At 38.2% G+C, this 57,671-nt stretch carries 58 protein-coding genes, 2 tRNA genes, 2 rRNA genes and 2 pseudogenes (2 of these 64 cut by a window edge); 35 read left to right on the forward strand and 29 right to left on the reverse strand.

Annotated elements, in window-relative coordinates; translation table 11 throughout:
* From EZY12_00515 to EZY12_00530, 4 genes are all read right to left on the reverse strand, one after another.
* Positions 1 to 1,070, reverse strand: a 23S ribosomal RNA gene (locus tag EZY12_00515); it reaches 1,763 nt to the left of the window's first position.
* A 157-nt stretch (positions 1,071 to 1,227) separates the two neighbouring features.
* A tRNA-Ala gene (locus tag EZY12_00520) sits at positions 1,228 to 1,300 on the reverse strand.
* An 81-nt stretch (positions 1,301 to 1,381) separates the two neighbouring features.
* Positions 1,382 to 1,455, reverse strand: a tRNA-Ile gene (locus tag EZY12_00525).
* A 124-nt stretch (positions 1,456 to 1,579) separates the two neighbouring features.
* Positions 1,580 to 3,066, reverse strand: a 16S ribosomal RNA gene (locus EZY12_00530).
* The 16S and 23S rRNA genes sit together here with 2 tRNA genes alongside, the layout of an rRNA operon.
* 387 nt (positions 3,067 to 3,453) lie before the next feature.
* On the opposite strand from EZY12_00530, the gene EZY12_00535 reads away from it, so the two are divergent.
* The gene (locus EZY12_00535) at positions 3,454 to 4,320 is read left to right on the forward strand and encodes a carboxylating nicotinate-nucleotide diphosphorylase (protein QSX68244.1); all 867 of its coding nucleotides are present in this window, start codon (positions 3,454 to 3,456) and stop codon (positions 4,318 to 4,320) included.
* Here the strand turns inward: EZY12_00535 and EZY12_00540 are convergent.
* Positions 4,317 to 5,522, reverse strand: a complete 1,206-nt coding sequence (locus tag EZY12_00540) for an LL-diaminopimelate aminotransferase (protein ID QSX68245.1) — start codon at positions 5,520 to 5,522, stop codon at positions 4,317 to 4,319. The two genes, EZY12_00535 and EZY12_00540, sit on opposite strands and share 4 nt — an antisense overlap.
* A gap of 75 nt (positions 5,523 to 5,597) precedes the next feature.
* Positions 5,598 to 5,933, reverse strand: a complete 336-nt coding sequence (locus tag EZY12_00545) for a thioredoxin (protein ID QSX68246.1) — start codon at positions 5,931 to 5,933, stop codon at positions 5,598 to 5,600.
* A gap of 699 nt (positions 5,934 to 6,632) precedes the next feature.
* Between EZY12_00545 and EZY12_00550 the strand changes: the two genes are divergently transcribed.
* From EZY12_00550 to EZY12_00565, 4 genes are all read left to right on the forward strand, one after another.
* Complete coding sequence (locus tag EZY12_00550; GenBank protein QSX68247.1) at positions 6,633 to 7,256, forward strand: hypothetical protein; 624 nt, start codon at positions 6,633 to 6,635, stop codon at positions 7,254 to 7,256.
* A gap of 39 nt (positions 7,257 to 7,295) precedes the next feature.
* Entirely contained in the window at positions 7,296 to 7,769 is a 474-nt protein-coding gene (locus EZY12_00555; protein QSX68248.1) for a hypothetical protein, read from the forward strand.
* An 18-nt stretch (positions 7,770 to 7,787) separates the two neighbouring features.
* Positions 7,788 to 8,015 (forward strand): hypothetical protein, encoded by a 228-nt coding sequence (locus tag EZY12_00560; protein QSX68249.1) that lies wholly within the window; start codon positions 7,788 to 7,790, stop codon positions 8,013 to 8,015.
* 270 nt (positions 8,016 to 8,285) lie between these two features.
* Complete coding sequence (locus tag EZY12_00565) at positions 8,286 to 10,229, forward strand: hypothetical protein (protein ID QSX68250.1); 1,944 nt, start codon at positions 8,286 to 8,288, stop codon at positions 10,227 to 10,229.
* A gap of 456 nt (positions 10,230 to 10,685) precedes the next feature.
* Here EZY12_00565 and EZY12_00570 read toward each other — a convergent pair whose 3' ends face one another.
* The 3 genes from EZY12_00570 to EZY12_00580 form a co-directional block, all read right to left on the reverse strand.
* The gene (locus tag EZY12_00570; GenBank protein QSX68251.1) at positions 10,686 to 11,477 is read right to left on the reverse strand and encodes a PspA/IM30 family protein; all 792 of its coding nucleotides are present in this window, start codon (positions 11,475 to 11,477) and stop codon (positions 10,686 to 10,688) included.
* Between the two features lie 393 nt (positions 11,478 to 11,870).
* On the reverse strand, positions 11,871 to 12,581 hold the full coding sequence (locus tag EZY12_00575; GenBank protein ID QSX68252.1) for a PspA/IM30 family protein: 711 nt from the start codon (positions 12,579 to 12,581) through the stop codon (positions 11,871 to 11,873).
* A gap of 76 nt (positions 12,582 to 12,657) precedes the next feature.
* Complete coding sequence (locus tag EZY12_00580; protein QSX68253.1) at positions 12,658 to 13,836, reverse strand: hypothetical protein; 1,179 nt, start codon at positions 13,834 to 13,836, stop codon at positions 12,658 to 12,660.
* A 72-nt stretch (positions 13,837 to 13,908) separates the two neighbouring features.
* On the opposite strand from EZY12_00580, the gene EZY12_00585 reads away from it, so the two are divergent.
* Positions 13,909 to 14,454 carry a DUF721 domain-containing protein gene (locus EZY12_00585; GenBank protein ID QSX68254.1) on the forward strand — a complete coding sequence of 182 codons (546 nt, stop codon included), beginning with the start codon at positions 13,909 to 13,911 and terminating at the stop codon, positions 14,452 to 14,454.
* Positions 14,455 to 14,806: 352 nt separating this feature from the next.
* Entirely contained in the window at positions 14,807 to 15,118 is a 312-nt protein-coding gene (locus tag EZY12_00590; protein QSX68255.1) for a hypothetical protein, read from the forward strand.
* A 493-nt stretch (positions 15,119 to 15,611) separates the two neighbouring features.
* On the opposite strand, the gene menB is transcribed toward EZY12_00590, so the two are convergent.
* The gene (gene menB, locus EZY12_00595; GenBank protein QSX68256.1) at positions 15,612 to 16,445 is read right to left on the reverse strand and encodes a 1,4-dihydroxy-2-naphthoyl-CoA synthase; all 834 of its coding nucleotides are present in this window, start codon (positions 16,443 to 16,445) and stop codon (positions 15,612 to 15,614) included.
* Positions 16,446 to 16,798: 353 nt separating this feature from the next.
* Between menB and EZY12_00600 the strand changes: the two genes are divergently transcribed.
* The 14 genes from EZY12_00600 to EZY12_00665 all read left to right on the forward strand — a co-directional run bounded on the left by EZY12_00600 (position 16,799) and on the right by EZY12_00665 (position 28,395).
* Positions 16,799 to 19,180, forward strand: coding sequence for a phosphoketolase family protein (locus EZY12_00600; protein ID QSX68257.1), 2,382 nt, complete (start codon positions 16,799 to 16,801; stop codon positions 19,178 to 19,180).
* A 216-nt stretch (positions 19,181 to 19,396) separates the two neighbouring features.
* Entirely contained in the window at positions 19,397 to 19,621 is a 225-nt protein-coding gene (locus EZY12_00605; GenBank protein QSX68258.1) for a tetratricopeptide repeat protein, read from the forward strand.
* Positions 19,622 to 19,839: 218 nt separating this feature from the next.
* Positions 19,840 to 20,223: a tetratricopeptide repeat protein gene (locus EZY12_00610; protein QSX70458.1), complete on the forward strand. Its 384-nt coding sequence runs from the start codon at positions 19,840 to 19,842 to the stop codon at positions 20,221 to 20,223.
* Between the two features lie 106 nt (positions 20,224 to 20,329).
* Positions 20,330 to 20,590, forward strand: coding sequence for a BrnT family toxin (locus EZY12_00615; GenBank protein ID QSX70459.1), 261 nt, complete (start codon positions 20,330 to 20,332; stop codon positions 20,588 to 20,590).
* A complete protein-coding gene (locus EZY12_00620; GenBank protein ID QSX68259.1) occupies positions 20,580 to 20,813 on the forward strand; it encodes a CopG family transcriptional regulator in 234 nt (77 codons plus the stop codon). Before EZY12_00615 ends, EZY12_00620 begins: the two co-directional genes overlap by 11 nt.
* A gap of 87 nt (positions 20,814 to 20,900) precedes the next feature.
* A complete protein-coding gene (locus EZY12_00625; GenBank protein QSX70862.1) occupies positions 20,901 to 21,065 on the forward strand; it encodes a hypothetical protein in 165 nt (54 codons plus the stop codon).
* A gap of 68 nt (positions 21,066 to 21,133) precedes the next feature.
* Positions 21,134 to 21,652: a DUF29 family protein gene (locus EZY12_00630; protein ID QSX68260.1), complete on the forward strand. Its 519-nt coding sequence runs from the start codon at positions 21,134 to 21,136 to the stop codon at positions 21,650 to 21,652.
* 5 nt (positions 21,653 to 21,657) lie between these two features.
* Positions 21,658 to 22,176, forward strand: a complete 519-nt coding sequence (locus EZY12_00635) for a DUF29 family protein (protein ID QSX68261.1) — start codon at positions 21,658 to 21,660, stop codon at positions 22,174 to 22,176.
* Positions 22,177 to 22,181: 5 nt separating this feature from the next.
* A complete protein-coding gene (locus tag EZY12_00640; protein ID QSX68262.1) occupies positions 22,182 to 22,700 on the forward strand; it encodes a DUF29 family protein in 519 nt (172 codons plus the stop codon).
* A gap of 5 nt (positions 22,701 to 22,705) precedes the next feature.
* Positions 22,706 to 23,224, forward strand: a complete 519-nt coding sequence (locus EZY12_00645) for a DUF29 family protein (protein QSX68263.1) — start codon at positions 22,706 to 22,708, stop codon at positions 23,222 to 23,224.
* Positions 23,225 to 23,416: 192 nt separating this feature from the next.
* Positions 23,417 to 24,442: a type I glyceraldehyde-3-phosphate dehydrogenase gene (gene gap, locus EZY12_00650; protein QSX68264.1), complete on the forward strand. Its 1,026-nt coding sequence runs from the start codon at positions 23,417 to 23,419 to the stop codon at positions 24,440 to 24,442.
* Between the two features lie 121 nt (positions 24,443 to 24,563).
* Complete coding sequence (gene pyk / locus EZY12_00655) at positions 24,564 to 25,994, forward strand: pyruvate kinase (GenBank protein QSX70460.1); 1,431 nt, start codon at positions 24,564 to 24,566, stop codon at positions 25,992 to 25,994.
* A gap of 144 nt (positions 25,995 to 26,138) precedes the next feature.
* Positions 26,139 to 27,140 (forward strand): transaldolase, encoded by a 1,002-nt coding sequence (locus EZY12_00660; GenBank protein QSX68265.1) that lies wholly within the window; start codon positions 26,139 to 26,141, stop codon positions 27,138 to 27,140.
* A gap of 610 nt (positions 27,141 to 27,750) precedes the next feature.
* Positions 27,751 to 28,395, forward strand: a complete 645-nt coding sequence (locus EZY12_00665; GenBank protein ID QSX70461.1) for a universal stress protein — start codon at positions 27,751 to 27,753, stop codon at positions 28,393 to 28,395.
* Between the two features lie 115 nt (positions 28,396 to 28,510).
* Here the strand turns inward: EZY12_00665 and EZY12_00670 are convergent, their stop codons facing one another.
* The 3 genes from EZY12_00670 to EZY12_00680 form a co-directional block, all read right to left on the reverse strand.
* Positions 28,511 to 28,897, reverse strand: a complete 387-nt coding sequence (locus EZY12_00670) for a hypothetical protein (GenBank protein QSX68266.1) — start codon at positions 28,895 to 28,897, stop codon at positions 28,511 to 28,513.
* Positions 28,898 to 28,913: 16 nt separating this feature from the next.
* Entirely contained in the window at positions 28,914 to 29,303 is a 390-nt protein-coding gene (locus EZY12_00675; protein ID QSX68267.1) for a hypothetical protein, read from the reverse strand.
* A gap of 302 nt (positions 29,304 to 29,605) precedes the next feature.
* Positions 29,606 to 31,132 carry a ferredoxin:protochlorophyllide reductase (ATP-dependent) subunit B gene (locus EZY12_00680; GenBank protein ID QSX68268.1) on the reverse strand — a complete coding sequence of 509 codons (1,527 nt, stop codon included), beginning with the start codon at positions 31,130 to 31,132 and terminating at the stop codon, positions 29,606 to 29,608.
* Between the two features lie 309 nt (positions 31,133 to 31,441).
* On the opposite strand from EZY12_00680, the gene EZY12_00685 reads away from it, so the two are divergent.
* On the forward strand, positions 31,442 to 32,797 hold the full coding sequence (locus EZY12_00685; protein QSX68269.1) for a UDP-N-acetylmuramoyl-tripeptide--D-alanyl-D-alanine ligase: 1,356 nt from the start codon (positions 31,442 to 31,444) through the stop codon (positions 32,795 to 32,797).
* 788 nt (positions 32,798 to 33,585) lie between these two features.
* Here the strand turns inward: EZY12_00685 and EZY12_00690 are convergent.
* The gene (locus EZY12_00690; GenBank protein QSX70462.1) at positions 33,586 to 35,241 is read right to left on the reverse strand and encodes an IS1634 family transposase; all 1,656 of its coding nucleotides are present in this window, start codon (positions 35,239 to 35,241) and stop codon (positions 33,586 to 33,588) included.
* Positions 35,242 to 35,709: 468 nt separating this feature from the next.
* On the opposite strand from EZY12_00690, the gene EZY12_00695 reads away from it, so the two are divergent.
* The 3 genes from EZY12_00695 (at position 35,710) to EZY12_00705 (ending at position 36,634) form a co-directional block, all read left to right on the forward strand.
* A complete protein-coding gene (locus EZY12_00695) occupies positions 35,710 to 35,904 on the forward strand; it encodes a hypothetical protein (protein ID QSX68270.1) in 195 nt (64 codons plus the stop codon).
* Positions 35,905 to 36,040: 136 nt separating this feature from the next.
* Entirely contained in the window at positions 36,041 to 36,232 is a 192-nt protein-coding gene (locus tag EZY12_00700; GenBank protein QSX68271.1) for a hypothetical protein, read from the forward strand.
* Between the two features lie 129 nt (positions 36,233 to 36,361).
* A complete protein-coding gene (locus EZY12_00705) occupies positions 36,362 to 36,634 on the forward strand; it encodes a hypothetical protein (protein QSX70863.1) in 273 nt (90 codons plus the stop codon).
* A gap of 140 nt (positions 36,635 to 36,774) precedes the next feature.
* Here the strand turns inward: EZY12_00705 and EZY12_00710 are convergent, their stop codons facing one another.
* Positions 36,775 to 37,104, reverse strand: a complete 330-nt coding sequence (locus tag EZY12_00710; GenBank protein QSX68272.1) for a hypothetical protein — start codon at positions 37,102 to 37,104, stop codon at positions 36,775 to 36,777.
* Between the two features lie 585 nt (positions 37,105 to 37,689).
* Complete coding sequence (locus EZY12_00715; protein ID QSX68273.1) at positions 37,690 to 38,091, reverse strand: fasciclin domain-containing protein; 402 nt, start codon at positions 38,089 to 38,091, stop codon at positions 37,690 to 37,692.
* Positions 38,092 to 38,211: 120 nt separating this feature from the next.
* Here EZY12_00715 and EZY12_00720 point away from each other — a divergent pair, with 120 nt between their 5' ends.
* Positions 38,212 to 39,150 (forward strand): putative 2-dehydropantoate 2-reductase, encoded by a 939-nt coding sequence (locus EZY12_00720; GenBank protein ID QSX68274.1) that lies wholly within the window; start codon positions 38,212 to 38,214, stop codon positions 39,148 to 39,150.
* Positions 39,151 to 39,286: 136 nt separating this feature from the next.
* On the opposite strand, the gene EZY12_00725 is transcribed toward EZY12_00720, so the two are convergent.
* The 4 genes and pseudogenes from EZY12_00725 to EZY12_00740 all read right to left on the reverse strand — a co-directional run bounded on the left by EZY12_00725 (position 39,287) and on the right by EZY12_00740 (position 41,439).
* Entirely contained in the window at positions 39,287 to 39,844 is a 558-nt protein-coding gene (locus EZY12_00725) for a CBS domain-containing protein (protein ID QSX68275.1), read from the reverse strand.
* A gap of 161 nt (positions 39,845 to 40,005) precedes the next feature.
* A pseudogene (locus EZY12_00730) lies at positions 40,006 to 40,200 on the reverse strand (hypothetical protein).
* Positions 40,201 to 40,212: 12 nt separating this feature from the next.
* Positions 40,213 to 40,572, reverse strand: coding sequence for a thioredoxin (gene trxA / locus EZY12_00735; protein ID QSX68276.1), 360 nt, complete (start codon positions 40,570 to 40,572; stop codon positions 40,213 to 40,215).
* Positions 40,573 to 40,782: 210 nt separating this feature from the next.
* The gene (locus tag EZY12_00740; GenBank protein ID QSX68277.1) at positions 40,783 to 41,439 is read right to left on the reverse strand and encodes a nucleoside monophosphate kinase; all 657 of its coding nucleotides are present in this window, start codon (positions 41,437 to 41,439) and stop codon (positions 40,783 to 40,785) included.
* Between the two features lie 133 nt (positions 41,440 to 41,572).
* On the opposite strand from EZY12_00740, the gene EZY12_00745 reads away from it, so the two are divergent.
* The gene (locus tag EZY12_00745; GenBank protein ID QSX68278.1) at positions 41,573 to 41,914 is read left to right on the forward strand and encodes a recombinase family protein; all 342 of its coding nucleotides are present in this window, start codon (positions 41,573 to 41,575) and stop codon (positions 41,912 to 41,914) included.
* A gap of 244 nt (positions 41,915 to 42,158) precedes the next feature.
* Positions 42,159 to 43,343: a CBS domain-containing protein gene (locus EZY12_00750; protein ID QSX68279.1), complete on the forward strand. Its 1,185-nt coding sequence runs from the start codon at positions 42,159 to 42,161 to the stop codon at positions 43,341 to 43,343.
* 154 nt (positions 43,344 to 43,497) lie between these two features.
* Here the strand turns inward: EZY12_00750 and EZY12_00755 are convergent, their stop codons facing one another.
* A complete protein-coding gene (locus tag EZY12_00755; protein QSX68280.1) occupies positions 43,498 to 45,039 on the reverse strand; it encodes an FAD-binding oxidoreductase in 1,542 nt (513 codons plus the stop codon).
* Positions 45,040 to 45,307: 268 nt separating this feature from the next.
* Between EZY12_00755 and EZY12_00760 the strand changes: the two genes are divergently transcribed.
* Positions 45,308 to 46,675, forward strand: a complete 1,368-nt coding sequence (locus EZY12_00760; protein QSX68281.1) for a DNA cytosine methyltransferase — start codon at positions 45,308 to 45,310, stop codon at positions 46,673 to 46,675.
* Here the strand turns inward: EZY12_00760 and EZY12_00765 are convergent, their stop codons facing one another.
* A complete protein-coding gene (locus EZY12_00765) occupies positions 46,676 to 47,476 on the reverse strand; it encodes a TdeIII family type II restriction endonuclease (protein ID QSX68282.1) in 801 nt (266 codons plus the stop codon).
* Between the two features lie 308 nt (positions 47,477 to 47,784).
* Between EZY12_00765 and EZY12_00770 the strand changes: the two genes are divergently transcribed.
* The 6 genes from EZY12_00770 to EZY12_00795 all read left to right on the forward strand — a co-directional run bounded on the left by EZY12_00770 (position 47,785) and on the right by EZY12_00795 (position 54,543).
* Positions 47,785 to 47,979 carry a hypothetical protein gene (locus EZY12_00770; GenBank protein QSX68283.1) on the forward strand — a complete coding sequence of 65 codons (195 nt, stop codon included), beginning with the start codon at positions 47,785 to 47,787 and terminating at the stop codon, positions 47,977 to 47,979.
* A gap of 294 nt (positions 47,980 to 48,273) precedes the next feature.
* Positions 48,274 to 50,133 carry an NAD(P)H-quinone oxidoreductase subunit F gene (locus EZY12_00775; GenBank protein ID QSX68284.1) on the forward strand — a complete coding sequence of 620 codons (1,860 nt, stop codon included), beginning with the start codon at positions 48,274 to 48,276 and terminating at the stop codon, positions 50,131 to 50,133.
* A 76-nt stretch (positions 50,134 to 50,209) separates the two neighbouring features.
* Complete coding sequence (locus EZY12_00780) at positions 50,210 to 50,905, forward strand: carbonic anhydrase (GenBank protein QSX70463.1); 696 nt, start codon at positions 50,210 to 50,212, stop codon at positions 50,903 to 50,905.
* A 63-nt stretch (positions 50,906 to 50,968) separates the two neighbouring features.
* On the forward strand, positions 50,969 to 52,462 hold the full coding sequence (locus tag EZY12_00785; GenBank protein QSX68285.1) for an NADH-quinone oxidoreductase subunit M: 1,494 nt from the start codon (positions 50,969 to 50,971) through the stop codon (positions 52,460 to 52,462).
* A 282-nt stretch (positions 52,463 to 52,744) separates the two neighbouring features.
* Positions 52,745 to 54,067: a CO2 hydration protein gene (locus tag EZY12_00790; protein QSX68286.1), complete on the forward strand. Its 1,323-nt coding sequence runs from the start codon at positions 52,745 to 52,747 to the stop codon at positions 54,065 to 54,067.
* Positions 54,068 to 54,168: 101 nt separating this feature from the next.
* On the forward strand, positions 54,169 to 54,543 hold the full coding sequence (locus EZY12_00795; GenBank protein QSX68287.1) for an endonuclease domain-containing protein: 375 nt from the start codon (positions 54,169 to 54,171) through the stop codon (positions 54,541 to 54,543).
* Positions 54,544 to 54,626: 83 nt separating this feature from the next.
* Here the strand turns inward: EZY12_00795 and EZY12_00800 are convergent, their stop codons facing one another.
* The 7 genes and pseudogenes from EZY12_00800 to EZY12_00830 form a co-directional block, all read right to left on the reverse strand.
* On the reverse strand, positions 54,627 to 55,115 hold the full coding sequence (locus tag EZY12_00800; protein QSX68288.1) for a nitrogenase-associated protein: 489 nt from the start codon (positions 55,113 to 55,115) through the stop codon (positions 54,627 to 54,629).
* Positions 55,116 to 55,245: 130 nt separating this feature from the next.
* The gene (locus EZY12_00805) at positions 55,246 to 55,857 is read right to left on the reverse strand and encodes a cupin (GenBank protein QSX68289.1); all 612 of its coding nucleotides are present in this window, start codon (positions 55,855 to 55,857) and stop codon (positions 55,246 to 55,248) included.
* 2 nt (positions 55,858 to 55,859) lie between these two features.
* Complete coding sequence (locus EZY12_00810; GenBank protein ID QSX68290.1) at positions 55,860 to 56,345, reverse strand: hypothetical protein; 486 nt, start codon at positions 56,343 to 56,345, stop codon at positions 55,860 to 55,862.
* A gap of 137 nt (positions 56,346 to 56,482) precedes the next feature.
* Positions 56,483 to 56,749: a type II toxin-antitoxin system ParD family antitoxin gene (locus EZY12_00815; protein ID QSX70464.1), complete on the reverse strand. Its 267-nt coding sequence runs from the start codon at positions 56,747 to 56,749 to the stop codon at positions 56,483 to 56,485.
* A pseudogene (locus EZY12_00820) lies at positions 56,744 to 56,986 on the reverse strand (XisI protein). The gene EZY12_00815 and the pseudogene EZY12_00820 overlap by 6 nt, the downstream one beginning before the upstream one ends.
* A 7-nt stretch (positions 56,987 to 56,993) precedes the next feature.
* Positions 56,994 to 57,329 carry a XisI protein gene (locus EZY12_00825; GenBank protein ID QSX68291.1) on the reverse strand — a complete coding sequence of 112 codons (336 nt, stop codon included), beginning with the start codon at positions 57,327 to 57,329 and terminating at the stop codon, positions 56,994 to 56,996.
* A protein-coding gene (locus EZY12_00830; protein ID QSX68292.1) for a XisH family protein crosses the window boundary here: on the reverse strand, positions 57,317 to 57,671 show its 3' portion. 59 nt of this gene lie beyond the right edge of the window; only the last 355 of its 414 coding nucleotides appear in the window; its start codon lies beyond the right edge, outside the window; the stop codon is at positions 57,317 to 57,319. The genes EZY12_00825 and EZY12_00830 overlap by 13 nt, the downstream gene beginning before the upstream one ends.

Here is a 57,671-nt window from a genome sequence, read left to right on the forward strand (position 1 = left end):
TCTAGGCAATCTCACCTCCTTTATCACTTAGTGATGATTTGGGGACCTTAGCTGGTGGTCTGGGCTGTTTCCCTCTTGACAATGAAGCTTATCCCCCACTGTCTCACTGGCAATGTCTTCTTCTGGGTATTCTGAGTTTGTCTCGATTTGGTACCGGTCTCCCAGCCCGCACCGAAACAGTGCTTTACCCCCCAAATTTAATCATTACCGCTGCGCCTCAACACATTTCGGGGAGAACCAGCTAGCTCCTGGTTCGATTGGTATTTCACCCCTAACCACACCTCATCCGCTGATTTTTCAACATCAGTCGGTTCGGACCTCCACTTGGTGTTACCCAAGCTTCATCCTGGACATGGTTAGATCACCAGGGTTCGGGTCTATAAACACTGATTTAACGCCCTATTCAGACTCGGTTTCCCTTTGGCTCCAGCATTCTCGCTTTAACCTACCAGTGCCTATAAGTCGCCGGCTCATTCTTCAACAGGCACGCGGTCATCCGTTAAATCGGACTCCCACTGCTTGTAAGCTTATGGTTTCATGTTCTATTTCACTCCCCTTCCGGGGTTCTTTTCACCTTTCCCTCGCGGTACTTGTTCACTATCGGTCACACAGTAGTATTTAGCCTTACGAGGTGGTCCTCGCTGATTCACATGGAATTCCTCGTGCTCCATGCTACTCGGGATTCAGCTACTATCCTTTGGTTTTCGACTACGGGACTTTCACCCCCTCTGGTACAGTATTTAGCTGTTTCGTCTAACCTAACGGATTCGATATTGCTGTCCCACGACCCCAAAGGATAAATCCCTTGGTTTAGGCTCTTCCCCTTTCGCTCACCACTACTGAGGGAATCTCTAGTTTGATTTCTCTTCCTCCAGCTACTAAGATGTTTCAGTTCGCTGGGTTGGCTCTTTCCTGTCTATATATTCAACAGGTAGTACATAGGGTTGCCCCATTCGGACATTTCCGGATCTTAGTTTGCTTCCAACTCCCCGGAACATTTCGTCGGTAACCACGTCCTTCATCGCCTCTGTGTGCCTAGGTATCCACCATTAGCCCTTATTAGCTTGACCACATTTCTTTTTGTCTGCTGTGATGAAACATTCTCATGTTTCACGTCTGCGCTGCTAATTCTCTTTCTCTTATGCAGTTTTCAAGGTTCTGGCTGGAATTTAACCCAGCATTCAAAAACTATTTTCATAGTTTCAGGTGCTATCTTTTTTCCAAATGTGGAGGTTAGCGGACTCGAACCGCTGACATCCTGCTTGCAAAGCAGGCGCTCTACCAACTGAGCCAAACCCCCAAAAAGAACTCAAAATTTCTAGTCATGCTTCAAAAATATTTACTTTTGACTTTTGACTTTTGACTTTTGATTTCCTTCAGGTGGGCCATCCTGGACTCGAACCAGGGACCTCACCCTTATCAGGGGTGCGCTCTAACCACCTGAGCTAATAGCCCTAATCGAACCAAATCATAGTTTGAAAGCTTTACTTCAAGTCTGCGACCGACCTAGGTTAGACCAATTTAGTTTCTGTTGATAATTTTCATTACCTTCGATTTCTAAATGGATTAGGTCTCCCTAAAAGGAGGTGATCCAGCCACACCTTCCGGTACGGCTACCTTGTTACGACTTCACCCCAGTCATCAGTCCTACCTTAGGCATCCCCCTCCTTGCGGTTGGGGTAACGACTTCGGGCGTGACCAACTTCCATGGTGTGACGGGCGGTGTGTACAAGGCCCGGGAACGAATTCACTGCAGTATGCTGACCTGCAATTACTAGCGATTCCTCCTTCACGAAGGCGAGTTGCAGCCTTCGATCTGAACTGAGCTCCGGTTTATGAGATTCGCATCACATCGCTGTGTAGCTGCCCTTTGTCCGGAGCATTGTAGTACGTGTGTAGCCCAAGACGTAAGGGGCATGCTGACTTGACGTCATCCCCACCTTCCTCCGGTTTGTCACCGGCAGTCTCTCTAGAGTGCCCAACTTAATGCTGGCAACTAAAAACGAGGGTTGCGCTCGTTGCGGGACTTAACCCAACATCTCACGACACGAGCTGACGACAGCCATGCACCACCTGTGTTCACGCTCCCGAAGGCACTCCCAACTTTCGCCGGGATTCGTGACATGTCAAGCCTTGGTAAGGTTCTTCGCGTTGCATCGAATTAAACCACATACTCCACCGCTTGTGCGGGCCCCCGTCAATTCCTTTGAGTTTCACAGTTGCCTGCGTACTCCCCAGGCGGGATACTTAACGCGTTAGCTACGGCACAGCTCGGGTCGATACGAGCTACGCCTAGTATCCATCGTTTACGGCTAGGACTACTGGGGTATCTAATCCCATTCGCTCCCCTAGCTTTCGTCCCTCAGTGTCAGTCTTGGCCTAGCAGAACGCCTTCGCCACCGGTGTTCTTCCTGATATCTACGCATTTCACCGCTACACCAGGAATTCCTTCTGCCCCGACCACACTCTAGCTTTGTAGTTTCCACCGCCTTGATCACGTTGAGCGTGACTCTTTAACAGCAGACTTACAATGCCACCTGCGGACCCTTTACGCCCAATCATTCCGGATAACGCTTGCATCCTCCGTATTACCGCGGCTGCTGGCACGGAGTTAGCCGATGCTTATTCCTCAGGTACCGTCATTTTTTTCTTCCCTGAGAAAAGAGGTTTACAACCCAAGAGCCTTCCTCCCTCACGCGGTATTGCTCCGTCAGGCTTTCGCCCATTGCGGAAAATTCCCCACTGCTGCCTCCCGTAGGAGTCTGGGCCGTGTCTCAGTCCCAGTGTGGCTGATCATCCTCTCAGACCAGCTACTGATCGTCGCCTAGGTGCGCCTTTACCACACCTACTAGCTAATCAGACGCAAGCTCTTCTTCAGGCAGCAAGCCTTTCACCTCTCGGCACATCCGGTATTAGCCACCATTTCCAGTGGTTGTCCCGAACCTGAAGGTAGATTCTTACGCGTTACTCACCCGTCCGCCACTATCTCCGAAAAGACCGTTCGACTTGCATGTGTTAAGCATACCGCCAGCGTTCATCCTGAGCCAGGATCAAACTCTCCATTTTGGTTCGTCTGTTATAAGCTCTTTCAACCGTTTTTACAACCACGGTCAGGTTATTTTCTTTTTCTGACGCAGGGTACTTGTTGTATTCTGGCTTTCAAACTATAATATTTTCAAGGTTCGGTGCGACTTTCGGCGTTGCTTTTGTTTCGCTTCGCTTCAGGCACTTACTTAATATATCGAACCTCCTTTGGTTTGTCAACTACTTTTTCAATCTTTTTTGAAATTTGTTTTTCATTTTGATAAAAATCCTTATAGAGCAAGGTCTGTGGGCGTTAAAATTTCTGATTTTTCTATATTATATAATCAGGAGTTAATGAACCACGTATCCCTGACGGGACCGGAGGGATATAGGTACGAAGGACACGAAGGAAGAAAGAGAAGGGTTTATATGAAGAGTTCAAGGGCTGTACTACCACCGTTTTTGGTGCTGGATCAATTATTGCAAGGTTGGTTACTGGAGGATATTGGTAGGGGAGATCGCACTACTCAATCCCTATTATCCCCAAATTCTACGAAAGGACAGGCTCGATGGATAGCGAAAGCACCAGGGATAATTGCTGGTTTACCAGTCGCTGCTAGGGTATTTCAGCTTTTGAATCATCAAGTTGATTTTGTGAATATCACGGCTGAGGGGGGAAAATGTGAACCAGGACAGGTGGTAGCAGAAATTAATGGTTCACTGGATACGCTGTTAATGGGGGAACGGGTGGCTTTGAATTTGGTGATGCGGTTAAGTGGAATTGCTACTCTGACTAATATATATGTGGAGAAGATAGCTGATTTACCGGCTCAGTTGGTGGATACGCGCAAAACTACACCAGGGTTGAGAATTTTGGAAAAGTACGCAACTGCGTTGGGTGGTGCGATTAATCACCGAATGGGATTGGATGATGCGGTGATGATTAAGGATAATCATATTGTTGCTGCTGGGGGAATTAAGGAAGCTATTACCCGCATTCGTTCTCAAATTCCTTATCCTCTGACGATTGAGGTGGAGACGGAAAATTTAGAACAGGTGCGGGAAGCTTTACAGCACAAGGCTGATATTATTATGTTGGATAATATGCCTTTGTCAATGATGAGTGAGGCTGTTTTATTAATTCGTCAAGAAGATAGTCGGGTGAAGATTGAGGCTTCTGGTAATGTGACGCTGGAAACTATTTGCGCTGTGGCGGAAACTGGTGTTGATTATATTTCTAGCAGTGCGCCTATTACTCAGTCTAAGTGGTTGGATTTAAGTATGAGAATGGGTTAATGGAGAAATTTAGAAATTCTCTCGACTGCGGTTTCTAGGATTTCCGGTTTCTGCACTAATGCAAAACGAACGTATCCTTCACCAAATTGACCAAAACCTACGCCGGGGGAAGCAGCTACGCCTGTTTGTTTAACTAGTTCGGTGCAGAATTCTATGGAATTATGACTCCACTGTGGGGGTAATTTTGCCCAAATGTACATTGTGGCTTGGGGTGTGGGAACGCTCCAACCTATACTATTTAAGGCTTTAATGAAAGCATCACGGCGTTGACGAAAAATATCTACGGCAAATTTTACACCGTCTTGTGGTCCTGTGAGTGCGGCGATCGCTCCGTTCAAAATGCCCAAATATTGGTTAAAATCAACGGTGGCTTTGATCTGTTTTAAGGCTTGAATTAATTGGGGATTCCCAATTGCATAACCGATGCGGAAGCCACCCATATTATACGATTTAGACAGGGTAAAAAATTCTATGGAGACGCTTTTTTCAGGATCTGCTTGCAAAATTGAGGGAACAAGGGATTTTAGATGTTGGATTTTGGATTTTGGATTTTGGGTTTCTTCTGTGAAAACCAAGTCTACGTAGGGGAAGTCGTGAACGAGAACAATATTATGTTGTTGACAAAAAGTCACGGCTTCTTGAAAGAAGGATAATGGGGCGATCGCACTGGTAGGATTATGAGGATAGCTTAATACCATCAACCGCGACTTGGCTAAGACAGTGACGGGAATATCACTAAAAACTGGTAAAAAATCATTTTCTGGTTTTAATGGCATTGGGTAAATTTGACCATTGGCCAAATATACTCCACCTGCATGGGAAGGATAACCAGGATCTAATAATAAAGCAAAATCGCCGGGATTGAGTACCGCTAAAGGTATATGGGCTGTTCCTTCTTGAGAACCAATTAAGGGTAAAACTTCTGTTTCTGGGTTAACTGGGATACCGAATTTTTGCTCATACCATTGGGCTGCGGCTTGACGGAAATTTTGAGTACCACGAAATAATAAGTAACCATGAGTGCTAGGATCATGGAGAGATTGAGCGATCGCTTCTAGGACATGATTCGCAGTCGGTAAATCGGAAGAACCCAAAGATAAATCAATTAATTCTCTTCCAGCAGCCAATGCGATGGTCTTGGCTGTGTCCATATCGGCAAATACGTTGGATTTTAAGGGTTGTAATCGGGTGGCAAATTGCATTTTAATTATTATTCATTGGTCATTAGTCATGAGTGAGTGATCATAAACTATGGAGTTTTGATCACTGACGGGTAACTAATTATTATTTAAATGCTTATCCAAAAAACTGAGTAATTTATCTTTACCAATTACTCCCTCAATAGATTCTAATACTTCTTCTCCTCTTAGCAGTCTCAGAGCAGGAAGACCTTCTACTTGATATTCTTTGACGGTGAGTGGATTGGGGTCAGTTTCTATTTTAACAATTTTTAGGCGATCGCTATATTTGTTAGCAGCTAAATTAATAACTGGTGACATCAGTTGACAAGGACCACACCAAGAAGCCCAAAAATAAACCAATACAGGCTGCTCGGCTTTTAATACTTCCGTTTCAAACTCAGCATCAGTGATATTGATTACACCCTTATTCATTATAATCTCCATTAGGCGGTATTGATCAAAGTTGACACACAGAATAGAGAATACTTTATCCCAATCTGTTCCCACTTCACTATTTATAGCAGGCAGAGGGAAATGTTTATTTCGTTTTACTCAAAAATCAGAAAGTACAAACTATATAGATTTGAAAAATGATTGTGAGACAACAGAGGATTTCTCACCTATGCCTACTTGCTTATAATTGTCAAGTATCCAATACTTAAAAAAATCTGTTATTTTATCAGGCAAACATTATTACAGCATATTGCAGGTAAATAAAAGACAAAATTTAGTGATAAAGCTATGTGGCTGTAGAGGTTGAGTCATGCTGTAATGTCAGTATTTATAAAAATATTTTCCCTGCTTATTGCAAATAGTTGACAATAATAGCTATAAAGACTTATGCTATATTTTGTCATTAACTACACTAATTAAATATCTTAATCAAAATCACTAGTCATGAAAATTCTTGACTAGCAAGCTTTTCATGAAAAATACATAAGTATTTTAGTGGCAGAGAAACAAATAAATTTTGGAGAAGATTATTTAGTTAATGCTAAAAGATATCAAAGTAAGCATCGGAAAAGATGAAAATTGTTTTGAGAAAGTTTTCTAATACTTGGACTGAAAGCTTATTGAGAATTGTTGTAAATAGATGTGTAACTGTAATTTACCTGAATGGAGGATTACCTAATGATGGAAGAAAAATATACCGATTTAGTCAGCACAGAGTTTCCTAGACAGCTAGATATCGCCAAAATCAGCGTTTATGGCTTAAGTATTCTTTCAGCAGCATTGTTTCTTTCTCTGCCTTTTTTTAACATCTTCAATCCTAGTCCGTGGCAAAGATGGATAGGTACAGTACATGGCTTCGGTTCTTTACTGTCCACAGTAGTTGCAGTGTATACAGGACATTTAGCCTTTCCCTTGCTGCGGGGAGGGAGTAAAATTTTACCGCAGATGCGGACTTTAACATTTTGGTCAACAGCGATCGCATTTTTAGGTATTGCCACAGGCAACTTAGCATATATGCGCTACCGAGCTAATATAGAATTTGGTGGCGCTCGTGCGTGGTTAATAGAAAATACACCATTAGGACAATACATATTAATGGAATATCACGAATTTACCGTGTTATTTACATTGCCAATAGGTGTAGCTTGTACGTTGATTTTGTGGCAATATGGCGACTCAATTTTAGAAAAAGAAAATCGCCCAGTTTTAACAGCAACTTGTGTGGCTTTAATGGCAATGATGTTTTTTGCAATGGGTGGACTAGTCACCGGACTTAGTATTGCAAAACTTCATACTTTGTAAGTTTTTCAATGTTAACTATTAACCAATAAAAATCAGAAAATGACTAAAGATCTATCACGGGCATCTGAATTTAAAACACAGCCTATCTATGGCAAAATTTGGAGTTCATTGAAAAGATTTCCTGGTGTTTTAGCTAAAGGAGCAAACAAGCCGCCTGCAACTTCTGGTCCTGCTGCCGCAGCATTAATTAGTGGAGGAATAGGATGTTTTACGATGATGGTGGCACATCATTTATCAGACACATCTAAACAGCGAGAAAAAATACTTAAAGACCTTGGCGGTTGGATACCCGGAAGCCATAATCCTAGTAAACTTTGGGGAAACATTGGCAGCTATGCCGGCAAAGAAACTATGTTGCTGATTGGTTGGCTGGTCAGTTGGGTGATTCTTTACTTTTTGTGGAAAGACAAACAAATTAAATCTAAAACCATCTTTTTCTGGATATTTTTCCTATTTGTTGCGGCTACAGCTATGAGTTGGCATCCCCTGTTTCCATATTTACCTTTGCATTAAAGATTGAGGAATTTAAAAATGCTACAAACGCCAAGAGACGTTCTTGAAAAAAGAATGCACAAGTATGTTTTTGGTTTAGTAGGAGTGTTTCTTTTGTTTGCAATTACCTTACCGATTGCTTGTTTAAGAGTAAAGCAAGATAAAAGACTTATTAACTACAACTTCCATTTAAAGTCTTTAACTTTGGAAGGTAAATTAGTTGAACCCTCTAGTCCATCACAAGAGACTCAGCCACAGAAGCATTAAAAAATGAAAAAACTACAGAAATCAAGAGACCCACCAAGCGGTTTAAACTCTTGATTTGGTAACCACAAGATTTTGTTGTTGGTTTCTAATCCGTTAAATATTGTCAAATATCTGGAACATCTTTGCATTCATATTTTGACCCCAGAATTTTGCTTCAGTTGAGCGATGGCACTTCGTGCTGGCTAAGGGCGATATCACTTCCCAGATTGCTTGCAGACTGGGGAGGATTTTATGGGCATTTACCACACCAATTTTTAGGAAATTTTCTCAATGACATTCAACGCAAATGACACATCTTCTCTGCTTCCAGGCAGCACCGCCTTTGCAATAGGTAATTTATCCGACCCATTATTACCCCTAAATCCCCCACCCCTCGGCTCTGCTGCCCCTATCTATGGCACAGGGGCGGATGATGTGATCAATGCCGTAAGCAAAGTTGTCGTCTACGCTGGTGATGGCAACAACGTCGTTCTCACGGGCAACTACAGTGATGTGATTTATGCTGGCTTTGGTCGGGACATTATTGATGCAGGCAAAGGCAACAACTTCATTTCTGCGGGAGAAGGAGTAAACCTGATCACCACTGGGTTGGGTAATGATGTCATCTACTCCGGTGCGAGTGGTGATTTTATTGATGGGGGTGCTGGGAATAATGTCATCTTTGCAGGGGAAGGCAACAACCGCATCCTGACGGGTAAAGGCAACGACACAATTTATGCCGGGGCAGGGAACGACACGATCTACTCTGGTAAAGGCAACGACACAATTGATGCCGGGGCAGGCAACAATGTGATCAACGCAGGTACTGGCAATGACTCGGTGTACCTCGGCAGCACCGGCAAAGACAAGCTAATCCTGGAAGGCGGCACAGGTTCCGTCGCTGTGTGGGGGTTCAATACCACGTCCGACAAAGTGCGGTTGGGGGAAAGCTTACTGGGTAAATCCCTCAGCTTTACCAGCAGCAATGGCGACACCTTGGTGTATGCGGGTAATGATCTTCTCGCAACGCTCAAAGGAGTGGCATCTGGATCTCAGGCTTTGGTGGACAACGGACCACTCTACCGTTACGCAGCAACTGATTTGGGTTCTCTCAGTACCAACCCTAATGGTTCAGTCAACGCAGCTTCGATTAACGACTTCGGACAAATTGCCGGACGCTTTGACACAGGCGCAACATTCACCAATACAAACGCCACTACGGGTGTAGTCAACACTAACAACGTCCGTCAAGGCTTCATCTGGGAAAATGGCGTGCAAACTGCCATAACCAGCACTGGATTGAAAAATGGTCAGTCCGATTTTGGTGCAGCAAATGGCGCAACCGTCACCCTGCTCACGCCCAACGTTAATACCATCAGCGATCGCGGTGTCATCTTGGGAACGGCTGATGAAGTGCGACAACCGAATCCTCTAGCCACGGACCGCGCCCTAGTTTGGGAAAAGAACGGCAGTAGCTACAACCTGACAATCAACGACTTTGGGGGCGTGGAGAGCTACTTCTTGGACATCAACAACAGGAACCTCATCTCTGGTCGTAATATTGAAGCATCAGGTTACGACAACCCGCTTTACTGGGAAAATGGCGTGGTAACTGCCTTGACAGATCTGGCTGTGAGCGGCGACGGCGGCACAGCCCGTGGAGTCAACGGTAATGGTCAAATCGTCGGATATGTGGACAGCGACGGAGTTTTGGATGGATCTGCCAAGAACACCGCCATTGTGTGGAATAAAGATGCCAACGGTGTATATCAACTCACTGATTTAGGCACTTTTGGTGGAGACCAAGCTACCTTGCGAGACATCAACAACGCGGGTCAGATTATTGGTTCTTCAACTAGTGGTAGTGGCAGCACCGCGACTAGTACGCCATTCTTGCTCCAAGCAGATGGTACATTCACTGCGATCGGTAGCTTAGGCGGTAACACCGGTTCTGTTAACGGAATCAATGAATTTGGTCAAGTCGTAGGGGCTTCTCAAATCGCCGCAGCTACAAATCATGCCTATGTTTGGAGCGGCGGTGTGCTGTCTGACTTGAACAACTTGCTGACCACACCGCTTACCTATAACGGTGCGACTGTAACTTTGACAAGTGCCACTAGCGTTAACAACTTCGGACAAATCGTGGCGACTGGAACCTATACTTACGTGGATAACTCAACTGCAACTCCAACCACTAAAACAGGGACTCGATCCTACGTGCTGAATGTTGCTTAGTAGTATTTAGGAAGTCACCAGAATTAAAAGGGGTCTCTGACTCCCGATGGGAACAGTAAATAGGAAAAACTGTTCCCTAATTTATCAATAATTTAGCAATTACCTTATCATTAACTGTGGTAGCTTAGAGGATGTTTTAAAAGTTTTCAAGGTATAAATTAACCCCTCTTGTAAACCTCTCCCCGAAGCGGGGTGAGGCTTTGAAACCCCCCTTCCCTACGAGGGAAGGGGGGTAGGGGGGTTAGGTTTTTGGAGATTATTGGTTTTATTTAATACTTTTCAAACACCCTCTTAGATGTTACCGTGAAAATTTGGCGATCGCATAGATTATAGATATTGAAATTAAGCCTTTTTCAGATATTTACAATTATCCTTTTGACAGCAGTTTTCATATATATGAAAAATCCCACACAAATCAGATGTGTGGGATTAACTGCATGGAATTATCTGCAAAAACTACAGATTATCCAATTGTTTACGGAGGGCTTCCAATTCAGCATCAACTGGTTGAGCAGGTCTAGCTGTACTGGTTGGTTGGACTGGAGTGGAGGGGCTAGGTTGTTCTGGGGTGAGTAGTTTTGGTTCTGGTGCAGGTGCTAGGGATGCTTTCATAGCAGCTAATTCATCATCAACATCACTACCAGACTCCAATTGTGCAAATTGGTGATCTAAATCTGCACTTGCTAACTCCGCTCCTGACTGAGCGCGAGCTTCTTGTATTAAGACTTTTTCTTCCATCCGCTCAAAAGCAGACATGGCACTGCTGGTATTCATGCCACTAACCATACCTTGGAGTTGCTCCTGGGCTTTGGCCGCAGTAATCCGGGCTTTGAGCATTTCTTTCTTGGTTTTTGCCTCAGAAATCTTGCTCTCTAACTGGATTAAACTCTTCTTGAGACCGTCTACTTGAACATTTTGCTGATCTAGACTAGTTTTTAATGCTGTAGCGGTATCAGTATAAGTTTTCTTGCGCTCTAATGCTTGACGGGCTAGGCTTTCATCACCTTTTTGTAGGGCAAGTTGGGCGTTGCGCTGCCACTTATTAATTTCATTCTGTCCTTCGTTATACTGCTTCTCTGTCCGTTTTTGGGCTGCTATTGCTTGAGCTACCCCTTGACGTAGCTTGACCATATCCTCTTGCATTTCCAGGAGTGCCTGCTCCAGCATTTTTTCTGGATCTTCGGCTTTACTGACCAAATCGTTTAGATTAGCACCAACTACGCGTTTAAGGCGATCAAATAATCCCATAAATTTATTTTTCCTTTCAAGGTTTACACTCTTGGTTAGATAGTTAGCTTTTTTAGTATTTAACGGGTCATGGAAGTCCCCAGCATTTTCTGGTAAGATAGGTATTGTCTTGACCATCAATGCCACAAGCGAAAACCAAGCTAATAGGTATATGTCGCAAGAAGAAGATTTGGGTCTTGGGGACCAGGACTCCTGCCCAGTGAGGGAATGTCAGACCAAAAAAACTACGGAGTTTTTGAGGCTATTCCCGATGAATTGGGAAGCCCCGTCCGTCTTACGGCGGGGTAGTTCACTAGCTACCTATTCCAATGTAGTCTTTCCAGTCTGGATGACTATCTTTTTTTTCTATTCTGAATCATGAACCTATTAATTAGCTATATTAATCAAGCAAAGTTATGGTTCTGGTGTTTTCGGTAAATTTATATGTGGCTGAGGATTTTCTCCTTGATCTAGCATATCAGTTTTCATGGTTGCCAGTTCTGTATCAATATCATTATAAGAGTCCAAGGATGCAAAGCGTTTTTCCAGATCATCACTACCCAGTTGGCTCATAGCTTCTGATTGTGCTTCTATCTGTAAAACTTTTTCCTCCATTCGTTCTAATGCGCCCAAGCTAGATGTTGTAGAAGTTCCAGTCAACATTTCTTGAAGCCGATAAGAAGCTTCAGCCGACCGGGCGCGAGCGATATACATATCTTTTTTGGTTTTGATCTCAGCAAGTTTTAACTCTAGAGTCCGCATATCCTGCTTTAGTTTGGCTACTACATCTTTTTGCTGCTGAATTTGGCTAATTAAGGTTGTCGCAGTTTCTTGGTAAAATTTGCGTTTGGTGAGAGCTTCCCGTGCTAAAGATTCATTACCCTGTTGGAGGGCTAATTGGGCGCGACGATACCATTCTTCACCTTGGGATTCTCCAGCGGCTGCTTGGCGTTCTGTGCGCTTTTGGGTGGCGATCGCTTGAGCTACTCCTTGACGCAATTGTACCAAATTCTCCTGCATTTCCATAAAAGCTGTTTCTAGAATCTTTTCTGGATCTTCTGCATTGCTGATTAGACTATTGAAATTAGCACGAATCACCCGCAGAATACGCTGGATAACTTCCATGTTGGCTCTACCTTGACCATTTATCGGACTTTGAGATTTGTGATATTGCTATCCTAAATCATCTAACTATTTTTGATTATGGCTGTTGTAATCGTCCTTTAATCCCTTTTGCTTCTAGTTCCTGCAACCTGCGCTTAATCTCATCCTTAGTTTTTAAAGCACCCAAATAAATAAATTTTTGATTTGGTGATAAATAAGCATCAGGAACTACTTGCCGTGCTGCTGTTAAATCCTTATTGCCTTGATTATCAGCAATAATATAATAGTACCCATTGGCTGAAGGTTTAACATCTGCTGCTAGAGGTGATGAGGTAGCGGTAGGCTCTGCTAAGGGTGTAGGTAGAATCCTAGATAGTGGGGAAAGGGTTGGTAATGGAGAAATAGGAGTTATGGGTGGTTGAATAGCTAGGGGAGTTGATGTGATTTGGGGAGTTAGTTTAACTTTCGGTGTTAAATCTACGATATCTTTAGGATCTCTAACTTGGCGAAATTCTTGGGTAGCTAAATTAGGATATTTGGCTATGGTAGTGATTTTTGGTTCAATAACCAGTTGAGAATTATTTTTTATTACTTCTGTATTTTCCGCAGTCGGTGATGAATTACTGTTGAGTAAGTTACTGAAATTCAATTTAGGCAAATTTTTGGGATTTAAGACTACATAGCCTAAAGTCAAACTTGCCAATAATAACAACAGCATTGAACCAATACCGATAGGTGACAGCACACTGTCACGGGAATTGGGGGAATTAGGAGAATTAGGAGTTTGTATTTTTTCTGCTGTCAAACTTCGCAATAGTGCTTCACTAGATTCTAAATAATCATCTGGTTGTTTAGGAGGATTATTTGTGGACAGGAGGGTTTGGTTTTCAGGAGGTTGAATTTTAGTAAGAACTATACTGCTACTGGATTTTTCTGAATTTGGAGGAGTTGGATTTTCCTCTATGTCTGAGATAGCAAACTCTTGGGGAAAATTAATTGCTTCCGTCTCCGTCGTCAGGAACGGATTTTCCACAGGAATGGTTATAGGAGGAACTGCTGGTAATTGAATATCGTTCAACAGGGCTGTTTTTCTTTGTCTATTGTAACTTTCTCCACTTCCTGATGTTTGTTGCTTGGATGTTTTGCGGGTGCGTCTGTATCTGGTTAATTCTTGATCTAACTGTACTTCTAAACTAGCTAGTGCTGTAGTCAGGGCAGGGTTTAAACCTGGTGTTTGAGAGGATTTTGTAGAATCCATCAGAGGATTTTGATTCATTGTTAAGATGGAGTCAGGGTAGATGATTAAATTAATTTTTAACAGTTTTGCGTAATTCCCCACCCTCAATATATGTCTTTTAAGTCAATTGATCATGTTTTAGGTAATATTCAACGTTCACCAGAATGGCAAAAACAAGTATTTCCGCGTTTGGTGAAGTGTTGGGTAGAAGTTGTGGGAACTCCGATTGCTGCTCAAACTCGTCCTTTGTCAATTCAGCGTGATGTTGTCTGGGTAGCAACGTCTAGCGCTGCTTGGGCGCAAAATTTGACCTTTGTCCGGAAAAATATATTGGTAAAATTAAATCACAAGCTGTCTACGTCTTTGGTAGATATTCGCTTTTCGACAGCGGAGTGGAAAAATTCATCCACAACTGGAACACAAATAACTGTTTCTGCATCAGAACATCCTAGTTATGTAGCTGATGATCTAACTGCTGATAGCTTAGTTACACCTAATCTTGACAATGCGCTAGGTGCTTTCGAGAATTGGGCTAAGATGATGCAAATGCGATCGCATCATCTTCCTTTATGTCCCCAATGTCAATGTCCTACTCCACCGGGTGAACTGGAACGCTGGGATGTTTGTTCTCTCTGCTGCACTAAGCTTTTAGGGTAAATAATAAGTCCTTAATTAAAATATTTAACTATTCTGAATTATTGAGTAAACTAGATGCTAAGGAATGATTTTAAATCTATCTAAAGTAAGGTTTTTGAAAGATCAGCAAATCTAAAATCAAACTTTTAACCTTGATCCCCAATAAGTTTTAGACAAAAACAAGTATGTGAACACTTCGATGATCATTTACAAATATAACAAGAATCTAAAGACATAATAAAGTTTGTTTATAGCTAATAATCGCTACAACCCGTATCCCATAATGACTTTTTGCCTTTTATCTCTATTTTGTTGAACGAGCAAGATATATAAGTGTGATAACTAGCTCCTCCGCTACTGAAGATTAAGGCACATGAAATTAATTAAACGTTTAACATCTACCTGTCGTTATTGTCGTTATTACCAGCCACAGGGTCGCCGTGGTGGTATGTGTGAAAAGTTGAGCGCACCTGTCCAAGGGGTTTGGAAGGCTTGTCCTTTAGCTTTAGCAGCTTTTACACCTGCTTGGGAAACTTTAGAAGATGCTTGGATTTTACCAGTAGCCAGACCTGTTTTTTTGTCTGCTCAAACTCTCCCAGCCGATTTAGATCATCTGCCAGTAGCTTCTGTTGAAATTCCTACTTCCGCTACACAAGAACTAAAAAATCAGCGTGTAAGTAGGTAAATGGAAAATTTTAAAAGTATGTAACGGTATGTAAAGTTGTCTCAACGCGATATTCTGATTGAGTTTCAGCCATTTTACAAAACGCAACAAATTTCGCTTTTATTATGTACACCTACTTAGGGTTTGCTGAATAAGTCTTTTCGTAAGGACTAGGAGTCACCGAGTCAGGAGGAATAAAGAGGAAGAAGAAGGAAGAATAAGAAAGAAGGAAGAGACGGTTGGACAATTAGTCCTCAAATTTACGCAATTATTTTTGGTGAAAATGCAAGGGTTTTAAACATCTATTGTCAATAATCTTGCACTTGTTTGGTTATAAAACCCTGCAAACCTTTATCTATCAACCCTTTTGCTTTCTTTCAGCAAGCCCTACTTACTAATTTAAATACTCATTATTACTGTCATCAATTTCTTGTCCACTTTAAAAAATTTGACTTACAAACGTTTAGATATCTAGAAATCGCACCTTCTTAACAAGTGCGATTTTGGTATAAATTTAAGGCAACCAGGGAAAATCTCGAAAGTTAGGGGGACGTTTTTCTAAAAACGCTTGTTTTCCCTCTGCACCTTCTTCTGTCATGTAATAAAGGAGAGTAGCGTTACCAGCAAGTTCTTGTAAACCAGCTTGTCCGTCACAGTCGGCGTTAAATGCTGATTTGAGACAACGAATGGCTATGGGACTTTTTTCTAAGACTTCTTGCGCCCATTTTATCCCTTCTGTTTCTAGTTGTTCTATGGGGACAATCGTATTAACTAAGCCCATTTCTAAAGCTTCTTGGGCATTATATTGACGGCAGAGAAACCAGATTTCTCGGGCTTTTTTTTGCCCTACTATCCGCGCTAGGTAACTAGCACCAAAACCACCGTCAAAACTGCCGACTTTGGGGCCTGTTTGCCCAAAAATGGCGTTATCGGCCGCAATTGTTAAATCACAAATTAAATGTAATACATGACCGCCGCCAATAGCATAACCTGCGACTAGGGCAATGACTACTTTCGGCATGGAACGAATGAGACGTTGCAAATCTAAGACGTTTAAACGGGGGATTCCGGCATCATCTACATAACCTGCTTGTCCGCGCACACTTTGATCACCTCCTGAACAAAAGGCGTACTTACCGTCTGTGTGGGGTCCTGCACCAGTAAAGAGGACTACACCAATACTAATATCTTCCTTGGCATCCCAAAAGGCTTCGTATAATTCAAATACGGTTTTGGGACGGAAGGCGTTACGTTTGTGGGGGCGGTTAATGGTGATTTTGGCGATACCGTCGGTTTTTTCGTAGATGATATCTTCGTAAATTTTGACGGTTTTCCAGTCAGGTTGCATACTTATAAGGTCGGCTGTTGTGTTTGCAAATTTTATCGCGGATATGAGGACATTTTTCCCAGTAATATTTTCGTTTTTTCTGATAATTTTAAGACTGAGGCAGAAAATGAAAATTCACAAAAAATTTGGTGTTGCTGAATAAAAGTATGAATTTATCAGACTATGCCCCGCTATATTAACACGCAGAGTCACAGAGAATAAGAGTTTAGGAAATCGCAATTTTGAGTTTCATAGCTCAATTTAGCAACGCCAAAGATTTAAAATTAAGTTATTTCATTTTTTCCAAAACTATAGGTTTTAATTTGGATGGGGTTAAACCTGATTAGTGCAAATACTTTACACTGGAGTTAAAAATGACTATTGCCAGTATTCCACAGATAAAACCTTTAACAGACGCAGAATTACAAAAAATCAACGCCTATTGGCGTGCAGCTAACTATCTCTCAGTTGGACAAATATACCTTCTTGACAATCCTTTACTCAAACAACCTCTCAAACAAGAACACGTCAAACCCCGACTATTAGGACATTGGGGAACTACTCCAGGGCTGAATTTGATTTACGCCCATTTCAACAGAGTTATTAAAAAATACGACCTCAATGCAATTTACATAGCTGGTCCAGGACATGGCGGACCCGGTATAGTTGCCAACACCTACTTAGAAGGCACATATAGCGAATATTACCCTAACATCTCCCAAGATGAGGAGGGAATTCAGAAACTATTCAAACAATTCTCCTTTCCTGGTGGTATTCCCAGCCACGTTGCCCCAGAAACCCCCGGTTCTATCCATGAAGGGGGAGAACTGGGTTATGCTTTGGTACACGCCTACGGTGCTGTTTTTGATAACCCTGATTTGATAGTTGCGGCGGTTGTGGGTGACGGAGAAGCGGAAACTGGACCCCTAGCTACTAGCTGGCATTCTAACAAATTTATCAACCCTGTTACTGATGGTGCAGTTTTACCAATTCTGCATTTGAATGGATACAAAATTGCGAATCCTACAGTATTAGCACGGATACCTCACAAAGAACTCGAAAGCCTATTTATTGGCTATGGCTATAAACCTTATTTTGTTGAAGGTTCAGATCCTGCTGAGGTTCACCAAAAAATGGCGGCAGTATTAGATACAATTATTCCTGAAATTCAAGGTATCCAAAGAGAAGCCCGGATACATGGTTTCAAAGAACGACCGCAATGGCCGATGATTGTTTTACGCACTCCTAAAGGTTGGACTGGACCGAAGGAAGTGGACGGGAAGAAAACAGAGGATTATTGGCGATCACACCAAGTCCCTTTTGCTAATGTTGTTGGTAATCCCGAACATCTGCAATTACTGGAAGATTGGCTAAAAAGTTACAAACCCGAAGAACTGTTTAATGAAAACGGTCAACTCCTTCCCGAACTCGCAGAACTAGCGCCTAAAGGTCAGCGTCGCATGGGAGACAACCCCCACGCAAACGGCGGAATTTTGCTGCGTGATTTGAAAATGCCTGATTTTAGCGACTATGCGGTAGAAGTACCCAAACCAGGGACTGTTAACGCCGAAGCTACTAAAGTTACTGGTAAGTTTCTCCGCGACATAATGAAACTGAATGACGAAAGCCGCAACTTCCGCGTTTTTGGTCCTGACGAAACCGCATCAAATCGTTTAGATCCTTTGTTTGAATTTACAAACCGCGCTTGGGATGCGGAAATTCTTCCTGAAGATGACCATTTATCACCTAATGGTCGAGTTATGGAAATCCTCAGCGAAACCAATTGTCAAGGATGGTTAGAAGGATATTTGTTAACAGGTCGTCATGGTTTCTTCTCCTGTTATGAAGCTTTTATTCACATCATTGATTCGATGTTCAACCAACACGCCAAATGGTTGAAAACAACTCGTCATATTACTTGGAGAAGACCAATTGCATCTTTAAATTATCTTCTCACTTCCCACGTTTGGCGACAAGATCATAATGGTTTCTCTCACCAAGATCCTGGTTTTATTGACCACGTAATTAACAAAAAAGCCGAAATTATTCGGGTTTATCTGCCACCTGATGCTAATACTTTGCTATCAGTAACCGACCATTGTTTAAGAAGTCGGAATTATGTCAATGTTATTGTTGCTGGTAAACAACCTGCTTTGCAATATTTAGACATGGATTCTGCCATTAAACATTGCACCAAAGGTTTAGGAATTTGGGAATGGGCTAGTAATGATCAAGACAGTGAAACTGATGTAGTTATGGCTTGTGCTGGAGATGTTCCTACTTTGGAAACTTTAGCGGCTGTGGATATTTTACGGCAAAATTTCCCAGATTTAAAAGTGCGGGTTGTGAATGTTGTGGATTTGATGACTCTACAACCACAAAGTGAACATCCTCACGGTTTAAGTAATAAATATTTCGATACAATTTTCACAACTGATAAACCTGTAATCTTTGCATTTCATGGTTATCCTTGGTTAATTCATCGTCTTACTTATCGGCATACAAATCACCCAAATATTCATGTACGTGGTTATAAAGAAGAAGGAACAACAACCACACCTTTTGATATGGTGGTGATGAATGATTTAGATAGATTCCACTTGGTTATGGATGTGATTGACCGTGTACCACAATTAGGTTATAAAGCAGCCTATGTAAAACAAAAATTGCAAGATAAGCTGATTGAACACAAGCAATATATCCAGAAACATGGTGAAGATATGCCAGAAATCCGTGATTGGACTTGGCCATATTAATAGTCAAGCTGATTTTATCGGTAGGGGTTTAGCATTGCTCATTGGTGTCAACTTAAGCTAAAGATGGCTTATTTGTTGGCTTCCACACCCACCCAGAAATGAATTTCCGGGCTAATAGCGAAAGTAAACTAAAGTTTACTCAAGAATTTCTGGGTTATTTAGTCATCTTTTAGATGACTTTTGCTATGAGACTGGGAATTCATTCCCAGTCGGTATATGGGTTATCAGCTAGTTGAATTAAAACGTTACGAAGAGGGCATCGCATCTTACAATAAAGCTATTGCTATTAAACCTGACAAACATGAAGCTTGGAATAACCGGGGTTGGTCTCTAGCGAAATTACAAAAATACGAAGAAGCGATCGCATCTTATGATACAGCACTTCCTTTGTGTTATGAGTTACAAGAACCCCACCCCCAACCCCCTCCCCGCAAGCGATGAGGGGGCTAAGATGTAGGCTGTTGACTTTGTGTGTTTTTGAGGGATTTTTCGGAAAATTATTCGTGTTATTTTTTGTTTGTGAAAAAAACCACTGCAACAGCCGTTTCCTCGCAAGAACACACGACATATTTTTTGCATGAAGCCTTATGGGGTAAAGGGTTCAAAGTCAACAGCCTAGCTAAGATGTACCTCATAAGAGCGAAAACTGCTGTAAAGCCATTGCTATTAAACCTGACTTTCATGAAGCTTGGTATAACCGGGGGGTTTCCCTAGCGAAATTACAAAAATACGAAGAAGCGATCGCATCTTATGATAAAGCTGTTGCTATTAAACCTGACAAACATGAAGCTTGGAATAACCGGGGTTGGTCTCTAGAGAAATTACAAAAATACGAAGAAGCGATCACATCTTACGATAAGACTATTGTTATTAAACCTGATTATCATGAAGCTTGGTGTGGACGGGGTGTTTCCCTATGGTATTTACACAGATATGAAGAAGCACTAAAATCATACAAGAAGGCAATTAGTATTAAACCAGATTTTCAACCAGCAATAAATAATCACAATGATTTATTAAGACAATTGGGGCGTTTAAATTAGTAAATTATGCTTGTAAAGGACTAGCAAAAATAACAATTAATGGCAAATAACACTTAATAGATAACATAGTTTATTAAAATCAAAACGCAAAGATGCAAAAATAATGATGGAATTTGAATTTGATGCAAACAAAAGTGCAACAAATAAAACTAAACATAACATTGATTTTATTGAAGCACAAAAACTTTGGAAAGATCCGCATCTAGTAGAAGTAACCGCAAACACAACGGATGAACCCAGATTTTTAGTGATTGGCAAGATAGCTGATAAACATTGGTCAGCAGTCATTACCTATCGTAGTGATAAAATAAGAATTATTTCTGTTCGTCGTTCTCGTACTGAAGAGGTCAATATTTATGAAAGCTGAAGAATTTGATACTAAGTTTGACAATGGTGAAGATATTACTGAGTTTTTAGACTTATCTCAAGTACATCATCCAGGGTATATACAAAAAAGAGTTAATATTGATTTTCCTGTTTGGATGATAGAAGCTTTAGAACAGGAAGCAAAACGTTTAGGTGTGACTTCTGATTCTATTATTAAATTGTGGCTTGCTGAACGTCTGGATAAGAAAGTAATTACTAGTTAATTATTTCCTGCCAATCAAGCTGATGTTTAATTTTTGAAAAAATTTGATATAATTAGATCAAGCCTTTGCTTATAGGTTGAGATGATCATGGAAACAATCACTAAAAGAAAATATATTTATTGGCAAGACGAGGATATGTTTATCGGTTACTTAGAAGAATATCCTGATTATTGGACTCAAGGAAATTCCTTAGAAGAACTCCAGGACAACTTATTAGACTTATATCAAGAATTTGACCATAATAATATTTAAAAATGCTGCAAAACTCTTAATTTTTCTTTGCTGAGATTAATAAATTTTCAAATTGAGGTAAATCAAATATGACACAAGAATTAATAGACCTCAGAAATAGTATTGTAGAACAACGTTATACCGATGCTTTAGCTATTGTTGATGAATTAGAGGGGATGAGTAAACAAGCGATTTTAAGGAATATTGAATCATTTTTAGTAAGATTGATGATTCATTTAATTAAAAATCAAGTGGAACAGCGATTAACTAATTCTTGGGCTGCATTAATTGAAAGTTCAATTTTAGAAATTAAGAAATTGAATTTGAAAGAAAATAAAAAATTTTACTATCTGAATATTGATGAATGGGTGGAAATATTAGAGGATTCTATAGAATCGGCAATTCGTCCTGCAAGTTTAGAAATAATGAATGGAAAATTGCAAAGACAACAAATTTCCCAAATGTTAAACAAACCACAATTAATATTAACTGCAACTGAGTTAATTAACTTAACTTATAATTATCAAATTAGAGAATTGCCAGATATTATTGATGATTATTTAGCTAATTTACCCAGTGGTGAAGATTGGAAGTTAGGGAAAAGGTAATCAATATGACACAGGAATTAGTAGACCTCAGAAATAGTATTGTAGAACAACGTTATAGCGACGCTTTAGCTATTGTTGATGAATTAGAGGGGATGAGTAAAAAAGCCATATTACGACAAATTAAATCTTTTTTAAAAGTGTTGTTAATTCACTTGATTAAAAATCAAATAGAGAAAAGATTAACAAATTCTTGGGTTGCTTCTATTCGGAATTCATTAATAGAAATTCAAGATATTAATCTCAAAGAAAATAAAAAATCCTATTATATCAATCAAAATGAATGGGATAGTTGGTTAGAAGATGAAATTGAATTAGCCATAGCTGATGCTAGTTTAGAAGTAATGAATGGAAAATTTAAGCGCCAGCAAATTTCCCAAATGTTAAATAAACCACAATTAATATTAACTGCAACTGAGTTAATTAACTTGACGTATAATTATCAAATTAGAGAATTACCAGATATGATTGATGATTATTTAGGTAATTTACCTGGTGGTGAAGATTGGAAGTTAGGGAAAAGGTAATCAATATGACACAGGAATTAATAGACCTCAGAAATAGTATTGTAGAACAACGTTACACCGATGCTTTAGCTATTGTTGATGAATTAGAGGGGATGAGTAAACAAGCGATTTTACGAAATATTCAAGCATTTTTGAGAATTTTGTTAATTCATTTAATTAAAAACCAAATAGAACAACGATTAACTAATTCTTGGGTTGCTTCTATTCGTAATTCATTAGTAGAAATTAAAAAAATAAATCTCAAAGAAAATAAAAAATCCTATTATATCAATCAAGATGAATGGGATAGTTGGCTAGAAGATGAAATTGAATTAGCCATAGCTGACGCTAGTTTAGAAATAATGAATGGAAAATTTAAGCGCCAGCAAATTTCCCAAATGTTAAATAAATCACAATTAATATTAACTGCAACTGAGTTAATTAACTTAACTTATAATTATCAAATTAGAGAATTACCAGATATGATTGATGATTATTTAGGTAATTTACCTGGTGGTGAAGATTGGAAGTTAGGGAAAAGGTAATCAATATGACACAGGAATTAATAGACCTCAGAAATAGTATTGTAGAACAACGTTACACCGATGCTTTAGCTATTGTTGATGAATTAGAGGGGATGAGTAAACAAGCGATTTTACGAAATATTCAAGCATTTTTGAGAATTTTGTTAATTCATTTAATTAAAAACCAAATAGAACAACGATTAACTAATTCTTGGGTTGCTTCTATTCGTAATTCATTGATAGAAATTAAAAAAGTAAATCTCAAAGAAAATAAAAAATCCTATTATATCAATCAAGATGAATGGGATAATTGGTTAGAAGATGAAATTGAATTAGCCATAGCTGACGCTAGTTTAGAAGTGTTGAATGGGATTTATAATGAATTTCAATTAGCAGAAATAGTCAATAGAAATGAAGTAACTTCTATCGCTAGAAAATTTTTACAATTGACTTATATATATTCTGTGAAAGAATTACCGAAAACTATTGCTGAACTGTTAATTCAGTTACCTGGTGGTGAAGATTGGAAATTAGGGAAAAGGTAACAAAATATGACACAGATACTTAAATAAAGTATCTAAATGATCATAAATAACTAATTACCAAAAACTAAACCTTAAAATATGCCAGTTAAATTCACTTTATGCCTTTTGTGACTGTAAGAATCAGCTAAGTCAGACTAGAATTAACCGGGCCAGTTAACCTTTGCTGAAATTCCCAAAACAGGAGGTTTAATTTTGACGAAGTTGAAAATTGGTATTAATGGATTCGGTCGAATTGGTAGACTTGTGTTACGTGCTGGTCTTACTAACCCTAATATTGAGTTTGTCGGTATTAACGATTTAGTTCCCCCCGATAACCTTGCTTATCTCCTCAAATACGACTCTACACACGGTAGATTGAAAAGCAACGTTGAAGCCAGAGAAGACGGTATTGTCATTGAAGGTCATTTTATCCCTTGTGTATCCATGCGAAATCCCGCAGAATTACCTTGGGGTAAATTGGGTGTAGATTACGTTGTCGAATCTACGGGACTGTTCACAGATTACGCTGGGGCAGAAAATCACCTGAAAGCAGGTGCAAAGCGGGTAGTAATTTCTGCACCGACAAAAGAACCAGAGAAAGTAAAAACAATGGTCATGGGTGTAAATCATCATCTATTTCACCCCGTAAAAGATTTAATTGTTTCTAATGCAAGTTGCACTACAAATTGTTTAGCCCCCATTGCTAAAGTCATTAATGATAACTTCGGTTTAGCTGAAGGGTTAATGACCACAGTTCACGCTACAACAGCCACTCAGCCCACGGTAGATGGTCCCAGTCGCAAAGATTGGCGTGGTGGACGAGGTGCTGGTCAAAATATAATTCCCTCCGCTACAGGGGCAGCTAAAGCCGTGGCTTTGGTGTTACCAGAATTGAAAGGTAAGTTAACTGGGATGGCTTTTAGAGTTCCTACTCCTGATGTCTCGGTAGTTGATTTAACTTTCAAAACTACTAAAGCTACTTCTTACAAAGAAATCTGTGCTGCGATGAAAAAAGCCGCGTTAGGTGACTTAGCAGGTATTTTGGGTTACACAGATGAAGAAGTAGTATCTACTGATTTTCAAGGTGATACCCATTCCAGCATTTTTGATGCAGGAGCAGGGATTGAACTCAATTCCAACTTCTTCAAAGTTGTTTCTTGGTATGACAATGAATGGGGTTACTCCAACCGCGTCGTTGACTTGATGTTGTCAATGGCACAGAGAGAAGGGTTAATTTAGGTAATGGGTAATAGGTAATTGGTAATAGGTAAGAATTTTACTAATGACTAATGACCAATAACTAATGACCAAACCAGGGCTTAACGGGGTGTGCTACTGTACCGTTACTCCTTACATACTTATGCGTCGCACTAAAATTGTTTGTACTATAGGCCCTGCTACATCTTCACCTGAGAAGTTAGAAGCTTTGGTAAGAGCGGGAATGAATATGGCGCGGTTGAATTTTTCTCATGGCGCACATGAGGTTCACGCCCAAGCTTTTCATCATCTGCGGCGGATTAGCAAAGATTTACACAAGCCAATTGCAATTATGCAAGATTTGTGTGGGCCAAAGATTCGGTTGGGAAAATTACCACCGGAAGGGCTAATGTTAGAAGCTGGGACTGAGGTGACTTTTGTTTTACAAGAGAAGGGCGAAAATATTAATGAGTTACCCTTACCTCTACCAACTTTATTCGCCATGATGCGATGTGGTGAACCCATTTTAATTAATGATGGTCGGGTGAAATTAACTGTTACCAGTCGTGACGCTGATAAAATCCGCGCCCATGTAAATATTGGCGGTTTGATTTCTTCTCACAAAGGTGTAAATTTACCCGCAACTCCTTTACCTCTGAGTTCAATCACAGAAAAGGATTTGATGGATTTACGATTTGGGATACAATTAGGAGTAGACTGGGTGGCGGTTTCCTTTGTCCGCTCTCCCCAAGACCTCGAACCCGCACGCCGCATGATTGAAGGGGCTGGCTCAAAAATTCGCCTCATTGCTAAAATCGAACGGGCGGAAGCTGTAGCCAACTTAGATGCTATCCTGGAAGCTGCTGACGGTATCATGATTGCCCGTGGTGATTTAGGGGTGGAAGTACCGATTTATGAAGTTCCCCTGATTCAAAAAGAAATTGCTCGTCGGTGTAATCAAGCTGGTAAACCGGTGATTACAGCTACCCAAATGTTAGAGTCAATGATTAGCGCCCCTGACCCAACTCGCGCTGAAGCCACAGACGTTGCTAACTCTATTTTGGATGGTACAGATGCCGTTATGTTATCTGGAGAAACAGCAATGGGTGAATATCCGATTGCTGCTGTCCAAATTATGCACAATATTGCCTTAAAAACAGAAACAGTCCTCCAAGAAGGAAATAGACATTCTTGGACTCCTACAGCGGGTAGTCTGACGGTGACAGAATCAGTATCTCAAGCGGTATGTCGCATTGCTTATGAAACTGGTGCTAAAGCGATTCTCTGCAATACTACCTCAGGAAGCACGGCTAAACTGGTTTCTAAATACCGTCCCAGCACGCCGATTATTGCCCTGACTTCGGATTGTACTGCTTACCGTCAATTAGCATTATCTTGGGGTGTAGAACCGCTGCTGATTCAACCTGTTCACAATGCTGAAGAAATGTTTGTGAATGTGGTTGATACTGTTGTAGAAAGTGGTTTAGTCCAGGAAGGAGACAAGGTTGTGATTACCTCTGGTGTCCCCATTGGTCAATCCGGAACAACAAGTTTAATTAAAGTGCATTCTATTGGACAGCCAATTACGGCATGACGCATCTAAAATGGGTAATTGGTAATTGGTAATGAGTAATGGGTAATGGGTAATTGTTACTCCCTATGCCCTGACCACTGACCACTGACAACTGACCACTGACCACTGACAACTGACCACTGACAACTGACTAAGGAATATGTTATGCCTAAGAACTTACTAGAAGCACTACGGGCAGTAACCGTTGTGGTAGCAGATACTGGAGACATCCAATCAATTGAACAGTTTAAACCTCAAGATGCTACTACCAATCCCTCACTGATTACTGCTGCGGCACAAATGCCGGAATATCAGGCTATTGTTGATCAAACTTTACTCAAAGCTAAAAAAGATGCAGGCGCTGGTGCTAGTCAAGCACAAGTTGTATCTCTAGCTTTTGACCGCTTGGCTGTATCCTTTGGATTAAAGATTTTACAAATTATTCCCGGTCGCGTTTCTACAGAAGTAGATGCTCGCTTATCCTATGATACAGATGCTACTGTAGCTAAAGCCCGGGATTTAATCGCTCAATATAAAGCTGCTGGTATTTCCAAAGAGCGGGTTTTGATTAAAATTGCCTCTACTTGGCAAGGTATCAAAGCTGGGGAAATTTTGGAAAAAGAAGGTATTCACTGTAACTTAACTTTACTATTTGGGTTGCACCAAGCGATCGCCTGTGCTGAATCTGGTATCACCCTAATTTCTCCTTTCGTTGGTCGGATTCTTGACTGGTATAAAAAAGATACTGGCCGGGATAGTTACCCCGCAGCGGAAGATCCAGGAGTTTTATCTGTAACCACCATTTATAACTACTATAAGAAGTTTGGTTATAAAACTGAAGTGATGGGCGCTAGTTTCCGTAATATTGGCGAAATTACTGAATTGGCTGGTTGTGATTTGCTGACTATTTCTCCCGGTTTGTTAACAGAATTGCAAAATACTGTTACCGAATTACCCCGCAAACTTGATCCTGCCAAGGTAGCCGATTTATCAATTGCCAAAATCTCTCTTGATCAAGCTACTTTTGATCAAATGCACAATGGCGATCGCATGGCTTCTGATAAACTCGCAGAAGGTATTGATGGTTTCACTAAGGCTTTGATTTCTTTGGAAAAACTATTAGCCGAAAGATTGGCTAGTTTAGAAAGTGAAAAGGTAACTGCTTAATAATTGGTAATGGGTAATTGGTAAAATTCTTACCTGTTACTTATTACCTACTCTATCTAATACAACCCTGTTAAAAATATCTTGTTTCAATTAATTAACTTTTCCTAAATCTTGACAAATAGCCATAAAACATAGTTTAATCACGAATTATCGCTAAATTCTAACTTTTTAACTTTTGCTAAATGAAAATAGTTTAAATCATTAAATATTAGGAAAAATAGGAAAAATTAGGAATAAAGCCGCTCAGTACAAGCATATCCTCAATATTCTTCAACTTGACTTTATCTAAACCTAGTGTAATAGTATTACTATATTTTTAGTGGGTAGCCTAATTCAAATTCATGAAAGCTGAATTTGTAGCGGAGGAACCAAATATATGGGGCTAATCTTAATGAGAGACACCTTCCAGTCTTAGCCCGTCAGCTAACTCCGTCGGCAATGGAAGGAACCTCCAAAATCTTGGCTGTAATACCAGTTATGATTGGGGCTTCCTTAATAAATTTGAGATTTTGGATTTAAAGATAAATCTAAAATTTAAAATTGTCATCCCCCGCTTCTCATTGATTAATCGTTTCAAGGGAGAGAAGTTAAAACTGTGAAAATTAAGCCAATTTTAGCACGTTTACAAAGTGCTATCGGTCGTGATGACCTAATTGAACAAATGGTATTAATACCAGAATCTCAAAAATCTTTTTCCAAAAGAGGTTCAAAGGCAAAATCAGCTAACTTAATTGTCGGCTATGATGGTTCACCTCAAAGTCATACAGCCCTAGATATTGCTTGTTGGATTGCCTACCAAACGAGTTTAGCCACTAACTCTCAAGTTACAGTTCAAGCCGTTTATGTAGTAGAAGAAAACCTCAATCATCAATCTTTTGATATATTCAATGTTGCTGGAAATAAACCTCCATTAGAATGTGAATTAAGCAATATATCAAAACCAGTGACATTGCGATTAAATCAACCAAAAGGAACAGCAATTTTAACGCAGTTAGAAAGAGAATCTAGAATTTCTATCAAGGAAGCAGACAGAATTTTGTGGCAAGCAAAAACTCTAGCCGAAGAATGGCAAGGTTCGTTTAAATCTCATTTGCGGTTTGGCAATCTTGCTAAAGAACTAAAAAAAGTTGTGCAATTGGAAACTGCTGATATTCTCTTTTTAGGCTGCCAATCTAGTAATCATCCAATAATTGCAACACTAGGTAAGAATTTTCCTTGTGCAGTTTTGGGTATTCCCCATTGTATTGATGAATAATCTTTGTTCTCAATTACAGTGATGGGAATTTAATTCAAAATGGCTTAATTGTTTGATTCAATAGGTAGGGGTTTAGCATTGCTAAACCCCTACACATCTAGGTTTTTTCGCAATCTTATAAAAGTTCAAGTCTCAGCCGTTTTGAGGATAAATGCAAACTACGCAAAGATTTTAATTCATTTATATCACTTACAACTTTACCTAATGACTCACTGAAATAAACAACTTCATAATTAGGTGCAAGTTCTTTTTGCAGTTGCTTCCATAAACTAATACCTTCTTGTTCAAAAGCTGCTTCTTCTTCTGGACTCAAATCTGGTGAATTACCAGGATCTTGCCAATTTAATGTTGCATTATAATCAGTGGCCCATTTTCTCAAATGATTAATGGTTTCTTGACTGAGAGGCAATCGTGCTGGATCGATGTTACCAACTTTATCAGCATCTGCCCACCATAAAGGGTCGCACCCATAATCAGCCATTAGTTTGATTTTTATTGCCATAGCTACTGAGGTGGAATTATGGTAAAGAGGCCGGATTAGCTCCAACTATATAACCATTATCGCCTACCGTCACTGCTATATACTGCTTTTTTCCATTAAAATTTACTTCATAAATTTCTCTAGGGAGTTCTGTTGTTCCTTGATAGCCAAGAAGCGTTCCACTGGTTACAGCAGCCATGACAGCATCAGGGATTTGATTTTCAGAAATTCCACGCCTAGCAAAGTCATCTCGATGTTCTTTTAAAATGTGTGCAAGTCCACTTCCTCTTTTACCAGCTTTTCCATCTTCTAAAAAGACGATTTTACCATCTGCTTGTTTGGCAATCTGCACAATTTTTTCTGGGTTATGCTTAATGCCAAGTTCGGAAAGTTCGGCTATTAATGCTGCTTTTTCAGCACTATTCATTTTGCTATCCTTAATTGCAGTAGATTATTTGATCTCATACCCACTCTAGCCACTATCCAAGTTAGGGCATAGTCGAAAAAGTATATGAATTTGTATACCTATTGCAACATATTTACGCAATTTTGCATATTTATTTAAATAAGTCGAAAAAGTATATGAATTTGTATACTTATTGCAACTACTACCAGTAGTTTTGTTGAAGTAATAGTCAACCTATTCACTATGTAAAGATAAACAAAATAAAAATAGGGCATCTATTTAAGATGCCCTGTACGAGTCAATTAACGTCAATCAAATATCCTCTAAGCCCCTACAGACTCCTTAGCAGCATATAATACCTCAGCCGAGATATCTTTAAACCCACGTTCACGGGCAAACTTTTCGGTATTTCGCTTCACCTTCCCACGCACAAAACCAGGAATTTTATTCAATTCTGCTTGGCCATCTTTTGTCCAATTCAAACCAGATTCAGCAGAAATTCCTTTGGTAATTACTTCCTTTGTATCGTGTCCACCAAAGATTTCTAATAAGTGATCTTCCATTCCCAAAGTGAAGGAATTGTAGATTAAATCGGTGATTTGATTTGTCCCTTCATAACCCATAAAAGGTTTGTAACCAATAGGGAAATTCTGCACGTGAATTGGTGCAGCAATCACACCACAGGGAATATCCAAACGTTTACCTACGTGACGTTCCATCTGTGTACCAAATATAGCAGAAGGTTCAACGCGAGCGATCGCATCCCCAATTTCACCATGATCATCTGTAATTAATACTTCATCGCAATATTCGCTTACCTGTTCCCTAAACCAGTCAGCATCATACTTGCAATAAGTACCCGCCCACACCACATGAATCCCCATTTCCCGCGTTAGAATCTTCGTTAAAGCCGCCGCATGGGTATTATCACCAAAGACTACAGCTTTCTTCCCAGTCAAATTCTGACAGTCAATAGAACGGGAAAACCAAGCCGCTTGGGATACGTGCAAAGTTTGTTCATTAATGAAGTTTTCATAATTAACCTCACCACCTTGAACATTAATTACCTGCTGAATTTTACGGATACATCTAGCGGTTTCCACCACACCCATTGGCGTAATATCTACGTAGGGAGTTCCAAATTGTTCTTCTAAATATTTAGCTGTAGTTAACCCCAATTCCCGATAAGGAACTAAGTTAAACCAAGCTTTCGGCAGATTTTTCAACTCATGAACGCTTGCACCTTCAGGAATAACAGAATTTACCTCAATTCCCAAATCAGCCATTAACCGCTTGAGTTCGGTGCAGTCGTGGTTATTGTGGAAACCCAGAGTAGAAATACCAAAGATGTTAACTGAAGGTTTGACAGTTTTTTCTGTGGGTAGTTCGCCTTTTTTGCGGGCTTTCTCAATGTAATATTGGACGATTTGTTGGAAAGTTCTATCTGCGGCTTGTAGTTCGTTGTAGCGATAATGGTTCACGTCCGCCAGCATTACATCCCCTTTTGCGTCCAACTGCGCTCTTTCTACAAAGTTGTGCAAATCTTCTTGCAAAATACTGGAAGTGCAGGTAGGAGTTAAAACAATTAAATCAGGGTGTTCTTCAGCATCTTTGCGGACGATGTTATCTACTACCTTTTCTTGAGAACCACGGGCTAAGACGTTTCTGTCAACGACGCTGGTTGTAACTGGGGTAAAATTCCTCTCCCGCGATAGCATGGAACGCATGACGTTAAAGTAATCATCACCCAGGGGCGCGTGCATAATTGCATGAACGTTTTTAAAAGAACTGGTAATTCGTAACGTACCAATGTGGGCGGGTCCTGAATACATCCAGTAAGCCAATTTCATCTGGTTTTCTCCCTTTACAACTTAAATAACTATAAGTGCTTGATTATTAAATCGCTTCTGATTTTCTCAAACTTGATGGCTAGGAAAAAATAAGGTTTGTTGCGAGGTTATTTGGTGTAGGAAGGGATAAAACCTAGTAACTGAATGGGTTATGGCTGCTAATTTAAATAATATTGATATTGTTTAAGTAAATAAATCTTAATGATTTGACATCAATCACTGTCCATAAATAATTACCATGATTGTCAATGGAAGTGACGCAAAAAATGTTACTGTAAATAGCTTTAAAACATCCTATCGTTTATCAGTATGCCAGTCTCTATCACTATTTCCCAACTGGTTGAAGTTCTTATCGCTGAACCTGTAAATCTATCTGCATCTACCTTAGCTCGTTCCAGTACCGGGATACAAACAGATACCCGAATTTTGCAACCGGGTGAAGTCTTTTTGGCTTTGCGAGGAGAAAAGTTTGACGGACATGATTTTGTGCCAACAGCGATCGCTCAAGGGGCTATAGTTGCCATAGTTGATCATGCTTATGAAAATCCTGGCTTTCCGGTTTTGCGGGTAAAAGATACACTAAAGGCATATCAGCAAATCGCTAAATGGTGGCGTGAAAGCTTTGATATTCCTGTGATTGGCATCACGGGTTCGGTAGGTAAAACTACAACCAAAGAACTAATTTCGGCAGTTTTAGCTACCAAGGGAAAAGTTCATAAAACCTATGGAAATTTCAATAATGAAATTGGTGTTCCTAAAACCCTTTTAGAAATGGGTAGAGAAAAGGACTTTGCTGTCATCGAAATGGCCATGCGAGGCAGGGGACAAATTGCTGAACTGACAGAAATTGCGAGGCCGACAATTGGGGTAATTACCAATGTAGGGACTGCACATATTGAATTACTGGGTTCAGAGGAAGCGATCGCCCAAGCTAAGTGTGAATTATTAGCGACCATGCCAAATGACAGTATCGCCATCCTTAATCATGATAATCGCCTATTAATGGACACAGCCGCGAAATTTTGGCAAGGGAAAGTGATTAGTTATGGTTTTGATGGTGGGGATATCCAAGGAAAATTAACTGATCATGAAACTGTAGAAGTTGAGGGAATGCATCTACCTTTACCTTTACCCGGTCGTCATAATGCTACTAATTTTTTAGCGGCTTTAGCAGTAGCTAAGGTATTAGAAATTGATTGGCAATTATTGCAATCAGGTATCATTGTGAATATGCCTACAGGTAGAAGTCAACGCTTCACTTTAGCTAATGATGTGGTGATTTTAGATGAAACCTATAATGCCGCCCCAGAAGCCATGTTGGCAGCTTTGCAGTTGTTAGCGGACACACCAGGAAAGCGGAAAATTGCTGTTTTAGGGGCAATGAAAGAATTAGGAGCAAGATCCCCGGAACTACATCAAAAAGTCGGGGAAATGGTCAAACATTTACATCTAGATGGGTTGTTGGTCTTAGTTGATGGTAAAGATGCGGAAATTATGGCTAATAGTGCCGATAATATATCTTGCGAATGTTTTACAAACCATGCTGATTTGGTAACAAGATTAAAAACATTTATGCAAACAGGCGATCGCTTATTATTCAAAGCAGCCCATTCCGTGGGATTAGATCGAGTTGTTAATCAACTACGGGTAGAATTTCCTAATTAGGGTTTGCTGAAAAAGTCTTTTCGTAAGGACTAGGAGTCAGGAGTCACCGAGTCACCGAGTCAGGAGGAATAAGGAAGAAGAAGGAATAATAAGCAAGAATAAGGAAGAAGGAAGAGAAGGTTGGACAATTAGTCCTCAAATTTACGCGGTTATAGAAGAGTGAAAATGCAAGGGTTTTAAACATCTATTGTCAATAATCTTGCACTTGTTTGGTTATAAAACCCTGCAAACCTTTATCTATCAACCCTTTTGCTTTCTTTTATGCAAACCCTAATTAAAGATTGAGTTTCAATGTGTTGTCTAATTTCGGTATCTTTAGACAAAACAAACTTAATTAAGGCGGTATTTTTTGGGAAATTAAACCCCAAGCAAATGATCTATTTTGTGGAGATGTTGCATGAAACATCTCTACTATATCTATTGATAGAAATCTAAACAATGAAAATTATCAGCTAATTGCCATAAATCCCACATTCCGCACCCTTGACTGTCACAAACGGTGATTACGGAGGTAAATTGATGAAGAAGGAGTAAAAGAATACATTGATATATAAAAAAACAAATTTTAGATAGGAAAATTGATTCAGATGTATTCTCAATAAGAAGCAATAAAGAATAAGGGTGGTTTCTGGCAAAAAATATAATATAATTTTATTGTTAGTCTATCAAGACTTAATCATAACTTATATCCTTCTAGAAATAAACTTAAAAATAGCATTAAAACTTAAACTCATTAATAAAATTAATGAGTCAAATTGTATAATTAAACTATTAATAATGTTGATAAATCAACTTATATATCTGTAGTAATTACGGCAAGCTTCTGGGAGAAATAGAAGAATGTACTTCATTTCAGATGTTAAGTTATAAAAGTCTGTTTTTTGTTGAAAAGTAACAAGATGAACTGATTGAAAACATTGAAATATCCACCGCATTGTTGGATTGTTGATGGCTTTGCCCAATTGATTTTTTACAGTATAGTTTAAGGATTTTAAAGCAGCCCTAATTTCTCTTTGTGCTAGAGTATAAACTAGCAGACATAACCCCATTATCATTGCTAATGCCTCTATTCTTTCTGGGCTTTTCAGGAAAATACTATCTGCTAAAAATAAAGGATTTTTGAGAAAACTAAATCCTCGTTCACAGGATTGCTGTGCTTTATATTCAGACAGCATTTTCTCTTTACTCAGTTCTTTTTCTGATAAAACATTTGTGGCAATTATAAACCTTCCTGCACTTAATACTTCTTGGTCAATAGCATCTTTATTTTCAGCAACTGTTGCTAAGATTTGATAGCATTTTGATTGATTTTCTTCTTTGATGTTAGGACTTTTTTCGATAACTTCGATATTTTCTACTTGATGATATTTAAATTCTTTACTTATTTTGATTAATTCTTTTCTAGCATCAGCAGCACAAGCAAATTTTTCTTGCAATAGGTTTTTTAACTTAGTTTGAGTATTAGTCAAAGCTTTTTCTATTTTCTTTGATAATTTCTTTAAGTCAGATTTTTTTCTATCTTGACTTTGCACAACTAACCATCTTTGTTCTATATCTCCATAAGTTATTTTCTTTTCGGCATAAGAATATCCTACTTTTTCACTTTTAACAAATTCCGATTCTGCTAAACTCATCACTAAGTTTTTTGCTGATTTTATCGTTAAGGGTACTCTGGTTAACCATTTGAGACTCGACATTAACTTGATATTTGATTCTGTATATAATGCGCTATCTGCTACTATCAAACTATCAACTTGTATTCTTTTCTGATATTCAACTGCGATTTCTCCAAATTTTTTAGAATCAACTTCATTCCCTGATACTGCTTTTATATATATTGGTATATCTCCATCTCCTGAACATACTAATTGTGTAATAAATTGTTTTAAATCTGGACGATGATCTCTTGAATAACCATAGGTCAGCTTTATCGCTTGAGGTGATTGACTCTCTTCATTTTCTTTTTCCAATGAACCTGATTCTTTTTGATTTTTAAATATTACTGATGGTAAACTATTTTCATATTCTCCATCTACATGAAATGATGTCGAATCCAAGTGTGATGATGAAAGTGATATCTGATATATTTTTACCGCATTTAAACTGACTGCTAAAAATGTTGTATCTAGTCCTTTTATAAATAATTTATCTAATACTCTTCCCAGCTTATCATCGTTGAAATATTCTGGTTTTGCTCCTGCACCAATTAAGTGTTCACAAGCGATTAATTCAAAGAATTTTGGGAACATATATAAAGGCTGTGACATCATGCTTAATCCATTTAAAATCATCGCCTTTACTACCTGACCCGCACTGACTTTTTCTTCTGGTTCTGACCCTAGTAAATTATTAATTATTTCTACTATCCCAATTGAATCTACTATTCCTGCTACTATTCCTAAATGGTCAATCTTCTTCAATTCAAGGTCTTTTATATTCAACATGACAACAGAAACTCCACAAAAGTATCTGTTTTGTATTTTCTCATTTTTCTGTTGAGTCAACACATTTTTTTAGTTTTTTCATTGTCATTGAGGATAAACCTTTCAATGATTTTAAACTAAGTTTTCTATCAAAATAACCTAAGAACCAATAATTTCGTACTTAGTCGTGAATATTTAACTGTATCTCTAACTTAATAGTAATAATTCCTATTTAGCTTTAACAAATCCTCTCAACATTTAGTTCTTATGTACTAAATACATCCGTTTGCTTGGGGTGTGACAGTTGTGGGTGCGGAATGTGGGATAAATAGCTAGACAAAAATATTTTAATTAAGTCTTATCTCTTAGTTTCAAAGCCTTGAACTTATAAATTATTTTTGAAAGAATAAAAACAAGGATTAGTCAATATCAAGTCTAATCTGATTTGTCTTTTATTGAGACAATACAATACATAAAAGAGGAATTATCATGGCTAAGATTAAAATATCCGAACTACTTCCTGTAGGTTATGACTTATTGAATGATGCTCCTAGTTTTCTGAATGAATTAGCTACCGATGAAGTACAAAACGTTCTTGGTGGAGGTGGTGGCTGGGGACGTGGTGGCTGGGGAGGTGGAGGTTATGGCTGGGGAGGTCGTGGCTGTTGTTGCTGTTGTTGTTAATAGCTAAAAAAATAGCTATTAACTAGCAACTATAGTAATCCTAAATTATTCGTGAACAAAGAATTTAACTCTTGCAATATTCACAAATGAAATAGGATTACTAGATTAAGACAATATATAACAAGGAGGAATTATCATGGCTAATATCAAAATATCCGCACTACTTCCTGTAGGTTATGACTTATTTAATGATGCTGCTAGTTTTCTGAATGAATTAGCTACCGACGAAGTACAAAACGTTCTTGGTGGAGGTGGTGGCTGGGGATATGGTGGCTGGGGAGGTAACAGCGGATGTTACAATCCCTGTTGCTGCTGGAGTTGTTGCTAATTAAAAAAAATAGCTGTTAATCAAACTAACAGCTATTACCAATAGTCAGAATAGTAGTTTTTATTTTTTACTACTATTCTGACTATTAATTTATCTTTAATCAACACGATAGATAAAGGAGGAATTATCATGGCTAATATCCAAATATCTGGACTCCTTCCCATAGGTTATGATTTATTTAATGATGATGCCAGTTTCCTTAATGAACTAGCTACCGAGGAATTACAAAATTTTGGTGCTGGTCACTATGGAGGTTTTAGTAGCGGTTTTAGTAGCGGTTTTAGTGGCAGTGTTAGTGGCAGTGTTAGTGGCAGTGTTAGTGGCAGTGTTAGTGGCAGTGTTAGTGGCAGTGTTAGTGGCAGTGGTAGTGGTAGTGTTAGTGGTAGTGGCTTCTGGTGTTAAAATTTAAAAAATAGCTGTTAATTAAAGGCTATTACAAATAGTCAGAATAATAATTTTTATTTTTAATTCTATTCTGACTATTTATAAAAAAGCTAAACACCGAGTTTTTGGTACTTTTGAAATTCTGACTTTTGTTGTAATCACTTACCAAAAGAAAACAACTGTAGGGAATTTCTCCGTAACACAATTACCAAAAGATTAGTCACTAAACAGGTAACTGCTAGAGATAATAAAATATAAGTTGGTGGCATGACCACACCAATCATAAACCAAGTATAAACGTGCAGCATCATGATACTAGCAAATGTACAAGCAAACCCTATAGATATCCACACCTGACCCATGGGACGATTTAGAAACGTGAGGACAAGCGTTGATAAAGTTGCCAGAATATTGGCTGGAACAAGAAAGGCACAGATGCCTATACAATTGTTGTGGGAAAACTCAATTAAGGTGTTGAAATCTAACATTAATTTTTGGGGATAATTGTAGGTGATGATTATTAGGTTTTTATTATAAATACATTATATTCTTAAGATAACTAAACTAATCTTACCTTAAAAGTGAGTATTCACACCATTTATGTTACATTTTTTAAAGAACTAGCCCGATAAACTAAGTTTATTAATTATAGAGACGCTAATAAAACGTCTCTACAAGATTTGCCAAATCAAAAAAATCAGATGAGAGAACTACACAAAAAAGATGAACTGCTCGCAGCAGCGCTAGTTTCCTCCGGGACGCTCTTACGTTCGCTATCTAAGAGGATGTTTTAAAAGTTTTCAAGGTATAAATTAACCCCTCTTGTAAACCTCTCCCCGAAGCGGGGAGAGGCTTTGAAACCCCCCTTCCCAGCCTTCGGCACGCTGCGCTAACGTAGGGAAGGGGGCAGGGGGGTTAGGTTTTTGGAGATTATCGGTTTCATCTAATACTTTTCAAACAACCTCTAAGGAATGTGGGATGGGCATCTGGTCCCTCCTTATATTATTAGGGGACCAGATGCCCGCACCACAAAAAATTTTGGGATATTTTTTAATTGGAAGTCTCTTATTGGCTTAACCCATTAAAATTACCGTATCAATAACGTGAATCACGCCATTATCAGCATCAATATCCGCTGCTAAAACTGTAGCATTTTTCACTTCAAACCCATCATCACAATTAATTTTAACAGGAGAACCTTCCACAGAAGTTACTGTACCAAGTTTTGCCAAATCAGCCTTTGTTAACTTGCCAGGTACAACGTGATAGGTTAATATCCGTGCTAACTGGGGAATATTTTGTAATAAAGTAGTAATTGTACCAGGGGGTAACTTGGCAAAAGCGTCGTCAGTTGGCGCAAATACAGTAAATGGGCCGGGACTTTTTAACGTTTCCACCAACCCAGCAGCGGACACAGCGGCCACTAAAGTTTTAAACGCATCATTACTAACTGCAATATCAACAATATCAGGCATTGATTTTACCTCGTATCTACCAAAGGTTCTAAAAGATAGTAAATCATGTTTAAGTTTGATTAATTAAAATTCTGGTAGAATATTATCTAATGATTTTACTAAGACTTTTCTATACATAAAATGAATAAACGCACTTATGCAATATTGGGAACCGGCGCATTAGGCGGATTTTATGGTGCAAAACTCCAAAAATCTGGTTTAGAAGTTCACTATTTACTTAAAAGTGATTATCAACAGGTAAGCGAACAGGGTTTAATTATTGAGTCTAAAGATGGTGACTTTACCCTCCCTCAAGTTAATGCCTATAACGATGTAAACAAGATGCCACAGTGTGATGTGGTTATAGTATCACTAAAAACTACCCAAAATCAACTTTTATCCAATTTATTACCACCAATAGTTAAAGATGACGGGGTGGTATTAGTATTACAAAATGGTTTGGGTATCGAAGCAGAAATCGCGGAAATTGTGAGTAATGTCCACGTTATTGGGGGTTTATGTTTTCTCTGTTCTAATAAAGTTGCACCAGGACATATTCATCATTTAGATTATGGACAAATTACTTTAGGTGAATATACATCTAATTATCAATCAACTGGCATTACTAAAAAAATGCAGGAAGTTACCGCAGATTTTGAAAATGCGGGTATATCAATAGAACTATTAGAAGATTTACTATTAGGACGTTGGAAAAAACTAGTTTGGAATATTCCCTATAATGGCTTATCTGTGATTCTTGATGCGAGAACTGATGAATTAATGACGGATATGCACACTGGTGAATTAGTAGAAAGTTTGATGTGGGAAGTAGTTGCAGGGGCAAAAAGTACAGGCAGAATTATTCCTGAAAGTTTCATTCAAACCATGTTAGATTACACCGTGAAAATGAAACCTTACCGCACCAGCATGAAAATTGATTTTGATGAAAAACGTCCTTTAGAATTAGAAGCAATTTTTGGTAATCCATTAAGAAAAGCAGAATTAGCAGGTGTGAATTTGCCACAAATTTGTTGTTTATATCAACAATTGAAGTTTTTGGATCTGAGAAATAGAAGTTAAATCTAAATCCTGACTCATCCTATCCAAAAAATGGACAAATCAACTATCTTTATAGGTGTTATTTAAAGGGACAAAGGCAAGAAAAAACCTTTACCCCTATGAGAATTTTGGGCAAATCAGGCAAGGCAAATAGTATTTATTTGACAACATTCTCCTTCACTAATCTTTGGTCAGATGCTACTGCCAGAAGTTCTTCCATAATATCCCAAGCTGCTGCACATTCACGAGAAGAATCGCCCTTAGTTGCACAAATTGTTCTCGCTTCTTCCCGTGCAACTTCTATTTCGTCTTCAATAAAGATGCGTTTTGGATTTTCAAACAAATCACTTTTTCTGAGGATATCGGTAATTGAGATGATTCCTAACAGCTTACCTTTAATTACAGGGGCGCGACGGATGCCTGTATTGGCAAACAAGCGAGCTACATACTCCACACCAAGCTCAGGATTGACGACAATACAAGGCTTAGTCATAATTTCATAAACTCGCACTTGTTTGGAGTCTTTACCATAAGCAGCAACTTTATAGACAATATCAGTTTCACTGACCATGCCATAGGGGTCATTTTCTGTCCGAGGTTCCACAATTAAAGAACGCAAACCTTTATATTTCATCAAATCCACAGCTTCGGCTACGGTTGCTGAACCACGAATTGTAATCACTTCTGTGGTCATTATGTCTTCAGCTTTCATCATGGTTAAAATCCTGAAAGTAATGGGTATGAGTCTGTGGGACTTTGATTGGGTAAATGTCTAAATATGGAGCAGATGGAAATAGATTCACTCATTTCTAATATTTGCTGCTTAGACACTTCTGGAGAAAGATTAGATGTAGTTAATGGTTGAAAATTACTTGATATTCCGGGTGCGTAAGCTTCAATGACACTTCCATCCAGAGAGCGCATTACCATCAGGTAGTCACAAACTGGACACTCTGTGCGGATAATTTGATTCATCAAAGAATGCTTGTGAGCTAGTTTTCCATCAGTTAAAAACTGACGTTTTGCTTCACTACCGCAATTAGGACATGGAAATATATACGCTCTCTGCATGGAGAAACCCCCTCAAGAATGTTCAAGTATTTTGTTTAAAGCTGTGGTGAATTTTTCATAGGGAACTACCCCAACAACTATTTCTGATAATTCGCCATGATTGAAAAACATAACTGCGGGAATACTGCGAATACCGTACTTTTTAGCAATGCTTTGATTTTCGCCATCACCAACATCTAACTTGACTACTTTTACCTGATCTTTGTATTCTTGGGCTAGTTTATCCATTAAAGGAGCAACCATCCTACAAGGTCCGCACCAAGTTGCGGTGCAGTCCATGACAAATAATTCTTTCTCCTCTAAGAGCGATTCAAAGTCTGATTTTTGGATATATTGAACAAGAGTTTCATTCGGACTTTCAGAAGTAGCCATAGGTTTTTCCAGTAAAAATTAAAATTGGTGATTATTTGGTTGGGAAATGGGAAATTTTCAAGGATAGAATGGAATATCCATGAGTTAAGTTATTTGTTGAGTTAAAGCCAATCTCAGAAGTGCTATAACCCTGATGCCATAGAAATTTCAATCTTTTGATTTTTCTTTTATTTCGCATAAAATACTCAGGACTTTTACTTTATTTTTGTGTCATGCAGATAAAATCTGTTTTCCTGCTTTGATTAATCTTTTCCTAGCATTTAAAGTTTTTTTGTTTCCTATTAAACGAGACTTAGAAAAAGAATCTTGTAAAAACTGAGTTACTATTTCGACTGGGCGATCGCCATTAATCACAGTTAAACAACCTTGTTGGCGATAATGCTGAATTAAGGGATTAGAATGCTCCTGATAGACTTCTATTCGCCTATAAATAACCTCATGATTATCGTCTGAGTGACCTCGTTGCAGTAACCTTTGTACCAAAACATCAATTGGGACATAAAAGCTAAAAACTTGGTCGTAAAGCTGTTCTGATAATGCAGTGTTGCCTTTAGCCCGGATTTCTAATAGTAATTGATCAAGAAGTTTCACCTGGGATAAATTACTAGGAAATCCATCCAGAATCCAACCCCGTTGGGCAGAGGAATGACTGAAGTGTTGGCGGATGATATCAAGAATGAAATCATCTGGAACTAAATCACCTCTTTCTATATACGGCTTGACTTTTAAGCCGAAAGAAGTCTCTTTAGCGATCGCCTGACGGCATATATCATCCATGGAAATATGCGGAATTTGCCATTGGCTTGACAGTGCTGCCCCCTGGGTACTCTTGCCAGCACCCGGTACTCCTAAGAAAATCAATCGCATTCAAACACCCCCTATTTCCAACTGAAAATGAGATGAAATCAACAACCAATACAATCCCCAAATATAGGATTCCTCTAGGAATAGCCAATATTTGAGATATCATATCTACAGAGGTGATTGAATTCTGAAAACTATGGCAACTGAAAAATCAAAAGACTCTTACCTGTGGGAAAAGCTAGACCAAGCCAGGAAAGCGAAAGCTGCCAGTGGCGGCTATGCCGGCTATGGTTCACCTGCTTTTGGTCAACAGTCAGTTAATGGTGAACTAGTAGAGAATCCGTCTGAACAACAGATCATTGAATTAATTCGCCGTCACCACAAGTCAGGAAAATCACTTCCACAAATTGCCGCGTGGCTTAACCAGCAAGGATATACAACCAAGCGAGGCAGTCAGTGGCAACCTGTATCAGTTAAAAGGGTTTTAGACAGGCTGTATGGTAAAATACAAAGAATTTCCGGCATGGACGAAGACTGATGCCCACATTGGCTCTGATTTAGAACCACAAAGTAAAAATGTTTTCTTTGCCCTATTTGAATAGACAACTTTAAATTTTATCCCATATTTACCTTTTGAGCATTCAATCCTTTATATATAGGCTGTTTCCTCGATTTATCCTTTACATTCCCCGTATCATAACTGAAATTTGTAGAAAATAATATGTATATGACAAAAAACTTTATAAAACTTCATAAATTAACTTTATCAGCTATTGTCAACCATGCAAATTGATGACCCACTCATTGGCGTTCCCTGCTTAGAAGAGGCGATAGATAGGCATCCACTGGTTGTTGCGCCCCATACTTCCCTAATTAATGTTGTGAATTTAATGAATCAGACGCGAGGTAATAGTTGTTTATTACCTGATTTTGATTTAGAAATTGGCTTTAATTCCATGCAAGGCACGCGTTCAAGTTGTGTTTTAGTCATGGAAGAAACAGAACTATTGGGTATTTTTACAGAACGAGATATTGTCAAATTCACAGCAATGGGTACAGACTTTACTGATGTGAAAATAGCTGAAGTTATGGTAAATCCAGTCATAACCTTGACAGAAAAGGCATTTCAGGATGTATTTGCAGCATTATTTTTATTTCGACGATATCGCATTCGCCACTTGGTGATAGTCAATGCAGAGGAACAAGTAGTAGGAATCGTCTCCCCAGAAAGTATTAGACAAATTTTGCGCCCTACCAATTTACTGAAAATGCGGCGGGTGTCAGAAGTAATGACCACTCAGGTAATTCATGCACCACCTACAGCCTCCGTACTCAGTTTGGCGCAGATGATGGCGGAAAATCGAGTTAGTTGCGTGGTGATAGTAAAAACAGATTCCTGGAACGATGTCTTATCAGCTTTTAAACCAGTAGGAATTGTGACAGAAAGAGACATCGTCCAATTTCAAGCATTGGGATTAAATTTGGCTCAAATTGAGGCAAAAACAGTGATGAGTACACCCTTATTTTTGCTAAGTCCAGAAGATTCCCTCTGGTCTGCCCATCAAGAAATGCAGCAGCGACGAGTGCAGCGATTAGTTGTATCCTGGGATTGGGGAGCAAAGTTAGCTATCGTCACTCAAACCAGCTTGTTGCGAATATTTGATCCACTGGAGATGTATGGAGTCATAGAAACATTACAAATAACTGTAGCTCAATTAGAAACCGAGAAAGCTAAATATTTCCATAGCCAAACTAACTCCACCGAACTACCACTACAGCCAGACTTAAAGCAGATCCAGAAACAACATATAGTTGTTGACGAAAACTTAGATAACTTGATTGCTACTGTGCAAAGCCGGATAGAACATTTGATCAAAAACCCTGATTTATCCAGAGAATTACAGCAAATGTATTTAGGTTTAGCGACAACGGAGATGCAAAAAATCCGCCATTGTCTTCATAGCTAAAAAATCCTCACAAATTAACAAATTCCTAACAAATAACCCGAAGATTGCAACACACTTAAATAAAAATTACTTTCTCGTTCACGCAGTAACCCAAGTAGCACAGCAAAGTATTTTACCCTGATAGAATTGCGTTCAATTATTTTATTTTCAGATATTATTCAGAATAATCATTGCCAGAACCAAATTGCCATTTATCTATTAACCGATGCCAGTAATATTGTTGTTGAATAGATAAATTATTAATTAATAATTTAATCACTGGAGTTACCAAAAACAAACCATTATAAAGGCATAAATTAATATAATGTAATATCCAATCCAATAAACTCAATAAACCAACTTGGGGAATAATCTTCGCAACTAATAAAGGATGAGATAAACCTGTTTTTAACAAAGTTTGTGTCAACGCCCCAACCTGGACGATATCTTGTAAAAAAGGTTTTAACACAGGTGTTCCTAACTGCTGCATTTCGGCAAATACAGCGGAGAGTAATTGATTAATTTGATTTGGGTCAATTTTTTGATTTACACCTACACTCATGGCTTTTTGAAATAACCAAGTTACACTTAAACTCGGTTGATAGGGTTGGAGAATCGCCAAAGATTGGGCAGATAATTGATCAGTTTTTAATGCCTCCTCAATTCCTAAGGTTAACCTGTGTAAATGACGCACCATAGCCCCAAAACCGCCAAAGCTTAAAGGTGATTGATTACCGCTACTATCTCCCACTGGCAAAATTCGATGCCAAGGGGTTTGCAGAGGACTTTGACGATAGCTGGGAAAGAAACCAAACAGCGCCCTTTGAAAATTTAGGCGATTAATTTCTACACCTTGATATTTTGGTAACAGGCGTAAATATTCATCAAATAAATTTTCTAAGCTTAAGCGTTGTGGTTCTGCATCCATATATGTAAATAGATAAGTGGTTCTCCCATCTTTAGCTGGAAAAGCTTCCCAAAAATATTGACATTGATTTTCCAAAGGCGTGAAAGATAACAATAAGTCACCTGAGTTATTTTCCGGAAATCCTTTAGCACAACTTCCCACAACTAAACAAAGTGCATCTGGTTTTTTTTCTTGACGCGCTTGTTGGCTAATTGGGGAAAGATTTCCCATGGCATCCAATAACAATTTCGCTGTAAATTGATTGTTTACTATCACGCCATTTGGGTGAACTACGGCATCACTAAATGGTGTATTTTCAAATAACATTCCCCCAGCATTAAGAAAGCGAGTTTTTAAGGTTTCGAGTAAATAAATAGGATTAACGCCAATATTTAAAACGTCTTCTACCCAAACTTCTGTACCACCTTGAAAACTGACTCGTGCGGGGTTATATTTAGTTACGATAGCTGCTTCTAATTCCTGTTCTGTCAGCAATTCCAATTCCCGAAATACTTCTAACTCTTTCCGGGAAATATTCCATTCCTGTTCTCTTCCTCGCAAAATTCCCCTTTCTAGCAACGCTACGCGCACACCCCGCACAGCTAAAGCCGCAGCGATTAAAATTCCCAAAGTTCCACCACAGATAATGACATCAAATTTCACAGAGTCTAAATTCTCTGAATTTTCTTTAACTCCGTTGGGTATGGGTGCGTTATCAGTTCGCAGGGATGTTAATATAGTGTCAGTGCGACGCAAAGCGCCTAAAACATCGCCTGGTAGTTGGGAAAGAATTTCTTCAGTTTGTGACATAACGGTTAATTTTAGGAAAGTTCTATATATTGATACTATCTTTGCTTGATACATAAACCAAGAAAGTTTCATTTATAAAAATTGCAGGTTAGGTAAAACGAGGAGAAATTTACTATTTATGTGAGTTGATTGGGTTTTAACCCAAACTTGTATTTTAAAGGTAAAGTGGTTGTCACAGAGTTAAAAACTGGAAACTTAATGTATTTGATGATATACTAGGTTTATAACTATGTGATAGTTAGTTGGTTAATGAAATTATCTAGTAAATATGAAGTCTATATTTTTACCAATATCAAAACAAATAGAATTGCCTTTACAATTAGTGACGCACCAAAAACAATTCACTTTTATTGATCTTTTTGCTGGTATTGGTGGATTTAGAATTGCTTTAAGTAAATTAGGTGGTCAATGTTTAGGATATTCTGAAATAGACAAACAAGCAATTAAAGTTTATCAGCAAAATTTCATTAGTTACTTTAATAAACATGAAATTGAATTAGGAGATATTACAAACATTAGTGAACTTCCACCTAATATTGACATAATTGTTGGTGGTGTTCCTTGTCAACCTTGGTCTGTTGCTGGTTGTTTAAGGGGATTTGAAGACAAGAGAGGAAAATTATGGTTTGATGTAATTCGACTAGTGAATAAAAATCAACCGAAAGGATTCATTTTTGAAAATGTTGGTGGATTAGCAAGTCCTAAAAATCGGGATAATTTGGAACTGATTCTTAACGAATTAGCAAATACAGGATATTGCGTGAAATGGAAAGTTCTTAATGCTTACGATTTTGGTTTACCTCAAAATCGGGATAGAGTTTTTATTGTTGGGATTAGACGGGATATAGAAAGATGTCAAGAGTATAAATTTCCTAAACCTTTGAATATTCACCCAAAAGTTCTAGATATTTTGGATGAATTTAAAAATATTAATGTTGTTGAAAAAGTTAAACTAGATGCAAATACTTTATTTAAAGGTGTAATTCCACCATCAAGAACGAGATTTCAAAAAGATGATGAGTTAAATGATTTTTTCATTTTTTCTGATTTAAGGAATGGACATACAACAATTCACTCTTGGGATATTATCAATACGAGTGATAGAGAAAAAATGATTTGCTTAACACTTCTTAAATATAGAAGAAGTAAAAAATATGGAGATAAAGATGGTAATCCTTTATCTTTTGAAAATTTCCGAGAAATTATCACGGATATAGAGATCAATGAATTAAATAAATTGCTTGAAAAAGGTATATTCCGGTTAACTGCTGATCATAAGTATGAATTTGTGAATTCTAAAAATATGACAGGTATTAATAATATTTATAGAATAATTTTACCTACTGCTGAGATTTTCCCAACTTTAACTGCTACTGGTTCTAAAGACTATATCGCAACTGTATCTATTCATGCTAGTCATCCACAGGAATATAAAAATCTTTTCTTAGAAAAAATTTATCAACCGCAGAAATATATACCCATTACTGCAAAACACGCTTGTAAGTTACAAGGATTTCCTATAGATTTTGAATACCATACAAAAGATGAAGTAGCTAAAAAACAGTTTGGTAATGCTGTTCCTGTACCTGTGGTTGAATATGTAGCTAAAGAATTACTAAGGATTCTTGATATCTAACTAATTTGGATAAAAAATATCATGAAATTCCTCTGCAAAGTTTTCTTGTCCTAATTCAACAAAAAGTGATTGTAACTCCTCAAATGTATTTTCTTTTCCCGAACAAAAATCCCAAAATTCATTTTCAACCCATATATCTTGGGTAATATCTAGAGGAGAACTAGATAACATACTTTTTTTCTCTTCATACCAAGATTTTTTAAAAGGATTAAAAGGAATAGCAATACGCGTTTCTACGTTAGCATCAGGATGTTTAGCAAGTCTGTAAGCATACCATTCCAGCATTTGTTTGTTGAATTTTTTAAAATCACCTTGATTTGATTGTGTAGTTTTAATGTCAAATATATACTCAATTCCATCTTTAGACAAATGAAGATCAACTCCAGTTCCCGTTGAAGGAGATATGTATTTCTTGATGTCTTGAGGATTTATTTTTAAAGCAGCATTTTTTAGACTTTGTATACATTCTTTTGTTGAAATTCTCCTATTATTAGGCTTATTTTCTCGTTCGGACACTAATCTATCTAATTCACTCTGTAAAGTTTTGGGAAATGGAGTTGGAATTACTATTTTCTCTTGAATGATTTCAAATCCATTTAACTCTGCTAAAGTTTTAGCTATAGGTTCCCAACAAGTTGTTCCTAAACTTGTTTCTAGTCCACCAATCAGAGAACGTATGCGTCTTTCTTTGGGGAAAATATCATCTAATACTTGGTAATTTTTTATTTTCTTACCTTTGAAAAAATTCCTAATTGATTTCTTGAGATTTTCTTTAATTATCCGTTTAATATGCTTATCCATAATTCAATTAGTATGATGTGTTTGTGGAATTGTTCGCGCATAAGCTAGATTAGACAAACATATGGCTTTGGCTAATTTTGTCATGTAAGAAAACATTACATTAGTTATGCGATTTCTGTGGACTGCTGAACGCTACCGCTTTGATCCCTTTTAAATTAAACATATTAATTTATTAATTTAGTGATATATACGGTCATTCTCGTTATCTTATCAGCTTTGGATATATTTTGGCAAATGAAACTGATCTCAGAATTTATGCCAATCTAGATATAGAAGTCTCTCAATAACTTAATTTGTAGGAAACACCCATGAACAGTTCTCAGATAGTTGCAATTATTACAGGGGCAATTTCTATACTTCTGGCGATTGCATACCTAATTGTTGTGCAAATTATTGATTACCGGGATATGAAACCAGCGCCTATTAGCGAACTTACCCCAGTCGTAATCATTGCGACAAGTAATTTACCTAATTTACAGTTTGACATAATTGCTAAAGTGTGAAACAGATGGGGTAGATGATTCTGCCCCTACTCTATGATAGAAAGATAATCCATAGACTTAAACCAATAGTTGTTATTTAATAATTCAATTGATGGAAATATAAGAATTCTTTACAGAAAATATCGTAAATTTGTTTAATTAAATAATTCCTTTTTGGCATGGATAAAGGTAAGCTATTGATAACAATATTAAATAAAGATAAATTTTCATTATCTGTCATGACTAGGTTGATAGGGATCAACGCTAGTTAGTGTGTTTTCTTTAAGTTTTGCTGCAAACTATAGAGGTAATTGAATGAATCAGTATTTATTAGATACTGTTTGGCTGATTCCTGTTTATGCTTTAATAGGTGGGCTTTTAGCCATACCTTGGTCGCCGGGAATCATTCGCAAAACAGGCCCTCGACCAGCCGGATATGTCAACGTGGTTATGACCTTGTTCTCCTTTTTTCATGCTGTCTTGGCTTTTCCAGGGACTTGGAATCATCCAGCTAAAGAAGTATTTATTCCTTGGTTATCTACCGCAGGTTTAAATCTGACTATTAATTTAGAAATTTCTGCTATCAGTGTAGGTGCGTTAATTATTATTACCGGCTTGAATTTGCTGGCGCAGATATACGCTATTGGTTACATGGAAATGGACTGGGGTTGGGGACGCTTCTTTTCCTTATTGGGATTATTTGAAGCAGGTCTTTGTGCCTTAGTTCTGTGTAACAATCTCTTCTTTACCTATGTAATTCTAGAAATCCTCACCTTGGGAACTTACTTATTAGTAGGTTTGTGGTTTAGTCAGCCTTTGGTAGTAACTGGGGCGCGAGATGCTTTTTTAACCAAACGGGTGGGAGACTTGTTTTTATTAATGGGTGTCTTGGGACTTTGGACACTTTCAGGAACTTGGAATTATACGGAGTTAGCTGCATGGGCGGCTAGTGCCAATGTTGACCCCACAATTATTACTTTAGTATGTTTGGGTTTAATTGCCGGACCAATGGGTAAATGCGCCCAGTTTCCCTTGCATTTGTGGTTAGATGAAGCAATGGAGGGACCCGTTCCCAGTACAATTTTGCGGAGTTCGGTGGTAGTGGCCAGTGGGGCATGGGTATTAATTAAATTGCAACCTGTGTTTAGTTTATCACCTGTGGCATCTTCGGCGATAGTGGCGATTGGGGCGGTGACAGCTATTGGTGGGGCGTTAATTGCGATCGCTCAAATTGACATTAAACGCTGTTTATCTTATTCTGTCAGTGTTTACATGGGGTTGATATTTATTGCGGTAGGTACACAGCAAAATGAAGCAGCTCTATTATTAATCCTCACCCATGCCCTCGCTGCTGCATTATTAGTGATGAGTACGGGGGGAATAGTTTGGAATAGTGTTACCCAAGATGTTACCCAACTTGGTGGATTGTGGTCACGTCGTCCCATGTCCGGTTTAGCCTTCATTGTCGGGACATTGGGTTTAATTGGTTTTCCCCCTTTAGGTAGTTTTTGGGGGTTGTTTAAATTAGCTGATGGTTTATGGGCAACACACCCGATTTTAGTAGGAATAGTTATTGTTGTTAATACCTTAACTACATTTAGCTTAACTAGACAATTTGGTTTAATTTTTGGTGGTAAACCCAAACAAATGAGTGAACGTTCTCCCGAAGCTATTTGGTTGATGGTTTTACCAATGATGATTTTATCGGGCTTTGTTTTACACCTGCCTTTAGTGTTGCAAAGTCTATCATTACTACCTGACTGGGCAACATTAAATAAAGATGTGGCACTGCTATTAATTTGGTCAAGTATCTTTGGTTGTAGTATTAGTAGCATCATCTATTTAGGTAATATTCCTAAACCAATTCGTCTACCCTGGCAAGGATTACAAAATTTATTTGCTTACGATTTTTACACCCCTCAAATTTACAAAATTACCATTATTTTCGGCGTTGCTCAACTTTCTAAATTTGCCGATATGCTGGATAGATTTGTAGTAGATGGTATTGTCAACTCTGTGGGTTTATTCTCTCTATTAGGTGGTGAAGGCTTGAAATATAGTAACAATGGACAAACTCAATTTTATGCCTTAACAGTTCTGTTAGGAGTCGGTTTTTTAGGTGCTTGGGTGACATGGCCTTTCTGGGGAATTCAATTCATGAATTTAATTTTCTAAATATTTATGATTTAGATTGCTGATAATAATTTAAAATAATAATTACCATCTAAATCATATTAGGGATAATCCAGTGATTAAGAAAAACCTTTCTCGCCGAAATTTACTCCAATTAGGTACAGGTGTAATTAGTGCCGGAGTAGCTGTCGCGGTGTCTTCCAATTTAGCTACACTCGAACCAGCCACGGCTAAAAACATTGTTAAACCTGACGAAGCACTCAAAGCATTACTCGATGGTAATGATAGATTTGTTAACCAAAAGCGTCGCTATAAGAATCAAGGTTCTGCCCGCTTACAGGAAGTTGCTAAAGGACAAAACCCCTTTGCTTCTATCCTTGGCTGTGCCGATTCTAGAGTCCCCGGAGAAATAATTTTTGATCAGGGTTTAGGCGATTTATTTGTTTGTCGAGTTGCGGGTAATATTGCCACACCAGAAGAAATTGGTAGCCTAGAATTTGGGAGTTTAGTATTAGGATCAAAAGTGATTATAGTACTAGGACATGAAAGATGTGGTGCTGTAGATGCCACAATTAAAGGCGCACAAGTACCAGGGCAAATTGGCAGCTTATTAGAGGCAATTAAGCCCGGTGTCGAGAAATCTCAAGGACAACCAGGAGATAAATTAGAAAACGCTGTTAAAGCTAACATTTTGGTGCAAATTGAAACATTGAAATCATCACCAGTTCTAGCTGAATTAATCAATGCCAACAAACTTAAAATAGTTGGTGGTTATTACGACTTAGATACTGGCAAAGTCAGTTTAGTTAGTTAATTCATCATAAATCAGTTGGTAATAGCTAATCTATTACCAATTACTAATTACCAATTAATAAATATGTTGAGTGTTTTAATTTGGCTACCAATTATAGCCGCTATAATCATCGGTTTTTATCCAGCAAAAAATGTTCCTGCGAGTCAGATTCGGTTAGTATCTTTAATCGTCACAGGTTTAGTTTTGCTGTGGAATATTTTCATTTTGTTAAAATTTGATATCAGCAATCCAGGGATGCAGTTTACCGAATATCTACCTTGGAATGAAACATTAGGTTTGAGTTATCAATTAGGAGTTGATGGATTATCAATATTAATGTTGGTGTTAAATAGCTTACTCACTTGGATTGCTATTTATAGCAGCAGTAAAGATATAGAACGTCCTCGGTTATTTTATTCCCTGATTTTGTTTGTTAGTGGTGGCGTTGCTGGTGCTTTCTTATCAGAAAATTTGCTTTTGTTCTTCCTATTTTATGAATTGGAATTAATTCCATTTTATTTACTAATCTCCATTTGGGGAGGAAAAAAACGGGCTTATGCAGGGATGAAATTCCTGATTTATACAGCTATTTCTGGCGCGTTTATTTTAGCCACATTTTTAGGAATGGTGTGGTTAACAGGTTCTCATAGTTTTGCCTTTGATGCTGTGGCTACACAAAACATTTCTGCGGGAATGCAATTAGTATTATTATCAGGAATAGTTTTAGGTTTTGGCATTAAGATTCCTTTAATTCCTTTCCATACTTGGCTACCTGATGCTTACGTTGAAGCTTCTGCACCTATCGCTATTTTGTTAGGTGGAATATTAGCAAAACTGGGAACTTATGGATTATTGCGATTTGGACTGGGAATGTTTCCCCAAACTTGGCACATTATCGCCCCAACTTTAGCAATTTGGGGGGCAATTAGCGCGATTTATGGGGCAGTTGTAGCGATCGCTCAAACAGACATAAAACGCATGGTAGCATATAGTTCTATCGGACACATGGGCTATATCTTACTAGCAGCCGCAGCAGCCACACCATTATCATTAGTTGGTACAGTTTCCCAAATGTTTAGTCATGGAATTATCCTGGCTATTCTCTTCCATTTAGTTGGAGTTATTGAAACCAAAGTTGGGACAAGAGAATTAGACAAACTTAGTGGTTTAATGAGTCCTATTCGCGGTTTACCATTGATTAGTGCTTTACTAGTTTTAAGTGGTATGGCTAGTGCAGGTATTCCTGGTTTAACAGGTTTTATTGCTGAATTTATTTCCTTTCAAGGCAGTTTTTCCACTTTTCCCATTCCCACACTTTTATGTGTAGTAGCATCTGGTTTAACCGCAGTTTATTTTGTAATTCTTCTCAACCGCACCTGTTTTGGTAAACTGCAAAATAACTTAGCCTATTATCCTAAAGTATTTTGGGCGGAAAAAATCCCTGCATTAATTTTAGCATCTCTAATTGTTTTCTTAGGAGTACAACCAGTTTGGCTAGTGCGTTGGAGTGAAACCACAACTACCGCAATGGTAGCGGCAATTCCTACTACCGAAAAAACCGTAATTGCCTTGAAGTAATTATCAAAAACCATGAGTAGGGGTTTAGCAATGCTCATAGGTGTTAATTTAAGCCCTGGCAACTGGAAGTTGCGGAACTACACAAACAAAGTCCACCTTCGCGGACTAAGGAAAAATTAATTGTTTGAAACCCACGCAGGTGGGTTTTGCCTGTGTAGGTGCGGTTTCTAACCGCCGATTTAATATTAAGTTGACACCAATGAAGCTCTTGCTTTACCCCTACGATTTCTAAAAAAATCTTTTCCACAATCAAAACATTTATTAATCAACAGAAAAAATATTATGGTACAAACTCCAGAAAAACAAACTACCAAAATTCCCCCTTCTAAACACGAATTTGCAGAAATTATTCATCGCTTAGAAGCTGGTGGTTCAATGTTGCCAGATACACCAGAAAATTTAATGCAAATCATCGGTATTTATAAAGCTTATGCTGTACCGATGGATTTCTATTGGCGAGATTTACTTTACATTGCTGAACAAGTATTTTTAGATCCTTTACCAGCGTTTAAATATTTCTTACCCCAAGAATATTTAGACCTACATAATCATTATGCTGGTGATGATGCTGATTTAAGAATTTGGCGGGGTGTAGCTACTGCACATCCTGAACTTTTGGCATTTATGGAAAAAGGTGAAACTGGAAAAATGCCCAAGATTTTCCATCATTTATTCCATGACAGAATTAACATGGAATTTGCAGAAGCTTGTATGCAGGCTATGCTATGGCATCGCAAAATGTACGCCCCAGTTAATCAATTTGATGCTTATTTAGATTCGGAAGAATATAAAGCTAATGCGGATAAGGCAATTAAAGCTTATTTTCGGAAAAATCCTTTAATGTCAGGACTTTACAAACTGTTTCCTGAGATGTTCTTGGAACAGTGCCGGATGATGTCCTATTATTCTAATTTAGGACTTTTCTGGGAAGTCATGGCACCTGTGTTTTTTGAAATGTCAGATATTTATGATGAAGGTGGTTTTAAGGGTGTACCTGATGCCATGGACTTTCTCGTAAATGGTATATTTGCAATTGCTGGTCGTCCGATTTATCATCATGTTTATATTGATGGTGAATGTTATGAAATCATCCCCAAATCTAAAGGTTTTACCTGGTTATATGAAGCGGCATTACCCTATGTAGAAGCTGTTTTTTATCGCACAGCACCATTTAGAGGGACAAAGTCTTATAATGCCCAAGCAGGACAAGTTCCAGCAGATCAAAAAGACTTTCATTATGGGATTCTTTACGCTGATGTCTTTCCTGTTGGTACAGCAGGTATTCCTCCTACATTATTAATGCAAGATATGTTGCACTTTTTGCCTCAATATCTTGTTGATTATTATCAAGAATATTGTCGAGGAGAAGAGGATATTTTGATTCAATTGGGAATTACTTTCCAACGTTCCATGTATAATGTCACATCTGCGGTAATTCAAGCTTTGAGAACGGCTCTTTTATATCCTTTAGATGATGAAAATCCGAAGCATTTACAAGCAAATCGGGAATTCTTTGAAATGCAGCTAAGTCGTTTTACTCGCACTGATTATGGTATGCGTGATGCTGCAAGGTTACGGGATATTCAAAGACAGGATTATAGATGATCCCCCTAAATCCCCCTTAAAAAGGGGGACTTTAACTCTAGTTCCCCCCTTTTTAAGGGGGGTTAGGGGGGATCATCACTAGTATCTCAATCAAATGAAAAATGTCTGAACAAAAAAACTTACTTCAATCAGATTTTCACTTACCCTATAACCAAAAGCTTGTAGCAAGAGCAAAAGAACTAAGAAAAAATATGACACCCGCAGAGAAAAAGCTGTGGAATGAATATTTAAAAAATTTTAAATTTCGCGTTCTTAGACAAAGACCTATTGATAATTTTATTGTTGACTTTTATTGTCCAAGTTTGAAGTTAGTGATTGAGGTAGATGGTGATAGCCATTTTACCTCTGAAGGTAAAGATTATGACTTAGAAAGAACAGATATATTAAAAGGACATGGATTGGAAATAGTTAGATTTACTAATAGTGAAGTTTTGAATAATTTTGAAAGCGTATGTCAAATACTAGAAAATATATGAAAACTTTTTTCTGTAGTATTTTTCTCGTTCCCAATCAGAGACTGGGAACGAGGGAATAGAGAAATAAAGAGGCTTTTTGATGGTTAATGCTGGTGTTCTTTTTCGTGATTTTTACAACCACCTTTACCATGATCATGGTCGTGATTGTGTCCATTAGCGCAGCCTTGGAGGTTTTGCTGCATGAGTTTTTCACTCATTTCTTTAAAAGAATCATCTACAGCTTTTAAGCCTATCCATGCGTCAATTTTATCAACATCAAAACCTACTTCTCTTTTATCCCCTACTTGGATTAAGGGACGACGAATTAATAAGGGATCTCTTAACATCATGACTAAAGCATTTTCAGCGTTGATGTTTTCAGGATTCACCTCTCCTGATTTTACTCTAGGTGCGGCTTTATTAAACCATTCTATCACTGGGCGATCGCCAAAAAATGATCGCAATTTTTCCACTGTCCAAGGTTCTGTTAATAGGTTATATACTACTACCTCATGACCTGCGGCTGTGAGCAAAACTTTTTGCTTTATACCACCTTTACAGCCTGGTTTTTCATAGAAAATTACTCTGGCCATTGCGATTTCTCCTATAAGGTTCTGGTTTGATTTATGGATAGGAAATAATTAAACGCGGATAAACGCAGATAAACGCAGATATTATTATATTTATCACAATAATCTGTTATTGATGTTTTTGCCATTACTTTTAAAATTTTTTAGCAATGTGGTTAATTACATCAAATTCAAATCTCTGTTTTGGATTGGTTTCTCCATAAATATTAAATGTTACTGTTGGTTTGTCTCCAATGGATTCAACTTGATGTATTGTTTCGGGGGTAAAGCTGACAATATCACCGGGAGATAAATTTATTTCTCCTACTTTTTCCAGTTTATCAGGAAAATCTGGGTGGGAACTCCGTCGCCAAAATGTGTTTTTTTCCTGACCTTTTAAGATTGCGACTACTCCCCATGTTCCATGATTATGAATATTAGAAGTTGTCCCTGGTGCAAATTTCACTGTTTGTACAGTTAAGGGAAATCCCAATTCATTATATAATAGTAAAACCGAGAATCCTGTTTTTGAATCTGGTTCTAAAGATTGACTTTGTACCCAATAGGAATTGATAATTAACCGTCTTACTAACATTCTCATATCTGGAAGTCGGGTTGATTCATCTTCAACATTTTTGAGAACATCTTCAACTTCAGTTAGAAAGCGGTACAACCGATAATTATCACGCAATAGATCCCATTCTCTTGCTGATTTACAGATTTGATGCTGTCCATTTTCAGCAATAAACCAATCGTTACCTTGCATAATTAATCATCATCTTCTGTTGGACGGGTTAAAATATCTAGGAGAATACCAGCACCAAAATCATTTTTTTCATCAATACCTTTTATTCTGGTACTGATTTCCTTAGCTTGCTCTATTTTTCCTAGTTTAGCTAATACCAAACCAGAAGCAGCATAAGCATTTAAGTACAATCTGATTTGGGGTTCTTCGTGGCGTTTAACGAGAATAGGTTTCAGTTCTTCCCAAATCTCAGGTAGACTTTCCGCTTTCTTAATTTTAGCGGTTATTTTCTCTGCTGTTGTCAGTGCGAGAATATAATTATTTTTGTAATAAAAATATCTATAAGCTGCAACTAAAACATCTGTGTTATCTGCTGTTTTAGCTAAAGCCTGTTGCATATATTTTGTAGATTCTTCTGTATTTTCCCAAGTATGTGCAGCTAATATTAATAATTCTTTGACATCATCTGCTACATCAAACCATGAAAAGCTATTTGTATCAATTTGCATAATAGGTAATTAATCCCATTTGTTCTGGAATATTGGGGATTTCCCATATTTACTATTTAACAATTAAAATTGTAGTTAGTTAGATAAATTTAATTATTTTATCACTTTGGTAAAATGAGAGAAAATAACGTAACGATTCATTTTTGTACCTGTCGCTGTTGCTGAAAACGATCTAAAATTTGATTTACAAATGTTTCACCGTCAATAGGTGCTGTGTGTTCTGAAATCGCAATAGCAGCATCAATTTTTTCGCGCACTTCCTTAACCCATGCTGTCTCAGAAGGATCATACTCATCTAGTAACTTGAGAGCGATTTCTAGAACTTCTTCTACAGAATGGTATTTTCCAGTTTGCAGCTTTGTTTCAATAAAGCGTTCTTGCTTAGGTGTGAGACTAATGCTCATTCCCTCCTCAGTGCCATCATGTTGAATCCAAACCTTACCATCAATTAAATCAAGATGTAATAAAGTTCCATATATCCGATAACCATTTTTCCAACCAGTTTCTACTAATAAATAACGATCATTTTTTTCATCTAACACCAATTCAACTTTAACTTGTTCATCATTACCAAAAAAATCCGCATATTCTTCGATAATTTTTTGAATTATTTGACGATATTGATTAGTTAAGGAATCCATTTGACAATTACCCCACAGCAAACCCCGTATATTGCCTCACCAAAGGTTCATGAAATGCCAAAACAATATCTGAATTTGGTACTCCCAACTTCACTAATTCATTAGCAATTCCAATTTCTGTACCATCATGCTGTATCCAAATTTTCTCACCTTTAATATCGAGATGTAACACACACCCATAAACAGGTTTTCGATTTTTCCAACCCGTATTCACAACTTGATAATGGTCGCGTTCAGTATCAAAAATTAGCTCCGTTTCAGCTTCATCATCGGATTTACTCAGTTTGGCATATTCGCTCAATAGGGCTTTAATACAACTGCGATAGAGTTCTAACTTTTCCATTCTAAAACCACCTCATCTACTGGATCATAAATGATTAATGTAATTTGAAACCGTTCAATAATAGTACAGACAAATGGTAGAAAAAAGAACTTACGATGTACACCAATCGGAACAGCTAAATATAAAATACGTTCAGGTTGTTGTTCTTCCAAGGCTACCCGATAATTAATAAATTGTCCCACAGCAGTGTGAAATTCAGAAATATTTGATGCACCAATAAAACTTTTAACTTCAACAGCGATTTTTTCCTCTCCCCTTTCTGCGGCAATAACCTTTTCTGCACCCAAGTCAATTTGCATATCAGCCCCACCAGCCTTAATCCTCAATGGGTCATCTGTAATC

Origin of the sequence: Dolichospermum sp. DET69, assembly GCA_017355425.1 — a bacterium.
GTDB lineage: Bacteria > Cyanobacteriota > Cyanobacteriia > Cyanobacteriales > Nostocaceae > Dolichospermum.

Coding starts and splice junctions, on each gene's coding strand:
- EZY12_00535 (QSX68244.1), top strand. CDS start 3,454: ATGAAGAGTTCAAGGGCTGTACTACCACCGTTTTTGGTGCTGGATCAA.
- EZY12_00540 (QSX68245.1), bottom strand. CDS start 5,522: ATGCAATTTGCCACCCGATTACAACCCTTAAAATCCAACGTATTTGCC.
- EZY12_00545 (QSX68246.1), bottom strand. CDS start 5,933: ATGAATAAGGGTGTAATCAATATCACTGATGCTGAGTTTGAAACGGAA.
- EZY12_00550 (QSX68247.1), top strand. CDS start 6,633: ATGATGGAAGAAAAATATACCGATTTAGTCAGCACAGAGTTTCCTAGA.
- EZY12_00555 (QSX68248.1), top strand. CDS start 7,296: ATGACTAAAGATCTATCACGGGCATCTGAATTTAAAACACAGCCTATC.
- EZY12_00560 (QSX68249.1), top strand. CDS start 7,788: ATGCTACAAACGCCAAGAGACGTTCTTGAAAAAAGAATGCACAAGTAT.
- EZY12_00565 (QSX68250.1), top strand. CDS start 8,286: ATGACATTCAACGCAAATGACACATCTTCTCTGCTTCCAGGCAGCACC.
- EZY12_00570 (QSX68251.1), bottom strand. CDS start 11,477: ATGGGATTATTTGATCGCCTTAAACGCGTAGTTGGTGCTAATCTAAAC.
- EZY12_00575 (QSX68252.1), bottom strand. CDS start 12,581: ATGGAAGTTATCCAGCGTATTCTGCGGGTGATTCGTGCTAATTTCAAT.
- EZY12_00580 (QSX68253.1), bottom strand. CDS start 13,836: ATGAATCAAAATCCTCTGATGGATTCTACAAAATCCTCTCAAACACCA.
- EZY12_00585 (QSX68254.1), top strand. CDS start 13,909: ATGTCTTTTAAGTCAATTGATCATGTTTTAGGTAATATTCAACGTTCA.
- EZY12_00590 (QSX68255.1), top strand. CDS start 14,807: ATGAAATTAATTAAACGTTTAACATCTACCTGTCGTTATTGTCGTTAT.
- menB (QSX68256.1), bottom strand. CDS start 16,445: ATGCAACCTGACTGGAAAACCGTCAAAATTTACGAAGATATCATCTAC.
- EZY12_00600 (QSX68257.1), top strand. CDS start 16,799: ATGACTATTGCCAGTATTCCACAGATAAAACCTTTAACAGACGCAGAA.
- EZY12_00605 (QSX68258.1), top strand. CDS start 19,397: ATGGGTTATCAGCTAGTTGAATTAAAACGTTACGAAGAGGGCATCGCA.
- EZY12_00615 (QSX70459.1), top strand. CDS start 20,330: ATGGAATTTGAATTTGATGCAAACAAAAGTGCAACAAATAAAACTAAA.
- EZY12_00620 (QSX68259.1), top strand. CDS start 20,580: ATGAAAGCTGAAGAATTTGATACTAAGTTTGACAATGGTGAAGATATT.
- EZY12_00625 (QSX70862.1), top strand. CDS start 20,901: ATGGAAACAATCACTAAAAGAAAATATATTTATTGGCAAGACGAGGAT.
- EZY12_00630 (QSX68260.1), top strand. CDS start 21,134: ATGACACAAGAATTAATAGACCTCAGAAATAGTATTGTAGAACAACGT.
- EZY12_00635 (QSX68261.1), top strand. CDS start 21,658: ATGACACAGGAATTAGTAGACCTCAGAAATAGTATTGTAGAACAACGT.
- EZY12_00640 (QSX68262.1), top strand. CDS start 22,182: ATGACACAGGAATTAATAGACCTCAGAAATAGTATTGTAGAACAACGT.
- EZY12_00645 (QSX68263.1), top strand. CDS start 22,706: ATGACACAGGAATTAATAGACCTCAGAAATAGTATTGTAGAACAACGT.
- pyk (QSX70460.1), top strand. CDS start 24,564: ATGCGTCGCACTAAAATTGTTTGTACTATAGGCCCTGCTACATCTTCA.
- EZY12_00660 (QSX68265.1), top strand. CDS start 26,139: ATGCCTAAGAACTTACTAGAAGCACTACGGGCAGTAACCGTTGTGGTA.
- EZY12_00670 (QSX68266.1), bottom strand. CDS start 28,897: ATGGCAATAAAAATCAAACTAATGGCTGATTATGGGTGCGACCCTTTA.
- EZY12_00675 (QSX68267.1), bottom strand. CDS start 29,303: ATGAATAGTGCTGAAAAAGCAGCATTAATAGCCGAACTTTCCGAACTT.
- EZY12_00680 (QSX68268.1), bottom strand. CDS start 31,132: ATGAAATTGGCTTACTGGATGTATTCAGGACCCGCCCACATTGGTACG.
- EZY12_00685 (QSX68269.1), top strand. CDS start 31,442: ATGCCAGTCTCTATCACTATTTCCCAACTGGTTGAAGTTCTTATCGCT.
- EZY12_00690 (QSX70462.1), bottom strand. CDS start 35,241: ATGTTGAATATAAAAGACCTTGAATTGAAGAAGATTGACCATTTAGGA.
- EZY12_00695 (QSX68270.1), top strand. CDS start 35,710: ATGGCTAAGATTAAAATATCCGAACTACTTCCTGTAGGTTATGACTTA.
- EZY12_00700 (QSX68271.1), top strand. CDS start 36,041: ATGGCTAATATCAAAATATCCGCACTACTTCCTGTAGGTTATGACTTA.
- EZY12_00705 (QSX70863.1), top strand. CDS start 36,362: ATGGCTAATATCCAAATATCTGGACTCCTTCCCATAGGTTATGATTTA.
- EZY12_00710 (QSX68272.1), bottom strand. CDS start 37,104: ATGTTAGATTTCAACACCTTAATTGAGTTTTCCCACAACAATTGTATA.
- EZY12_00715 (QSX68273.1), bottom strand. CDS start 38,091: ATGCCTGATATTGTTGATATTGCAGTTAGTAATGATGCGTTTAAAACT.
- EZY12_00720 (QSX68274.1), top strand. CDS start 38,212: ATGAATAAACGCACTTATGCAATATTGGGAACCGGCGCATTAGGCGGA.
- EZY12_00725 (QSX68275.1), bottom strand. CDS start 39,844: ATGATGAAAGCTGAAGACATAATGACCACAGAAGTGATTACAATTCGT.
- trxA (QSX68276.1), bottom strand. CDS start 40,572: ATGGCTACTTCTGAAAGTCCGAATGAAACTCTTGTTCAATATATCCAA.
- EZY12_00740 (QSX68277.1), bottom strand. CDS start 41,439: ATGCGATTGATTTTCTTAGGAGTACCGGGTGCTGGCAAGAGTACCCAG.
- EZY12_00745 (QSX68278.1), top strand. CDS start 41,573: ATGGCAACTGAAAAATCAAAAGACTCTTACCTGTGGGAAAAGCTAGAC.
- EZY12_00750 (QSX68279.1), top strand. CDS start 42,159: ATGCAAATTGATGACCCACTCATTGGCGTTCCCTGCTTAGAAGAGGCG.
- EZY12_00755 (QSX68280.1), bottom strand. CDS start 45,039: ATGTCACAAACTGAAGAAATTCTTTCCCAACTACCAGGCGATGTTTTA.
- EZY12_00760 (QSX68281.1), top strand. CDS start 45,308: ATGAAGTCTATATTTTTACCAATATCAAAACAAATAGAATTGCCTTTA.
- EZY12_00765 (QSX68282.1), bottom strand. CDS start 47,476: ATGGATAAGCATATTAAACGGATAATTAAAGAAAATCTCAAGAAATCA.
- EZY12_00770 (QSX68283.1), top strand. CDS start 47,785: ATGAACAGTTCTCAGATAGTTGCAATTATTACAGGGGCAATTTCTATA.
- EZY12_00775 (QSX68284.1), top strand. CDS start 48,274: ATGAATCAGTATTTATTAGATACTGTTTGGCTGATTCCTGTTTATGCT.
- EZY12_00785 (QSX68285.1), top strand. CDS start 50,969: ATGTTGAGTGTTTTAATTTGGCTACCAATTATAGCCGCTATAATCATC.
- EZY12_00790 (QSX68286.1), top strand. CDS start 52,745: ATGGTACAAACTCCAGAAAAACAAACTACCAAAATTCCCCCTTCTAAA.
- EZY12_00795 (QSX68287.1), top strand. CDS start 54,169: ATGTCTGAACAAAAAAACTTACTTCAATCAGATTTTCACTTACCCTAT.
- EZY12_00800 (QSX68288.1), bottom strand. CDS start 55,115: ATGGCCAGAGTAATTTTCTATGAAAAACCAGGCTGTAAAGGTGGTATA.
- EZY12_00805 (QSX68289.1), bottom strand. CDS start 55,857: ATGCAAGGTAACGATTGGTTTATTGCTGAAAATGGACAGCATCAAATC.
- EZY12_00810 (QSX68290.1), bottom strand. CDS start 56,345: ATGCAAATTGATACAAATAGCTTTTCATGGTTTGATGTAGCAGATGAT.
- EZY12_00815 (QSX70464.1), bottom strand. CDS start 56,749: ATGAGCATTAGTCTCACACCTAAGCAAGAACGCTTTATTGAAACAAAG.
- EZY12_00825 (QSX68291.1), bottom strand. CDS start 57,329: ATGGAAAAGTTAGAACTCTATCGCAGTTGTATTAAAGCCCTATTGAGC.